Source organism: Paenibacillus sp. HJGM_3, from assembly GCF_045062745.1.
GTDB lineage: Bacteria > Bacillota > Bacilli > Paenibacillales > NBRC-103111 > Paenibacillus_AA.
In genome coordinates, this window is sequence record NZ_JBJGED010000022.1 from 57,672 (window position 1) to 114,888 (window position 57,217).

General features: G+C 59.5%; 52 protein-coding genes, 1 pseudogene and 1 other annotated feature (2 of these 54 only partly in view). Of the genes and pseudogenes, 41 read left to right on the top strand and 12 right to left on the bottom strand.

Going from position 1 to position 57,217, the window contains the following annotated elements; genetic code table 11:
* The 3 genes in view from ACI5FR_RS22370 to cydS are tightly spaced (at most 43 nt apart) and all read left to right on the top strand, a layout consistent with a single transcriptional unit that may run on beyond the window.
* Positions 1–242, top strand: the 3' end of a protein-coding gene (locus tag ACI5FR_RS22370; RefSeq protein WP_405458589.1) for a cytochrome ubiquinol oxidase subunit I. Its footprint begins 1,114 nt before the window's first position; only the last 242 of its 1,356 coding nucleotides appear in the window; its start codon lies off the left edge, out of view; the stop codon is at positions 240–242.
* 2 nt (positions 243–244) lie between these two features.
* Positions 245–1,270 (top strand): cytochrome d ubiquinol oxidase subunit II, encoded by a 1,026-nt coding sequence (locus ACI5FR_RS22375; protein WP_405458591.1) that lies wholly within the window; start codon positions 245–247, stop codon positions 1,268–1,270.
* Between the two features lie 43 nt (positions 1,271–1,313).
* The gene (cydS, locus tag ACI5FR_RS22380) at positions 1,314–1,418 is read left to right on the top strand and encodes a cytochrome bd oxidase small subunit CydS family protein (protein WP_405458452.1); all 105 of its coding nucleotides are present in this window, start codon (positions 1,314–1,316) and stop codon (positions 1,416–1,418) included.
* Between the two features lie 75 nt (positions 1,419–1,493).
* On the opposite strand, the gene ACI5FR_RS22385 is transcribed toward cydS, so the two are convergent.
* A complete protein-coding gene (locus tag ACI5FR_RS22385; RefSeq protein WP_405458453.1) occupies positions 1,494–2,408 on the bottom strand; it encodes a phosphate/phosphite/phosphonate ABC transporter substrate-binding protein in 915 nt (304 codons plus the stop codon).
* 149 nt (positions 2,409–2,557) lie between these two features.
* Here ACI5FR_RS22385 and ACI5FR_RS22390 point away from each other — a divergent pair, with 149 nt between their 5' ends.
* The 4 genes from ACI5FR_RS22390 (at position 2,558) to ACI5FR_RS22405 (ending at position 7,236) form a co-directional block, all read left to right on the top strand.
* On the top strand, positions 2,558–4,153 hold the full coding sequence (locus ACI5FR_RS22390) for a bifunctional metallophosphatase/5'-nucleotidase (protein WP_405458455.1): 1,596 nt from the start codon (positions 2,558–2,560) through the stop codon (positions 4,151–4,153).
* Positions 4,154–4,179: 26 nt separating this feature from the next.
* Positions 4,180–5,013 carry a 5-oxoprolinase subunit PxpB gene (gene pxpB, locus ACI5FR_RS22395; RefSeq protein WP_405458457.1) on the top strand — a complete coding sequence of 278 codons (834 nt, stop codon included), beginning with the start codon at positions 4,180–4,182 and terminating at the stop codon, positions 5,011–5,013.
* Complete coding sequence (locus ACI5FR_RS22400; RefSeq protein ID WP_405458460.1) at positions 5,010–6,041, top strand: 5-oxoprolinase subunit C family protein; 1,032 nt, start codon at positions 5,010–5,012, stop codon at positions 6,039–6,041. The genes pxpB and ACI5FR_RS22400 overlap by 4 nt, the downstream gene beginning before the upstream one ends.
* A 430-nt stretch (positions 6,042–6,471) precedes the next feature.
* Positions 6,472–7,236, top strand: a complete 765-nt coding sequence (locus ACI5FR_RS22405; RefSeq protein ID WP_405458462.1) for a LamB/YcsF family protein — start codon at positions 6,472–6,474, stop codon at positions 7,234–7,236.
* Positions 7,237–7,288: 52 nt separating this feature from the next.
* On the opposite strand, the gene ACI5FR_RS22410 is transcribed toward ACI5FR_RS22405, so the two are convergent.
* Positions 7,289–9,571 (bottom strand): ATP-binding cassette domain-containing protein, encoded by a 2,283-nt coding sequence (locus ACI5FR_RS22410; RefSeq protein ID WP_405458464.1) that lies wholly within the window; start codon positions 9,569–9,571, stop codon positions 7,289–7,291.
* A 590-nt stretch (positions 9,572–10,161) separates the two neighbouring features.
* Here ACI5FR_RS22410 and ACI5FR_RS22415 point away from each other — a divergent pair.
* Complete coding sequence (locus tag ACI5FR_RS22415; protein ID WP_405458466.1) at positions 10,162–10,452, top strand: CD3324 family protein; 291 nt, start codon at positions 10,162–10,164, stop codon at positions 10,450–10,452.
* 54 nt (positions 10,453–10,506) lie between these two features.
* Positions 10,507–11,286, top strand: coding sequence for a hypothetical protein (locus tag ACI5FR_RS22420; RefSeq protein ID WP_405458467.1), 780 nt, complete (start codon positions 10,507–10,509; stop codon positions 11,284–11,286).
* An 18-nt stretch (positions 11,287–11,304) separates the two neighbouring features.
* On the opposite strand, the gene ACI5FR_RS22425 is transcribed toward ACI5FR_RS22420, so the two are convergent.
* Entirely contained in the window at positions 11,305–11,850 is a 546-nt protein-coding gene (locus tag ACI5FR_RS22425) for a DUF6886 family protein (protein WP_405458594.1), read from the bottom strand.
* Between the two features lie 106 nt (positions 11,851–11,956).
* Here ACI5FR_RS22425 and ACI5FR_RS22430 point away from each other — a divergent pair, with 106 nt between their 5' ends.
* Positions 11,957–12,370 carry an HIT family protein gene (locus ACI5FR_RS22430; RefSeq protein WP_405458469.1) on the top strand — a complete coding sequence of 138 codons (414 nt, stop codon included), beginning with the start codon at positions 11,957–11,959 and terminating at the stop codon, positions 12,368–12,370.
* A 13-nt stretch (positions 12,371–12,383) separates the two neighbouring features.
* Positions 12,384–12,593, top strand: a complete 210-nt coding sequence (locus tag ACI5FR_RS22435) for a hypothetical protein (RefSeq protein WP_405458470.1) — start codon at positions 12,384–12,386, stop codon at positions 12,591–12,593.
* A gap of 121 nt (positions 12,594–12,714) precedes the next feature.
* Here ACI5FR_RS22435 and ACI5FR_RS22440 read toward each other — a convergent pair whose 3' ends face one another.
* The gene (locus ACI5FR_RS22440) at positions 12,715–13,623 is read right to left on the bottom strand and encodes an ABC transporter permease (RefSeq protein WP_405458472.1); all 909 of its coding nucleotides are present in this window, start codon (positions 13,621–13,623) and stop codon (positions 12,715–12,717) included.
* On the bottom strand, positions 13,616–14,524 hold the full coding sequence (locus ACI5FR_RS22445) for an ABC transporter permease subunit (protein WP_405458473.1): 909 nt from the start codon (positions 14,522–14,524) through the stop codon (positions 13,616–13,618). The genes ACI5FR_RS22440 and ACI5FR_RS22445 overlap by 8 nt, the downstream gene beginning before the upstream one ends.
* Positions 14,525–14,666: 142 nt before the next feature.
* Here ACI5FR_RS22445 and ACI5FR_RS22450 point away from each other — a divergent pair, with 142 nt between their 5' ends.
* The 3 genes from ACI5FR_RS22450 to ACI5FR_RS22460 are packed head-to-tail and all read left to right on the top strand — an operon-like array spanning position 14,667 to position 19,842.
* Positions 14,667–15,041: a response regulator gene (locus ACI5FR_RS22450; RefSeq protein WP_405458475.1), complete on the top strand. Its 375-nt coding sequence runs from the start codon at positions 14,667–14,669 to the stop codon at positions 15,039–15,041.
* A gap of 27 nt (positions 15,042–15,068) precedes the next feature.
* Positions 15,069–18,101, top strand: coding sequence for an ATP-binding protein (locus ACI5FR_RS22455; RefSeq protein ID WP_405458477.1), 3,033 nt, complete (start codon positions 15,069–15,071; stop codon positions 18,099–18,101).
* Positions 18,094–19,842, top strand: coding sequence for a response regulator (locus ACI5FR_RS22460; protein WP_405458479.1), 1,749 nt, complete (start codon positions 18,094–18,096; stop codon positions 19,840–19,842). Before ACI5FR_RS22455 ends, ACI5FR_RS22460 begins: the two co-directional genes overlap by 8 nt.
* A gap of 5 nt (positions 19,843–19,847) precedes the next feature.
* On the opposite strand, the gene ACI5FR_RS22465 is transcribed toward ACI5FR_RS22460, so the two are convergent.
* Positions 19,848–20,423 (bottom strand): Uma2 family endonuclease, encoded by a 576-nt coding sequence (locus ACI5FR_RS22465; protein WP_405458480.1) that lies wholly within the window; start codon positions 20,421–20,423, stop codon positions 19,848–19,850.
* A gap of 154 nt (positions 20,424–20,577) precedes the next feature.
* Here ACI5FR_RS22465 and ACI5FR_RS22470 point away from each other — a divergent pair, with 154 nt between their 5' ends.
* The 7 genes from ACI5FR_RS22470 (at position 20,578) to ACI5FR_RS22500 (ending at position 25,721) form a co-directional block, all read left to right on the top strand.
* Entirely contained in the window at positions 20,578–20,976 is a 399-nt protein-coding gene (locus ACI5FR_RS22470; protein ID WP_405458482.1) for a DUF2203 domain-containing protein, read from the top strand.
* A gap of 40 nt (positions 20,977–21,016) precedes the next feature.
* Positions 21,017–22,696: a copper resistance CopC/CopD family protein gene (locus tag ACI5FR_RS22475; RefSeq protein ID WP_405458483.1), complete on the top strand. Its 1,680-nt coding sequence runs from the start codon at positions 21,017–21,019 to the stop codon at positions 22,694–22,696.
* A gap of 39 nt (positions 22,697–22,735) precedes the next feature.
* The gene (locus ACI5FR_RS22480) at positions 22,736–23,542 is read left to right on the top strand and encodes a sensor histidine kinase (RefSeq protein ID WP_405458485.1); all 807 of its coding nucleotides are present in this window, start codon (positions 22,736–22,738) and stop codon (positions 23,540–23,542) included.
* A 23-nt stretch (positions 23,543–23,565) separates the two neighbouring features.
* Positions 23,566–24,252: a response regulator gene (locus ACI5FR_RS22485; RefSeq protein ID WP_405458486.1), complete on the top strand. Its 687-nt coding sequence runs from the start codon at positions 23,566–23,568 to the stop codon at positions 24,250–24,252.
* Between the two features lie 99 nt (positions 24,253–24,351).
* The gene (locus ACI5FR_RS22490) at positions 24,352–24,978 is read left to right on the top strand and encodes a YcnI family copper-binding membrane protein (protein ID WP_405458489.1); all 627 of its coding nucleotides are present in this window, start codon (positions 24,352–24,354) and stop codon (positions 24,976–24,978) included.
* 134 nt (positions 24,979–25,112) lie between these two features.
* Positions 25,113–25,340, top strand: a complete 228-nt coding sequence (locus ACI5FR_RS22495) for a hypothetical protein (protein ID WP_405458491.1) — start codon at positions 25,113–25,115, stop codon at positions 25,338–25,340.
* Positions 25,341–25,352: 12 nt separating this feature from the next.
* Complete coding sequence (locus tag ACI5FR_RS22500; RefSeq protein ID WP_405458493.1) at positions 25,353–25,721, top strand: hypothetical protein; 369 nt, start codon at positions 25,353–25,355, stop codon at positions 25,719–25,721.
* Here ACI5FR_RS22500 and ACI5FR_RS22505 read toward each other — a convergent pair.
* Both ACI5FR_RS22505 and ACI5FR_RS22510 read right to left on the bottom strand, forming a co-directional pair.
* A complete protein-coding gene (locus ACI5FR_RS22505) occupies positions 25,718–26,911 on the bottom strand; it encodes an MFS transporter (RefSeq protein ID WP_405458495.1) in 1,194 nt (397 codons plus the stop codon). The genes ACI5FR_RS22500 and ACI5FR_RS22505 overlap by 4 nt on opposite strands.
* A gap of 129 nt (positions 26,912–27,040) precedes the next feature.
* Positions 27,041–27,463, bottom strand: a complete 423-nt coding sequence (locus ACI5FR_RS22510; protein ID WP_405458496.1) for a pentapeptide repeat-containing protein — start codon at positions 27,461–27,463, stop codon at positions 27,041–27,043.
* Positions 27,464–27,595: 132 nt separating this feature from the next.
* Between ACI5FR_RS22510 and ACI5FR_RS22515 the strand changes: the two genes are divergently transcribed.
* From ACI5FR_RS22515 to ACI5FR_RS22540, 6 genes are all read left to right on the top strand, one after another.
* Complete coding sequence (locus ACI5FR_RS22515) at positions 27,596–29,437, top strand: hypothetical protein (protein ID WP_405458498.1); 1,842 nt, start codon at positions 27,596–27,598, stop codon at positions 29,435–29,437.
* Between the two features lie 71 nt (positions 29,438–29,508).
* On the top strand, positions 29,509–29,916 hold the full coding sequence (locus ACI5FR_RS22520; protein ID WP_405458499.1) for a TetR family transcriptional regulator C-terminal domain-containing protein: 408 nt from the start codon (positions 29,509–29,511) through the stop codon (positions 29,914–29,916).
* 75 nt (positions 29,917–29,991) lie between these two features.
* Positions 29,992–30,264 (top strand) — a binding site (T-box leader).
* A 175-nt stretch (positions 30,265–30,439) separates the two neighbouring features.
* Complete coding sequence (pheS, locus tag ACI5FR_RS22525) at positions 30,440–31,474, top strand: phenylalanine--tRNA ligase subunit alpha (protein ID WP_405458502.1); 1,035 nt, start codon at positions 30,440–30,442, stop codon at positions 31,472–31,474.
* A 25-nt stretch (positions 31,475–31,499) separates the two neighbouring features.
* Entirely contained in the window at positions 31,500–33,944 is a 2,445-nt protein-coding gene (gene pheT / locus ACI5FR_RS22530) for a phenylalanine--tRNA ligase subunit beta (protein WP_405458503.1), read from the top strand.
* Positions 33,945–34,080: 136 nt separating this feature from the next.
* Positions 34,081–36,669, top strand: a complete 2,589-nt coding sequence (zapA, locus tag ACI5FR_RS22535; protein ID WP_405458505.1) for a cell division protein ZapA — start codon at positions 34,081–34,083, stop codon at positions 36,667–36,669.
* Between the two features lie 12 nt (positions 36,670–36,681).
* Complete coding sequence (locus ACI5FR_RS22540) at positions 36,682–37,236, top strand: CvpA family protein (protein WP_405458507.1); 555 nt, start codon at positions 36,682–36,684, stop codon at positions 37,234–37,236.
* Positions 37,237–37,559: 323 nt separating this feature from the next.
* On the opposite strand, the gene ACI5FR_RS22545 is transcribed toward ACI5FR_RS22540, so the two are convergent.
* The 3 genes from ACI5FR_RS22545 to ACI5FR_RS22555 all read right to left on the bottom strand — a co-directional run bounded on the left by ACI5FR_RS22545 (position 37,560) and on the right by ACI5FR_RS22555 (position 39,334).
* Positions 37,560–38,249 carry an SDR family NAD(P)-dependent oxidoreductase gene (locus tag ACI5FR_RS22545; protein ID WP_405458509.1) on the bottom strand — a complete coding sequence of 230 codons (690 nt, stop codon included), beginning with the start codon at positions 38,247–38,249 and terminating at the stop codon, positions 37,560–37,562.
* A 114-nt stretch (positions 38,250–38,363) separates the two neighbouring features.
* Complete coding sequence (locus ACI5FR_RS22550; RefSeq protein ID WP_405458511.1) at positions 38,364–38,798, bottom strand: cupredoxin domain-containing protein; 435 nt, start codon at positions 38,796–38,798, stop codon at positions 38,364–38,366.
* Between the two features lie 170 nt (positions 38,799–38,968).
* Positions 38,969–39,334 carry a phage holin family protein gene (locus ACI5FR_RS22555; RefSeq protein ID WP_405458514.1) on the bottom strand — a complete coding sequence of 122 codons (366 nt, stop codon included), beginning with the start codon at positions 39,332–39,334 and terminating at the stop codon, positions 38,969–38,971.
* Between the two features lie 191 nt (positions 39,335–39,525).
* Between ACI5FR_RS22555 and ACI5FR_RS22560 the strand changes: the two genes are divergently transcribed.
* The 8 genes from ACI5FR_RS22560 (at position 39,526) to ACI5FR_RS22595 (ending at position 47,999) form a co-directional block, all read left to right on the top strand.
* Entirely contained in the window at positions 39,526–41,889 is a 2,364-nt protein-coding gene (locus ACI5FR_RS22560; RefSeq protein ID WP_405458516.1) for an endonuclease MutS2, read from the top strand.
* 143 nt (positions 41,890–42,032) lie between these two features.
* Positions 42,033–42,713 (top strand): PspA/IM30 family protein, encoded by a 681-nt coding sequence (locus ACI5FR_RS22565; RefSeq protein WP_405458518.1) that lies wholly within the window; start codon positions 42,033–42,035, stop codon positions 42,711–42,713.
* A gap of 125 nt (positions 42,714–42,838) precedes the next feature.
* Positions 42,839–43,264 carry a DUF350 domain-containing protein gene (locus ACI5FR_RS22570; protein ID WP_405458520.1) on the top strand — a complete coding sequence of 142 codons (426 nt, stop codon included), beginning with the start codon at positions 42,839–42,841 and terminating at the stop codon, positions 43,262–43,264.
* 119 nt (positions 43,265–43,383) lie between these two features.
* A complete protein-coding gene (locus ACI5FR_RS22575) occupies positions 43,384–43,938 on the top strand; it encodes a hypothetical protein (RefSeq protein WP_405458521.1) in 555 nt (184 codons plus the stop codon).
* Positions 43,939–44,038: 100 nt separating this feature from the next.
* A complete protein-coding gene (locus ACI5FR_RS22580; RefSeq protein WP_405458524.1) occupies positions 44,039–44,878 on the top strand; it encodes a metallophosphoesterase in 840 nt (279 codons plus the stop codon).
* A 98-nt stretch (positions 44,879–44,976) separates the two neighbouring features.
* Complete coding sequence (locus tag ACI5FR_RS22585) at positions 44,977–46,308, top strand: MFS transporter (protein WP_405458526.1); 1,332 nt, start codon at positions 44,977–44,979, stop codon at positions 46,306–46,308.
* Between the two features lie 84 nt (positions 46,309–46,392).
* Entirely contained in the window at positions 46,393–47,325 is a 933-nt protein-coding gene (gene cysK / locus ACI5FR_RS22590; RefSeq protein ID WP_405458528.1) for a cysteine synthase A, read from the top strand.
* An 80-nt stretch (positions 47,326–47,405) separates the two neighbouring features.
* Entirely contained in the window at positions 47,406–47,999 is a 594-nt protein-coding gene (locus tag ACI5FR_RS22595) for a YdeI/OmpD-associated family protein (protein ID WP_405458530.1), read from the top strand.
* Positions 48,000–48,069: 70 nt separating this feature from the next.
* Here the strand turns inward: ACI5FR_RS22595 and ACI5FR_RS22600 are convergent, their stop codons facing one another.
* Positions 48,070–49,119: a permease gene (locus ACI5FR_RS22600; protein ID WP_405458531.1), complete on the bottom strand. Its 1,050-nt coding sequence runs from the start codon at positions 49,117–49,119 to the stop codon at positions 48,070–48,072.
* Between the two features lie 229 nt (positions 49,120–49,348).
* Between ACI5FR_RS22600 and ACI5FR_RS22605 the strand changes: the two are divergent.
* From ACI5FR_RS22605 to ACI5FR_RS22630, 6 genes and pseudogenes are all read left to right on the top strand, one after another.
* A pseudogene (locus ACI5FR_RS22605) lies at positions 49,349–49,898 on the top strand (uracil-DNA glycosylase).
* A gap of 396 nt (positions 49,899–50,294) precedes the next feature.
* Entirely contained in the window at positions 50,295–51,413 is a 1,119-nt protein-coding gene (locus ACI5FR_RS22610) for an ABC transporter ATP-binding protein (protein WP_405458534.1), read from the top strand.
* A 17-nt stretch (positions 51,414–51,430) separates the two neighbouring features.
* Positions 51,431–54,424 (top strand): extracellular solute-binding protein, encoded by a 2,994-nt coding sequence (locus ACI5FR_RS22615; RefSeq protein ID WP_405458535.1) that lies wholly within the window; start codon positions 51,431–51,433, stop codon positions 54,422–54,424.
* Positions 54,414–55,397 (top strand): carbohydrate ABC transporter permease, encoded by a 984-nt coding sequence (locus ACI5FR_RS22620; protein ID WP_405458537.1) that lies wholly within the window; start codon positions 54,414–54,416, stop codon positions 55,395–55,397. The genes ACI5FR_RS22615 and ACI5FR_RS22620 overlap by 11 nt, the downstream gene beginning before the upstream one ends.
* A complete protein-coding gene (locus ACI5FR_RS22625; protein ID WP_405458540.1) occupies positions 55,397–56,308 on the top strand; it encodes a carbohydrate ABC transporter permease in 912 nt (303 codons plus the stop codon). The genes ACI5FR_RS22620 and ACI5FR_RS22625 overlap by 1 nt, the downstream gene beginning before the upstream one ends.
* 25 nt (positions 56,309–56,333) lie before the next feature.
* A protein-coding gene (locus ACI5FR_RS22630) for a YIP1 family protein (RefSeq protein ID WP_405458542.1) crosses the window boundary here: on the top strand, positions 56,334–57,217 show its 5' end (the start). It continues 1,270 nt past the right edge of the window; the window shows 884 of its 2,154 coding nt (coding positions 1–884); its start codon is at positions 56,334–56,336; its stop codon lies off the right edge, out of view.

The window sequence follows — 57,217 nt, forward strand, 5'->3', positions numbered from 1 at the left end:
ACGGTTGGATCTTCTCCGAGGTCGGCCGGCAGCCATGGATTCTACGAGGTCTGATGCGCACGTCGGAGGGGGCGACGACTTCCGAACATGTCGACACGATGTTGATCGTGTTCTCCCTGCTCTATCTCGTTCTGGGGATTACCTCGGTGAGAGTATTGACCCGCATGTTCCGCTCGAACCGGGCGGAGGACGAGATGGTGGCGCGCGGCATGGAGGAAGAGGAAGGAGGCGCAATCCGATGAACATCAGCTATGAAGTGATTGGCATCACAGTACTATGGCTGTTCTTGTTCGGCTATCTGATCGTCGCGTCGATCGACTTCGGGGCCGGATTCTTCAGCTATTTCAGTTCGATCACCGGAAAGCGGCATCTGATCCAGAACGTCATCGAGCGCTACCTGTCGCCGGTGTGGGAAGTGACGAATGTATTCCTCGTCTTTTTCTTCGTCGGCTTCGTCGGCTTCTTCCCCGACACTGCCTTCTATTACGGCACCGCTCTGCTCGTCCCCGGGAGCGTCGCGATCGTGCTGTTGGCCATCCGTGGCTCCTACTATGCCTTCAACACCTATGGGACACGGGCGAGCAAAGTGTATATGCTGCTGTATGGCGCCAGCGGTTTGCTTATTCCAGCCGCTCTGTCGACCGTGATGACGATCTCCGAGGGCGGCTACATCGAGGTCACCGGGGAGGGCGTTGTCCGGTTCCTATTCTGGAACTTGCTCAAGAGCACCTATTCTTGGTCGGTCGTCCTGCTGGCGCTCGTCAGTGTGCTATACATCTCGGCGATGTTCCTGAGCTATTATGCCTACAAAGCCGACGACCGGCCGGCCTTCGAAGTCGTGCGTAAATACGCGCTTGCATGGAGCGTCCCGACCATACTGAGCAGCCTGCTCGTCTTCTTCTCGATCCGCGGCCACAACCCTGAGCATTTCGAGAACCTGTTGTCGTTGTCCGGCATGTTCGTGGCTTCATTCCTTTGCTTCCTCGTTGCGGTATCGCTGGTCTGGACACGGAAACAGCTCGGCTGGGCATTCGTCTTCGTCATGCTTCAGTTCGGCTTCGCGTTCTTCGGCTACGGGGCGGGCCATCTGCCGTATATTTTGTACCCGTACTTAACGATCTATGGCAATTTCACCAGCGATGCGATGGCCGTTGCGCTCATCATTGCGTTCGTACTCGGCCTGCTGCTGCTCATTCCATCGCTATATTTGCTGATGCGGCTCTTCCTGTTCGATGCGAAGTATGTAAAGGGCAAGCTGGACTCCCACTAGCCGGTGACCTGGAACGAGCGAATGTAAAGGAGGAGAGGAACGCATGGAAAGTTTCTTCATAATGGCGGCTCCGCTGATCACCGTTGCTGCGGCTGTAGCCAGTTTGTTCTTTTGGGGTGCCAAAGGATCGATAAAGCCTCGGAAATAGTACGCATACAAAAAAAACCTTCAGTTCCACTAAAGTAGAACTGAAGGTTTCTTAGTTCGAGCATTCGGGATCGGCTTACTTTTGTCCGACTTTCTTGGCGTAATCGCGCACGATGTTGAAGTTTTTGTCCTCCGACGCCACATAGCCTTGGTGAGAGTATACGTCGGCGATGATCTTTTTGCCTTCCGGATCTTTGCCGATGGCGATGAACGCGTCGGACAGCTTCTTGCGGAAGTCGGCATCCATGTCGTTACGCACGCTGATCGTGTCGTTCGGGATTTTCTCGGTGAACGCGAGCACGCGAGTTTTGGCGACGGCGTCCGGTACGTCCTTCATCTGAACCCGGATGTCCTGGAACACGGCAGCGGCGTCCACTTCGCCGTTCAGCAGCGCGAGAATCGCTTTGTCATGGCCTTTCACGGTCACGCCAGTCACGTCCTTCTCGGGGTTCAGGCCTTCATTCAGCAGCGTAGCGGCCGGCCATACATAGCCTGCGGACGATGTTACGTCTTGCCAAGCGATCTTCTTGCCCTTCAAGTCCTTCACGGTCTTGATCGGGGAGTCGGCCTTGACGACGATCATCGACTTGTAGAAGTCCACGAGGTCGGTTGTCGGTTGGCCGGTGGCGTCGTTCACGCCGAAGCGTTGAGCTTGGAGCAGCACGTCGGCCGCTTTTTTCTCGTCATGGGCGAGTACGTAAGTATTGGGAGGCAAGAAGCCAACATCGACTTGCTTGGACGCCATGGCTTCGATAATCGTGTTATAGCTGGTGGAGACGGACACTTTCACCGGAATGCCGAGCTGCTTGGACAGCAAGCCTTCGAGCGGCTTGGCCTTCGCTTCAAGCGTCTCCGCGTTCTGGGATGGAACGAACTGCACCTTCAATTCTTTGGGTACGTAGCTGCCTCCGGTTTTCTTCCCGCACGCGGCGAGCATACTGGTAGCCAGTAAGACCGATAGGCTGATGGCGGCAATTTTGCCAAATTTCATTTGAACCCCTCCAGGCGGTAATGTGGACAACAACCCAAGCATATCACGATTCGACAAAAAATGTAATTGCCCTTAATGTTAAACTATTGTTAGAATACCGCGTTTTGCGGTGAATTCAGAAAAAATATTTCAAAAGGATGATCGATCCGATGGCACAAGATTCCCAACCTAACCGAATCACTCTTACCGTCCTGGAAACGAGCGACGTACACGGCAATCTGATGCCGATTCATTATGCCAACAACCGTCCCCACGACGTGGGGCTGGCCAAGCTGGCTACTCTGATCAAGCGGCAGCGCGCCGCGAATCCGACATTTCTGTGGATCGACAACGGAGATATGATTCAAGGGACCCCGCTCGCGTACCACCATGCGAGACTCGATCCCGAGCCGCCGAACCCGATGATTCTCGTCATGAACGAGCTGAAGGCGGACGGGGCGGTGCTCGGCAACCACGAATTCAACTATGGCCGGGCTCATCTGGATAAAGCGGTTCGGGAGTCTCATTTCCCTTGGATGGCGGCCAACATCGTCGATTCGGCTTCAGGCGAGCCGGCGTTCGGGAAGCCTTATCTGGTGAAGGAGCTCGAAGGCGGTGTCCGGGTGGCGATGTTGGGGCTCTGTACGCCGTACATTCCCAACTGGGAAAATCCCGCTCACATCGAAGGACTGGCGTTCCTGGACGCGGTCGAGACGGCGAAGGTGTGGGTGCCGAAGCTGAGGGCCGAGGAGAAGCCGGATGTGATGATCGTCGCCTACCACGGCGGGTTCGAACGCGATCTGGATACGGGCGAGCCGACCGAACCGCTGACGGGGGAAAATCAAGGGTACGCGCTGTGCATGGACGTGCCGGGGATCGATGTGCTTTTGACCGGACACCAGCACCGGACGATTGAAGGTAAAACGATCAATGGCGTTCTCGTGGCCCAACCCGGACATCGGGGCGAGCAGGCGGCCCGAATCATGGTGACGCTGGAACGGGCGGATGGCGGACCGTGGGGCATCGTGTCCAAGCAGTCCGAGCTGCTGAGCGTCCAGGGCGTAGAGGCGGATGAAACGGTGCTGCGTATGGCAGCGGAATATGAGCGGAAAACCCAGGAATGGCTCGATCAGCCGATGGGATGCGTGGAAGGCGATATGGTCGTATTGGATCCGATGCGGATTCGGCTCGGCGACAGCCCGCTGATCGAATTCATCAACCGGGTGCAGATGGAGGCGGCCGGCACTTCGATTTCGAATACGGCGCTGTTCGCGGACGATTCCCCGGGCATTCCGCCCAACGTGACGATGCGGGATATCGTGTCCAACTACATTTACCCGAACACGCTCAAGGTCATCCGGATTACGGGGCAGGACATGCGGGACGCCTTGGAGCTGTCGGCTTCGTACTTTCAGACGAGCACGGATGGGACGGTCGCCGTCAACCCCAGCTTCATGCAGCCCAAACCGCAGCCCTACAATTACGACATGTGGGAGGGAATCACGTACACGCTCGACATCCGGCTGCCGGTCGGGGAGCGGGTGGTGGAGCTATCTCATAATGGGGAACCGGTTCGGATGGATGCCCAGTATGACGTCGTCATGAACAACTATCGTGCTGGCGGCGGCGGGAACTACACCATGTACCAGGGGAAGCCGGTTGTGAAGGACATTCCGACCGATGTGTCGGAGCTGATCGCCGATTACATTCTGCAGCGCGGGACGATTCATGCTACGCTGGACCGGAACTGGAAAGTGGTTTATTAGAATCGAGGGGCTAGGGGGTGAGGGCGATGGCGTTTGAAAGAAAAGGCGAGCAGGACCAATTGGAACGGCTAGGCGAGCAGGACATCCAGCAGGACATTCAATTCGAACGGCTAGGCGAGCAGGACATCCAGCAGGACATTCAATTCGAACGGCTAGGCGAGCAAGGGCTGCTCGTCCGGTTCGGCCGCCGGATCGACCGCGCTCTTCAGCTCATGGTGTTGGAGCTGGACGCCCGGCTGCGGGAGAAGCCGTTCGCCGGGATGATCGAGACGGTCCCGGCCTACGCGTCGTTGGCCGTCTATTACGATGCCTGGGTCGTGTACCGGGCAGCCGGGGGGCGGGGCGATCGGCTGCCATTCGAGCTCGTGTGCGAGCATGTTCGGGACCTGTGGGCTAGTGCCGACGGGGCTGACGTGAGCGTCGAGACTCGTATCGTCGACATTCCGGTCTGCTACGGCGGCGCGTACGGTCCGGATCTGGATGCAGTGGCACAACATACCCGCTTGACGCCGGAAGAAGTCGTCCGGCGTCATACAGCCGGGGAGTATGCCGTGTACATGATCGGCTTCCTGCCCGGCTTTCCATATTTGGGCGGCTTGGACGAGCGGCTCGCTACGCCTCGACGGGGTACGCCCCGACTCGCAGTTCCCGCCGGGAGCGTAGGCATCGCCGGAGCGCAGACCGGCGTCTACCCGCTGGAGTCGCCGGGCGGCTGGCAGCTGATCGGGCGGACGCCGCTCCGCCTGTTCCGGCCGGAGGCCGACTCGGTCAGCCTGCTGCAGGCGGGCGATCGAGTGCGGTTCACCGCGATAGGAGCGGCGGAGTTCGAGGCGCTGGCGGAAGGGAGGCCGTCGTCATGAGCAGCCTATACGTGCAGCAAGCGGGATTGCTGACGACGGTGCAGGACCTCGGCCGGGCCGGCTATCAGCGCTATGGCGTGCCGGTCGGCGGTGCGGTGGACGCCTTCGCGCTGGAGACGGCGAATGCGCTCGTCGGCAACGCGCCGGATGCCGCCGCGCTTGAGATCACGCTCCTCGGCCCGGTGCTGGCGTTCCGGGCCGACGCGCTGATCGCCGTCTGCGGCGCCGACCTGTCGCCCACCGTGGACGGCTTCGCCGTGCCGCTGTGGCGCCCGGTGTTCGTGCGGCGCGGCAGCGCCCTCGCTTTCGGCGCCGCGTCGGCCGGCTGCCGCGCGTATGTCGCCGCCGCCGGCGGCGTGGAGGTGCCGGCGGCGCTCGGCAGCCGCAGCACGCTCGCGCGCGCCGCGCTCGGCGGCGTCCGCGGGCGGGCGCTCCGCGACGGGGACGAGGTCCCCGTCGGGCGGCCGTCCGCGGACGCGGAGCGCCTCGCGCGAGCGCTGGCCCGCGCCGCGGGCCCGGCGGCGCCGCTCGCCGCGGCGCGCTGGGGCGCGAGCGCGCGGGCGCTGCCGCCGTACGCGGCGGCCGGGGCGCCTGCGGCGGTGCGCGTCACGCGCGGGGCGGAGCACGCGCGCTTCGACGCGGCGAGCCGCGCGGCGCTGACGGCGGAGCCGTACGCAGTGACGCCGCGCAGCGACCGCATGGGCGCTCGGCTCGCGGGCGCGCCGCTGACGCTGGCCGCGCCGGGGGGCGAGCTCGTCACGGAGCCGGTGACCGCCGGCACGGTGCAGGTGCCGCCGGACGGCGCGCCGGTGCTGCTGCTGGCCGACCGGCAGACGACCGGCGGGTACCCGCGCATCGCCCAGGTGGCGGCCGCGGACTTGCCCGTCGTCGCCCAGGTGCCGCCCGGCGGCCGGCTGCACTTCGTCGAGATCGAGCCGGAGGAGGCCGAGTGGCTGTACCTCGCCCAGCGGCTCGAGCTGGAGCGGCTGAAGGCGGGCATCCGGCTCCGGCTGCGGTCGACGGACTAGGCGCTGCACCCGGGTTAGTCGGGTTCGGAGACTGATGCTTTATAGTGGATGGCTCGTCGAACCGATATGAACGTGTTCTAGTTTGAATTCACGAACTTACAGAAGGGCTCGATATCATATGGACGAGCTCTAGATCGATTTCGCCGAATTGGAGCGCACGTTTCGAACACGGACCCGGGAATACCGCCGTTTAATTAGGAAAAATCGAACTGCAAAGCGTGGACTTCCCTTAGGCACCGACTCTAATTTGGCAAAATCGAACTAACACGTCATTCGGTGGCGACAGAGCCGTTCTCGCTTTCATGGTTATACGAAGAGATGGCAGCCTAGACAAGGCTGGCGGCTTGACAGGCGGGAAGCGGGTGTGGCAGGCTATGGAAAAGTAAAGCCGTGCCTTGACCACGCTACAGAATGAAAGGTGGACGTCCCGATGTCCCATCCTCCGGTAGATCCCCAAAACAACGACGCCATCCCCCGCACAGTCGACCTGAACGCCGACGTGGGCGAAGGGTTCGGCGTCTACCGGCTCGGCGCCGACGAGGAGCTGCTGCGCCTCGTGACGTCGGCGAATATCGCCTGCGGCTTCCACGCCGGCGATCCCGCCACTATGCGCGACACCGTGCGGCTGTGCCTGCGGCACGGCGTCGCGATCGGCGCCCACCCGGGCTTGCCCGACCGGGTGGGGTTCGGGCGGCGAGCGATGGCGATCTCGCCGCAGGAGGCGTACGACCTGGTCGTGTACCAGGTCGGGGCCTTGCAAGCCTTCGCCCGTGTCGAAGGCGCAGAGGTGCGCCATGTGAAGCCCCATGGCGCGCTGTACAACATGGCGGCGGCCGACGCCGCCTTGGCCGAGGCGATCGCGGAGGCGGTGCACCGCCTCGATCCTCGCCTCGTGCTGGTCGGCCTGGCCGGCAGCGAATCGATCCGCGCCGGGGAGCGGCGCGGCTTGCGCACCGCCGCCGAGGCGTTCGCCGACCGGCGGTATCAGCCGGATGGCACGCTCGTGCCGCGCTCGCATCCGGACGCCTTGCTCCACGACCCGCTGGAAGCGGTCGTGCAGGTGCGCCGGCTGCTCCGCGCCGGCGCAGCGCAGACGGTGTGTCTGCATGGCGACACCCAGGAAGCGCTCCGCTTCGCCCGCGAGATCCGGGCGGCGCTCACGGCCGACGGCGCGGTCATCCGCGCCTTGCCCTAAGGGCTCGCACCGCCCGTCAGACTGACACGGCGCCCGCCCACCGTTTTAGCCGTCACCGCAGCTCGCCGCGTAAATATTTGCCTGTGATCGAGCGCGCTGCGTCACCTTGCCCTTCAACGAGCTGCTGCGGTGTCCCCTGGAAAATGACCGTGCCGCCCCGGGCGCCGCTTTCCGGGCCCATGTCGATGATCCAGTCCGCGCTCCGGATGATGTCCGGGTGATGCTCGATGACGACGACCGTATTGCCGGCGTCGACCAAGCGGTTCATGATGTCGAGCAGCAGCCCGACGTCGGACATGTGGAGGCCGGTCGTCGGCTCGTCCATGACGTAAATGCTCCCCGCCTTGTGCAGCTCACAGGCGAGCTTCAGCCTCTGCCGCTCGCCGCCCGACAGGGTGCTGAGCGGCTGTCCGAGCGTCACGTAGCCGAGCCCGACGTCCGCTGCCGCCTGCAGACGGCGGCGGATGGACGGCTGCTTGTCGAATACGGTCAGGGCCTCTTCGGACGTCAGCGCCAGCACCTCCGATATCGATCGGCCCCGGTACCGGTACTGCAGCACTTCCTCCTTGAACCGGCGGCCGCCGCACGTTTCGCAGACGGTGCGGATGCCCTCCATGAAGGCAAGGTCCGTGTAGAGGACGCCGAGCCCCTGGCACGTCTCGCATGCCCCCGACGAATTGAAACTGAACAGGGAGGCGCTCACGAGGTTCGCCTTCGCGAACAACTTGCGCAGCTCGTCCATGATGCCCGTATACGTGGCCAGGTTCGAGCGGACCGATGCCCCTACGGCCGACTGGTCTGTCGCGATTGCCTCCGGGTAGCGCGCTAGGAACTCGCCGTTGATCAGCGAGCTTTTGCCGGAGCCGGCTACGCCGGTCACGACGGTCAGCACGCCTGCCGGGATGTCGACGGATACCTGCTTTAAGTTATGAAGCTTCGCATCGACGATCGGGTAGCAGCCGGTCGGCTGACGGACGTCCTCGCGCAGCGGCAGCTCGTGCCGCATGTACCGACCCGTCAGGGTGTCGGCATGCAGCAGTCCTTCATAGTCCCCTTCATAGACGATCTGCCCGCCATGCACGCCGGCGCGAGGGCCGACGTCGACGATATGTTCGGCGGCCGCGATGACATCGCGGTCGTGCTCGACGACGATCACCGTGTTTCCCTTGTCGCACAGCCGGCGGAGCAGCCGGTTCAACCGGATGACGTCTCTTGGGTGCAGCCCGGCGCTCGGTTCGTCGAAAATGTACAGCATGTCGGTCAGGCTGCTGCCGAGGTGGCGTACCATCTTGATCCGCTGCGATTCTCCGCCGGACAGCGACGCCGTTTCCCTGTCGAGGCTAAGGTAATCGAGTCCGATGTCGATCAGTTGCTGAAGCCGCTCGGCCAGCGCGGATGTTACCGTCTCCGCAACCGATTCTTTGATGCTGCGCACGACGTTTATGAGCTCGCCGATCTCCATGGCGACCATCTCCGCGATGTTCAAACCGCCGATTCGGCAACTCAGTGCCGCTTGATTGAGCCGAGTCCTGCGGCAGAGCGGACAGGGGGCGAACGTCATGTACGGCTGGGCGCGGCTTAGGGTCGCTTCTGCCATTTCCTCCGAATCACGCTTGATGTAAAGCCGTTCGAATTTCGTGACGACGCCCTCGTAGCTTGCGTCCATCGGGCCGGCTGGCGTATCGAACGTGATTTTCGCTTCCTTCCCGCCGATGCCGTAAAGCAATAAGTTCCATTCCTCGTCTGTGTAATCTTTCAACCGCTTATCGTTGTTGAAAAACCCCGACATGACGTAATATTTCCAGTACCAAGTGCCGACGCGAAACGTCGGAAAAGCAATGCCGCCATCGTTTAGCGACTTCGACCGGTCCAACAGCTTGTCGACGTCGGCCGAGACGATCTTGCCAACGCCGTGGCATTCGGGGCACATCCCGGCCGGATCGTTGAACGAGAACGCGTTCGAATTGCCGACGTATGGCTGCCCGACGCGCGAGAACAAAAGCCGCAGCAGCGCGTAGACGTCCGTGATCGTGCCGACGGTCGACCGAGAGTTGCCGCCGAGCCGCTTCTGGTCGACGACGATGGCGGGGGACAGATGTTCAATCGCGTCCGCTTCGGGCTGGCTGAACTTCGGGAGCCGGTTGCGGATGAATGCGCTGAACGTTTCGTTCAACTCCCGCCGCGCCTCGACGCCGATCGTGTCAAAAACGAGCGACGATTTACCGGAGCCGGATACCCCGGTGAAAACCGTCAGCTTCCGCTTCGGAACGCGAAGCGTTACGTCCTTCAAGTTGTTTTCGCGCGCGCCTTGGATGACGATGTAATTCTGATCCATGCGTTCAACACCTTTCGCGTAGTTCATACATGGATCAGTATAAAGTGGGAATGATGACACCTTCTGTCATATTAGGGGTGGCCGATGATAATTCCCCGGGGCGGGCTCTAATTGTCATTAGGAAGATTACAAACAAGGAAAAAACAAGTATAAGCATTTTTTCCCCTTGAGCGGCATTTGGAAACGTGAGTTAATGGAAAAAGGGCGACGAATCGGAGCGCGCAGGTGGAAATAGCGGAAATTTCCCCTTGCCCAATTCGGGTTCGTTCCAATATAATTGTTATGTCTGGAATAATGTTTCAAAAATCGGTGAAAGGAGGATGCGGAATGTTTAACGCTTGGGCCAACACAATGATTGAGGTGCGAGACTTTTAACTGCATACGCCATTCCAACCTGACACCAGTCGCTACGAGCATCTATACGTGAAACGGCAGGCACGATGTGGGGTATCGTGTTTTTTTATTCCCATTTTTGCAAGTACCGCAATCCAAAAAATTCTACATAGGAGGTGTTAAGATGAGAGCGCATGTGTTTGCATTTACGACTACTAACCTGACGGCATCATCTAAATACGAGGAGGTTTTCATCAGTGAGTTACAAAAACGGAAAGGATTTTCTTCCCCCTAGCTTGCTTAAGGAGCTGCAACAATATATTCAAGGCGAACTGATCTACGTACCCAAGATGGAGAAAAAACGCGCAGGCTGGGGCGAGAACAACGGCACTCGCAAGCTGATCGAGAAGCGCAACCGGGAAATTTTCCATCTGTACAATACCGGCTGGTCCGTGCTGGACCTCATCCAGCGGTACCACTTGTCGGAAGACAGCATTCGCAAAATTATCGTCAAAACCCGTGATCTAGTGCAAAATGTGGCAAAATAGCGGAAAGCAGGGCCGATGCGGTTCTGCTTTCTTTTTTTCAGGAGGATCCCCACCATGAATATGACGAATCAACTCGACCGAAATACCCTCATCCAAGCGATTGCCGACCGGTTCCGGGAAGACGGCCGGGTGTACGCCTATTGGCTCGAAGGCTCCGACGGCACGAATCGATTGGACGCCTACTCGGACGTGGATGTCGTCCTCGATGTGGAGGACGGCTGCGAGGAGTCCGTGCTGGCCGATCTGGCGGAAGCGCTGCGCACGTACGGGCGGCTCGATATTTGCCACGGGCCGACTCGGCCGGGGCCGAAGCTATGGTACCAGGTGTACCATCTCGAAGCGACGCCGCCGACGCTGCTGCTCGACGTGACGGTGCAGAGCCATAGCCGTTCATTCGCCTTCACCGTGGAGAACGAGCATGAGGTGCCGAAGGTCATCTTCGACAAAGCGTCGGTCATCCGGTGGAAGAACGCCGACTTCGCTGCCGTCGCCACAGCTCACGCTGGGCGGTTAGCCGATCTCGAGGGTGTCTTCGACCAGCGGATCCGAGCGCTCAAATACGCGCAGCGGGGCCGATTCCTCGAGGCACATGCTTACTACCATAAGTACGTGCTCCACCCGCTGATCGAGCTGCTGCGGATGCGGTACACTCCGCTGATCACGGACTATTTCCTCGTCCACATCTCCGACCACCTGCCCGCTGAAATCGTGCTGCAACTGGAAGAGCTGCACCGCTTGGCAGACGCCTCCGATATTGTGCGCCATGTGGAGCGGGCGGCAGAGCTGTTCCGTTCTACGAGAACGGAACTGTTGCACGCCTGGGCCGTCCAGTAACCCCCTTGGCCGCCCGGCCTACGTCATCTGCCAGGCATACGCGAAACGGATGACGGAGAACGACAGCGTGGAGGCGATGACGGCTTGACGCAGCGGGACGAGCGATGGCGTGAAGCGCAGCTCCGCGCCGGTTCCCAATATGGCCGAAATCAGGTCGCCCATGGGCTCCACCCGCAGCGGCACGATCTCCTCCGAGGAGACATAGTAGCCGGCATTAGCGTCGCTCAGGACGAAGAGCTCGTTCGAGAACGTATACCGGTACAACTGCGTCTCCCGGATTCGGTCCATCCAGCGCGACTCCACCGTTATGATGACGTCGGCGGCCGACCCGTCGAAGAACCTGGCGATGTCCTCCGGCGCAGCCGTGTCTGTCCGGGCATAAATCACCCGAGGGCAGTCGCGCGGCAAGTAGTAGTTAACGGCATGCTCCGCATCGATCGCCCACACGACAGGGGGCATCCCCGGCAGCACTTTGGCGGGACGCGGGATGAACCGTTCGATATCCGGATTTTCGCTGAAATGGTAGATCAGAGGGCTTCTCTCCTTATTAATGGGCTTCTCGATAGTGAGGGTAGCTTTATATTGCCAGAACGCGAGCGGCGACGCTATGGATTTTTTGGCTATAGCTATGTTACCTTTAGCGTAAGTATGGAAGGGAGCGAACAGGGCCATGCAGTGTCTGGGATGCAGGATTGCGAGCGGGGCTCAGCCTGACTTGCATATCGTATATGAGAATGAATGGGTTACGTGCGTACTGGACATCGCCCCGTTCAATGAAGGGCACACGCTCATCCTGCCCAAACGGCATGTGCTCGATGTCGAGGAGCTGGACGACGACACCGCTCACGCGATCATGGCGGCTTCGCAGCGGCTGTCGGTCGCCCTCAAGCAGGCGTTCAGCCCGGATGGGATCACCGTATGCCAGAATGGTGGCGTGTTCAATGACTTGACCCATTACCATATGCATCTCATCCCCCGGTTCCGGGGCGACGGGTTCGCCTGGAGTGAGCCCTTGCATCCCCATGGGGCCGAAGAGCGACTCGGCCTCACCAAGCTGAAGCTGACCCGTGCGCTTCATACATAAAGGAGGGAGCCGCATGCTGTCTACCGATCAGAAGAAGCTGATCCTGGCCGTGCTGCGCAAAGAAAAAGGGCGTCTTCTGTCCCGGTTCAAGGGGAAGACGCTCGACAAGACGATCGACGACCTTGCGCAGATGCTGCGCAACGAAGTGATCAATGACCGCGATCCGAACAAGTCGATCGAGTGGAAGCGGGAGAAGCCGGATAAGCGGAACAAGCGCAAGTAGGAACCTTCGAAGCGCTACGGAAGCTCCTCCCTTTTCCACATTCAATATCGTCTTCTTACGGCACTCAGATCGCCTTTCACGCACGACATAAGCGTGTTCTTCCACCAACTCCCCAGCTGTCTCACATATGAGGCGGTTTGCTGTACTGCGCTCGATACTTGCTCTCCAGTCCTTTCGAGACGAGGAAGAAGCCGAGCAGGAGCGTCATGTACGCCCCGGTCGGGAACAGCAGCATCCATTCGTTATAGTCGAGATAATGGCGGGCATTGGCGACGAGGCCGGCCCACTCGTTCGTGACGGGGACGAAGATCGTCGGGTCCTTCTGCACTTCGGTGCCGCCGACGAACAGGCTGAAGATGCCTAGCTGCCCGAACATCGTCAGGGCGAGGATCATCTCGTTCACGAACAGCATCAGCAGGCTCTCCTTCAGATGCGGGATGATGTGCCTGCGCAGAATACGCCCGCGCCCGGCGCCGACCGATAGAGCCGCCTCCACGTAGGGCCTCCGGCGCAGCTCCCACGTCTTGTTCTGCACGACTGAGATGACCGCGGGAATACCCAGCACGATGAACAGGCCGCACATGAGCATGGTGAGCTGTACGGGCGATAGGGCGGAGTTCAGACTGATCCCGAACAGGACGAAGAAAACGATCATGAACATCGGCACCCCGTTCAGCGCTCCCAAGCTCCAGCGCGACTTCGCCTGATTCCGCGTGAAGCCGAGCAGCAGCCCGATCGCGCCGCCTATGACGGTTCGGATCAGCGCTACCGCTCCTACGGCGGCTAACGTATACTTGGCTCCGTACATGAGCTGGGTGAAGATGTCGTACCCCCACCGGTCCGTGCCGAACCAGTGCTCGGAGCCGGGCTTCACAGGCGGGGCGTATAGGACGGCTTGGCCCGAAGCGTCCCGCTCGTAGCTGATTTTGACCTGATCCTTGGGCCCGTAGGGAGTGAACCATGGACCGAACAAGGCGATGAGGCAGACGAGGCCGGTCAGGACGGAGCCGGCCCACAATGGTTTATTCACGAGCGAACCTCCTCTCCAGCAGCCAGATGCATCCTCGCATGAGTCCGTACAAGCAGGCATAAAGCAGCATGAAGGCGGCCAGGCAGTTGGCCGTGAGCGGCAGCTGATAGCCGCTCAGCACGCCGGCCTGCCATCTGCTCGACGCGTAGCCGCTCGAGAGGAGCAGCTTCGTAATCCCCCGCAGGTTGAACAAGTATTCCATGATGAACAGGTTGCCGACGATGATCGCGGCGATTTTGTGCACCTCCGCCTTGATGAACGGCAGCGCGTTCGGAAGGACATGGTGGACGTACGTGTACAGCTTCGGCAGCCCTTTCGCTTTCGCATGCAGCACGTAGTCTTCGCCCAGCACCTGATAAGCGTGTACCGCGACGCTCCGCATCATATAGAGGATCGGGATGAGCGTCATGCTGACGAGCGGCAGGAGGAACGCCGGATCGTCCGAGGACGTGGAGCCTACTTTGGCGAGGAGCACCCCGGTTTTTTTGTAGATCAGCACCACGATAAACTGGAGCCAGACGATCACGAGGAAGTCGGGCACGAGCGACAGCAGCTCGACCGCGAGCTTGAGCCAGGCACGGCGAGTCCGCGCCAGGGCGAGTCCGGCCGTAATCCCGATGGCCAGGCCCAATATGGCGGCGGCCGCAGCGTAGCTGAAGGAGGTCCAGGCGTAGCCGCCGATCTCCTCCCAGAAGGCATGCTCGGTGGACCCGGTCCGGAAGAGGAACGATTCCCCGGTGCCTAGTCCCCGGATATAACGTCCGATCGCCTCAACGGCAGCGCTCCATTCTAGTCTTAGCCCCCGAGCGTCCGCGCGAAGCAGGACCGGCATCGCCGCCAGCAGCACGGCGAATACCCCGGCCGTGACGATCCGGGACAAGAGGATAGCACCCTTGTGCATTCAGGATTCAACTCTTTCTCTATTCATCTTAGGAGCGGCATGCTTCTAGTTTTCTTCCATCATACATAAGGAACGCGAAACTTGTCGATACAACCCCGAACGTGAGATGCTATAATATAGCTGGTAAATGGAGGAATGGACAATGGCGACTATTAAACTGCTGCTCGCGGACGACGAAGCGGCGCTTCGCTTCCTGCTTACGGAGACGCTGGCCGATGAGGGCTATGAGATCACGGAAGCCGAAGACGGCGAACAAGCGATCAAGGCGTTGCGGGACAATACTTATCACCTGGCGATTCTCGATTATATGATGCCGGAGAAGACCGGCGTGGAAGTATGCGCCTGGCTGCGGAATTCGGACAGTCCGAACCGGGATATTCCGGTGCTGCTCCTGACCGCGAAAGCGCTCGACAAAGACAAGGAGCAGGCGCTCGCGGCCGGGATAACCCAATACATAGTTAAACCGTTCAGCCCCCTGCAATTGATGGACATCGTGGCCAAATATGCGCAAGCGTGACGGATGCGGGAAAGGATGTAACGGAAGATGAGGGCTAGAAAAAAAGGGTTGGCAAGCCGGGTATCCGTGTTGATTTTCACCGTGATGGCCTTGTTTGCCGTGGTCGTGGCCGCGTTCGGCTCCTATATGGCTCAGCTGATCTCCACGACTCGCGGCCAAATGGAGGTCGAGGTGCAAGATCAGATGAAGATCGAACGGCTGCACAGCCAGTCCCAATCGCTCGTATCCAGCGTGCGGGGGTATTTGGCGTACGGCCGGGATGAATTCCTGAACGAGTTCGAATCGAACCGCAGCGCGTTCTCGAACGAGCTCGTGCAGCTCAAGGACCGGATGTACCGGGCAGGGACGACGGAGAACGAGAAGCTGAAGCTGCTCGATCAGATCGGGGCCCTGTGGGAAGAGTACGTGAAGCTGACCGGCCAATCCGTCGAGCTGAAGCAATCCGACGATCAGGACCGGTTCGTGCTCTTCTCCCGCTCGATGACCGATATCGTGGACTTGATCAATAGCAAGTTCGGGGAGATTGCGGCGCTGCAGGACGCCAAGGTCGCGAAGCTGATTGAAACGGACCGCAGGGAGACGAACCTGCTGCTCTATATTCCGGTGTTCGTCGTCATCGGTTCCGCGATTGCCGGCTGGCTGCTCGTGCGGTACTTGCGCAGCCATGTGATCGCGCCACTCATTGTCGTGGAGCAGGCGGTTGATCAAATCGCGGGCGGGGCATACGTCGAGCTCGAGCTCCCTGGGCGAATGGATGAGATCGGCCGATTGACGCATGGCATCAATGGCATGTCGAGCGATTTGCAGGCGCGGCACTCGCAAGCGGAACAGGCGCAGTTGGCCCTGACCGAGCAGCGCGATCTGCTGGAAGCCCAGAATGAGGAGATTACCGCGCAGCAGCTGGAGCAGGAAGCGATGCTGATCAAGCTGACCGAACGGGAGCGCGAGCTGGAGCTCATCAGCTCGTATCAGGAGAAGCTGAGCGGATATAACGATATGCACCTCTTCCTGGAACGGACGGTGAGTGCGATGCTCCAGGCGCTCGGGATGGACGCGGCGGTGCTGATCGTCCCGAATGCGCACACCGGCGCCTACGACGTCGTCCATGCGCATGGCTATCCGCCCCGTTATTTGCCGGCCTCGTTCTCCGAGCTGTTCGGGGTTAGCCGCCAGCTGCTGACGGAGAAGAAGTCCGTCGTGCGGACGCGTATGCTGAACGGGGCGGAGAAGGGACTGCACCTCGGCTACGACCGCGCGCTCGATGTCTACTATCCGCTGCTCGACGAGAACGCGGAGCTGGTCGGGCTCTTGCTCTTGACCGCTTATGGGGAGAGCCGCTTGACGGAAGTGAAGGAGCGGTTGATCCACGGCCTCCTGCGGCAGTTCTCGCTCGCTTACATGGCGCAGACGGTCAATGAGGACCGGCGCAAGCAGGCCGAGCTGCTGGAGGAGCTGAACGACGAGCTGTCGCAGGAAAAGGAGAGCCTGCAGGAGCAGCGCGATTTCGTACGGCGCATCGTTGAATCCGTGCACGAGGGGATGGTCATGTGCGACAGTGACGGCCGCATCAAGTTCGTGAACGGCTGGATGAATCGGACCTTCGGCATTGAAGAATCGCAGGCGTTATCCGTGGACCGCATCTTCGACGTGCTGCAGCCCCGTCTCGACGCCAAGAGCAAATCGCTTCGCGAGCTGGCCGGGCATGTGCTGGCTGGCGAGCTCGTGCAGCTGCAGGAGCGATTCTCAATCGTCCAAGCGGATGGGCGCGAGGCGCATTACGAGCTGTACGTGAACGCCATTCTGGATCCCTCGGAGAGCGGCAAGAGCTATTTGCTCGTCTTCCGCGACCGGACGGAGGAAGAGAAGGCCGACGAAATGAAGAACGAGTTCATCAGCATCGTGTCGCACGAGCTGCGCACGCCGCTCGCCAGCATCCTCGGCTTCATGGAGATTATGCTGCATCGGGATATCGCGAAGGAGAAGCAGCAGAAATATATGGAGACGATCTACAAGGAAGCGATCCGGTTGTCCAGCCTGATCAACGACTTCCTGGATTTGCAGCGGATCGAGTCCGGGAAGCAGTCTTACCAGATGATCCCGCTCGACGTTGCGGCGATAGCGCGAGAGGTAGCCGATCAGTGGCAGGGCAAGCAGGAGCATCGGCTGGTCTTGACCGTGCCGGAGGACGCGAAGGCCATCGTCCTGGCCGACCCGGACCGGATGGCGCAAGTGTTCCACAATCTGATCAGCAACGCGATCAAGTATTCGCCCGCGGCGAACGAGGTGGACATTCGGGTGATAGCGGAGCCGAAGCGGATCGTGATCGAGATACAGGACTACGGACTCGGCATTCCGGAGGACGCCAAGGGTAAGCTGTTCGACAAGTTTTACCGCGTCGACAATTCCGACCGCAGGCAGATCGGCGGCACCGGACTCGGGCTGTCCATCGTGAAGGAAATCGTCGAAGCGCACGGCGGCCGGCTGACGTTCGATTCGGTTCTTGGCCGGGGCTCGACGTTCCGCATCACATACGACGCGTATGTCCCTGTGGATGTGAGCGGCAAAATCGTCATCGTGGAGGACGATGACAACCTGGCGAAGCTGATGGCGCTGTCGTTCGAGAAGCTGCAGCTTCCTTCCCTGCAGCTGAAGACGGCGGAGGCGGCTATTCTCGCCCTGCAGGCGTCGCTCGGGAAACCTCTCCTGTGCATCGTCGACATTCAGCTCGAAGGACGCCAAACGGGCTGGGATTTCGTGGCCGAGCTGCTTCGCTGGCCGGAGCAGGAGCGTACCCCGATCATCGTATCTACGGTGCTGGAGCAGCCGAGCCATTTCCGGGAGACGGAGACCGAGAAGTTCCTGAGGAAGCCGTTCTCCGTCGAACGTCTGCTCGAGCTGGCCGAACAACTGATCGGGAAAAGCCAGGAGCCGGCGCCGGTCGTCTTCCCGATGCAGAACGAGGAGAAGCTCGTCAGCTCCCTGGAGAAGAAAGGCATCCGCGTCAAAGCGGTGAAAGTGAAGCAAGATATTATCGAAGTGGAAGTGAAGAGCGATGAATGAGGAGCGGAGCGTGCCGTCGAAACGGCAACGGGGCGAGAAGCTGTTGGCGGAAGGCAAGGAACGCTTCCTGATCACGATGGAGAGCCAGCTCCGGCAGCTCGACGACTTGTACGTCCTACTGGAATACGAGGTCCGCTCCGAGCATGCCGGGCAGTGGTACCGCATCCTGCATACGATGAAGGGCAGCGCGCCCGTATTCGGGTTGCCGGCGATCGGGAAGGTGGCGGAGTCGCTGCTGCACGAATGGGAGTGGACGCAGAGCGAGCTGGCGCCGAGCCTAAGCGCGATGCAGTGGTCGATCCAGGCGGAGGCGAGCCTGAAGAACAGCCGCACCGCCCTGCACCAGCTAAAGCTGGAGCGCGACCTCGTGCTGAGGGAGCTGCAGCTGAAAGCGCAGGAGGCATTCGGAGCATCGAGGAGTCAGGCGCTCGACCATTGCCGCATCCTGGTCATCGACGACGACTCGATCCTACGGGCTTATCTGGTCAAGCGGCTGGAGCTGGAAGGCTACCTCGTAGACGAAGCGGAGGACATCGATCTGGCGCAGCGCATGCTGCGGGAGAGTCATTATGACCTCATCCTGCTCGATCTGATGATGTACCCGAAATCCGGCTACGAGCTGTTCGAGGTGCTGCAGGAGGATCCTACCCTCAAGTGGATTCCGCTCATCGTGCTGTCCGCACGGGACGACCTTCATGACAAAGTGAATTGTTTGATGCTGGGGGCGAGCGACTATCTGACCAAGCCGTTCCGCTATGAGGAGCTGGCGGCCCGCGTCTACAGCCTGCTCAACCGGACCAAAAATTTCGAGCAGATGGCGTTCCGAGACGCGCTGACCGGCGTCTACAACCGCCGCTACTTCGATCACCATATCGAGCTGGAGCTGCAGCGCGTCGCGCGCTATCCGGCCCCGCTCACGATCGCGTTCATCGATATCGACCGGTTCAAGAGCATCAACGATACGTATGGCCACGCGATCGGCGATATCGTGCTGCAGGGGCTCGCCTATCTCGTGCAGCAGCGGCTGCGCAGCACCGATGTGCTCGCCCGCTACGGCGGCGAGGAGTTCGTCGTGCTGTTGCCGAATACGACAGGCAAGCAAGCGGTGAAGCTGTTGACCGGCATCCTGCAGCAGGCTCGGACCCAACCGGTCGCCCAGCACGAGGGGCAGTCCTATTCGATCACCTTCTCGGCCGGAGTCGCCGAATGGACGACGGGCTGGTCGGTCGCCCAATGGGTCCGCACGGCGGACGAGGCGATGTATGAGGCGAAGGCGAAGGGCCGCAACCGGGTGCTTCTGGCCGGACAGAAGGAAGCGGAGCCGGAAGCCACCGAAGAACCGACACCCGTGCGGAAGCGCGTGTTGATCGTCGACGACGACGACATCCTTCGGTCGATCGTAGCCTCCCGTCTGGAGACGCTGCCGATCGAGATCGCGGAAGCATGCGACGGGGAAGACGCGTACCGCCTCCTGCAGCGGCAGCCGGTCGATCTGTGCGTCCTCGACGGGATGATGCCGCGTATGGACGGGTTGTCGCTGCTGAAGCGCGTTCGGCAGGAGCCGGCATTGCAGGGAAGTTCGATGCGCGTGCTGATGCTGTCCGGCCGCCGCCGGGAAGACGATGTGACACGGGCGCTGGAGTCCGGCGCGGACGATTATTTGCCGAAGCCGTTCTCGCTCGTCGAGCTGGAATTGCGGGTGAAGCGGCTCTTGGGGTTGGATGCCGGCTCTGGCGTGTAGCGGACTTATTCAGTCTCAGCTTCAGGTGGGAAAATTTCATTCAGGTTCAACGAAATGCAGGCGATCAGCGGGGAAGTAAGGGTGTCCGATACGTCAAGCGTGGCGATGAGCTGGTACCGGCCATCGGTTAGCACGAATTGGTCAACGGTCTGATAGGTCGGCTCGAAGACCCAATATTCCTTCACGCCGAATTTCTCGAACATCGCCTTCTTCACCGTCTTGTCCTTACGGCCGGTGCTTCTGGACAACACCTCGACGCACAGATCCGGGGCGCCATACACCCATCCGTCACGCAAGATCGAGCGGTTCCCGCCCGAGATGTAAATCAGATCGGGCTGAGCGATATTGGCTTCGTCAAAGTGCACATCCATAGGAGCTAGCAGGATTTCACCGTCCTGCATACAGCTTGTCCGCATATGGAAGTGGAGGTTCATCAGAATTTTCTGGTGCACATACTTGGGAGATGGAGAGAGATCATAGCGAATCCCATTAATGAGCTCGAATCGTTCCTCGATGAGGTAATTTGGCGATTGCTCCTTGATTGACGGTTTTGATTTCGATTTGGCGCTGCTGTTGCTCATGGTGGTGGACACCTCCTGTATGCTGGAATATCTCAATTATACCATTCCGAAGCTTGGCGAGGTGAGCTCGCCAGGCTTCTATGTGTTTCCTCCGCATCCCTTATTTTTCTTTGTCCGCTTGATTTGATACAATCTAGAGGGGAGGCGATGACAGTTGGAAAGCAAATGGTTTACACCGGAGGAAGCGAATGCGCTAATCCCGCAGCTGCGCGAGGAAATTGGCGCATTGCAGCGGATCAAGCACGATTTTGAAGCCAAGTACCGGGACCTTCGCAAGTGGAAAGAGGCGGGGGCGGTGACGCTGAATGGGGAAGATCCGTTTTTCCAGATCGAATGCGAGCTCGAATTCATGCAGCTCGAAGCCCGCACGCTCATCCAGAGCGTCCACATGAAGGGAGCCCAGCTGAAGGACATCGACCGGGGACTTGTGGACTTTCCCGCCATTAGGAACGGGGAGGAAGTGCTGCTGTGCTGGATGCAGGACGAACCCACGGTCTCGCACTATCACGGCTTGAATGAAGGCTACACGGGGCGCAAACCTCTGGAAGAATAGATTGGATGAATAGATTGGTTGAATAGATTGGAGTACACTTATGAACTCATGGAAACTTACTAGGAAGGGCTGGGGGCGCATAGCCGTGCTGCTCATAGCCTTCTTCGCGCTGAGTACCGGCATGCTGGGACAAGCCCAGCCGGCGTCCGCCCACTCGATCCTGATCAAGGCGGAGCCGGAGCCGAACACGCGGCTCGACGTCTCGCCGGAACAGATCGTCTTGACATTTAACGAACGGCTCGAAACGGAGCTGTATTACATTAAACTGTTCGACGAGGTCGGGCGAGAGCCGTTGAAGGAGAAGGCGACCCTCTCGCAAGACCAGAAAGTGATGACGCTCCGGCTGCCGAAGCTGGACGAAGGCCGCTATACCGTCTCGTATCATGTGATCTCGGCAGACGGCCATCCTGTAGAAGGCGCTTATGTGCTCGTGATCGGACAAGCGTCCGACGGCGGCACGAGCACGGGCTCGGGTGAGTCGCTGCATGCGGGTCATGGCGGCTTGTCGGCGGACATGAGCCTGACGGACCTTCTGCGCTATGTCTTCCGCATCGTCTACTACTTCAGCCTGCTGACGCTGGCAGGTGTGGCGTTCTGGGGCATGTGGCTGCGCAAGGACGTCTTGCCGCAGACCGGAGCGCTGTCCTATTATGCGGGCTGGCTGCTGTCGCTGCAGCGTGTCTATCTCATCTCGCTCCTGGCGTTTATTTACTTTCACTACAAAGATCTGCTTGGCGACCAAGGCGCCGATCAATTGGTATCGCTCTTCACGGGCACATGGGTCGGACGCTCCTGGATCGCGAGCCTGGTGCTGGCGTTGCTAGGCTTCGTAGTGCTCGCCCGTCACAAGGTGCTCGACTGCATCTGGATCGGTCTGCTGCTGCTCGCGAAAAGCTGGAACGGCCATGCGATGGGGTACGATCCTCAGTGGCTGATGGTGCTCCTGGATTGGCTGCACCTGATTGCCGCTGCGATCTGGGCCGGCGGTCTGCTGCTTCTCGTCTCCGCGTGGAAATCGCACCGGGCGTTCGTGGACGCGTTGCTGCCGCGATTCTCTCGCGTTGCGCTATGGTCGCTTCTGGGGCTCGCTATTAGCGGCGCGATCTCGGTGCTGATCTATTTGCCCTCGCTGCGCTACTTGCTCTACTCGCAGTGGGGCAAGCTGATGATCGCCAAAGTTGTGTTCGTCGTGATGGTCGTGCTGATCGCGGCGGGCATCCGGATGGCGATGAAGAAGAAGAACGACAAGGACTTGAAGGATTACATGCGTCTCGATCTGGCCGCAATGGCGATCATCGTCGTCCTGGTTGGCCTGCTGACGTACATCAGTCCGGTGCCGCCCAACGAGCCGCTCTACTGGCATGAGATGGGCGAGAAGGTCCATATGACGGCCAAGATCAGCCCGAAGGTGCCGGGAGACAACCAGATTCAGGTCGATGTGTGGATGCTGGAGAAGACCGGCCAGCCGAAGCAGGTCGAGCTGTATCTAAGGAACAAGAACAAGACCGACATCGCCCCGATCTCGGTGCCGCTGCAGCAGTCCACGGTGGAGAAGGATCAGAGCAGCAGCGACTTCGAGGACGAGGAGCGGTACGTGAAATATACGTACAAGGCGTCCGGCCCGTTCATTCCGTTCGCCGGAGACTGGGAGCTCGAATTCCGCGCCATGGACGGTCAAGACGATGAGACGGTGTACAAAAACGTGATGCGCGTTTATTAAATAATCGGGCTTCGCGAGGAGCAGGAGGGGACGGTCTGGATGTCGCTGCGCACGCTCAAGTGGTTTACGATATTGCTGCCTCCGCTCGTCATCGGCGGCTTCGAGATGATCCGCCATGAGCTCTTGCTCCGCTACTTGTCGATGGAAACCGGTAATCTATACATCATCCTGCTGACGTTCGTGCTCTCGATCCTGTTCGCCAACTGGATGTTTCGCAACATCGAGACGATGAATGCGAGCTTGTCGCAGGAGCAGGCGAAGCGGGCCGTCTATGAGGAGCGGGAACGGCTCGCCCGGGAGCTGCATGACAACATCGCGCAGAACTTGTTCTTCCTGAACGTGCAATTGAAGAAGGGCAAGACGGAAGAGGCGCTCTCCGCCGTAGCCGAGATCGATCATCATCTGCGCCAGGCGATCTTCAACCTGCGCTCCATGCCGGAGGACGGCGTCGCGTTCCAGGAGCGGGTTCATGAGTGGGTGCAGCAATGGGAGACGATGACCGGCGTGGACGTCACCGAGCGCGTGGCGTGGGAGCGGGTGACGCTGACGCCGACGGAGCAAGTGCAGCTGTTCTCCATCATGCAGGAGGCGTTCACGAATATCCGCAAGCATTCCCAAGCTTCCAGCGCGGAGCTTAGGCTCCTCGAGGAACCGGACGGGTGGACGATGACGATCCGCGATGACGGGGTCGGACCTCGTGCCTACGACGCGGGGCCGAATCAGTACGGCGTCTCGATGATGCGCAAGCGAGCGATCGAGCTGGGGGCGACCTTCGAGCTGCGCCACGCTGCGGACGGAAGCGGCACGGAGGTAATCGTGCGACGGCGGAAGCCGGAAGGAACTTGATGTATGATTAGGAGGGCTGCCGGATGGAAGGGAAACCGTATCGCATCTTGATCGCCGACGATCATCCTCTCGCCAGGAGGGCGGTCCGCACTTTGCTGGAAGGCGATGCCTGGTTCGAGGTGGCCGGCGAGGCGGCCGACGGGCAGGAAGCGATTGCGCTGTGCGGCTCGCTTCAGCCCGATCTGGTGCTGATGGACATCCATATGCCGGTTCACTCCGGCTTGGATGCGACGAAAACGATCAAACAGCTGTACCCCCACGTTCGCGTCATTATGCTGACCGTCTCCGATCATGCGGCCGACCTGTTCACCGCCATTCAATACGGGGCCCAAGGCTACCTGCTGAAGAACATGGACCCCGACGACTGGCTTGCCTACTTGCGCGCGCTACTGGACGAGGATGCGGCTGTCTCGCGGAGGCTCGCGGACAAGCTGTTCCAGCACTTCCGCACGGGGACGGCCGGCAGCGGGGCCCAGCCGGACCCGGATCCCGGACTGCTGACTCCGCGCGAGCGCGAGCTTGTTGTCTGCGTCTCCTCCGGGGAGACGAACCGGCAGATTGCGGAGCGCCTCATGATCGCCGAGAATACCGTCAAGAATCACATTAAGAACATTCTGGAGAAGCTGCAGCTCGAGAATCGGGTACAGTTGACCGCGTACGCCGTTCGCCATGGACTGACACAGAAGCTTCACACTCGCGGGGAAAAATAGCCCGGTTGAGTCATTCTCAACTTGTCCGATATTGACTACATTAATAGAGGGCTGATGCCTTCAAGCGAGTCGAATACGGTCAAATGGGGGATGATGGGAATGAAAAAAGTAACGCTGCTGCTGTCCGCTAGCCTGCTGATGATGATGCTGTTCGCCAGCATGGCAAGCGCGCATGTGGTCGTATATCCGCAACAAACGACGCAAAACGCATTTGAGAAATTTACGGTCCGGGTACCGAGCGAGACGGCGAATACGAATACGGTGAAGGTCGAGATCAAGTTCCCGGAGGGGGTAACGGTCTCGCGGGTGGAGCCGAAGCCGGATTGGAAGTATGAGCTGACGAAGGACGCGACGGGCAAAATTACGGGTGTCGTCTTCACGGCTACGGGAGCCGGCTTGGCGGCGACCGAGTTCACAGAGTTCAACCTGTCCGGGAAAGTCGCGGCCGATGCCAAGACGCTGTCCTGGAAATCGTACCAGACGTACAAAGACGGGAGCGTCGCGGAATGGGTCGGCGCGGAAGGCTCGCAGAAGCCGGCATCCGTGACGACGGTGAAGGCCGCGGCTGCTGCGGACGCCGGCGGCCACGACACCGGCCACCAGGCTGCGGCAGGCGGTGAATCCGCCGGCAGCGAGTCGAGCCCGCTGCCGCTGATCCTGTCGATCGTCGCCGTCGTGCTGGGCGCGCTCTCGCTGGTAGTCTCTCTAACGCGCAAGACGAAGTAAGGATGTAGAAACGGCCGAATGTGGGGCTTCCACTTCGGCCGTTTTTCATTGCGTCGGGTCGGAACGGAATAAATTGGACTTCTCGTGGGAGCCTATGAGTAGTCAGGTTATTCCAAAACGAAAGGGAGATGTCGATGACTACGGGGTTCTGGATGGGCATAGTGGCGATCGCTGCCATTCTGGCCGGCGGATTGATCTACACCCTGAACGCGAACAATCGAAATCAACAAAAAGAGATGGACAACAATGTCGCCGGGGCGGTGAAAAAAAGCCCGATTCTGGCGAATCCGGTTCTGCTCAGCTATGTTTTATTTCCAATCTTGGTCATTGTGGCGGCGATGATTATTTTTCAATATTTCTAGGAGGGATGAAAAGTGGAAGCACATCCATACTACGTGTCCGTTCAAGCGGGTACCATTCTCGACAACCAGGGCGACGCGGCCTACGAGTTTCAAATCAACGCCACCGAAGAGGAGGTTAGTTACCTTCACAACTTGCTGATGGAATTGCAGGACTGGGAAAAGGCTATCTATCTTCGAGCACCTCTCCCCAGCATTCCCTATCATGACGATGAAGAGAACGTCGGGTACGACAGCACGCTGAAAAAAATCTATGCCTATATTCACAAGTTGGGAGATGAGGAGGCCAAACGGACCATCGACGCCATGGACCTGGACAGACTAGGAACCCCCTATCCAACCCCACCTGAAACGGAAGCTCCCTCCGAATCTCCGCGCGCTTAACCGACCCGAAAAGCGGGATCCGGGACCGTCAAGCCGGCTCCCTCCGGCTTCCGGTCCGGCAACCAGCGATAGGCCGCGAAGAACAGCAGCCGGATCGCTACGATGACGCAGAAGCTGGCGGCGAGCGGCAGGAAGAGCAGCAGCGCGCCCGACAAGAGAGGGCCGAGCGTATTGCCCAAATGCATGACCAGCTGGAAGTCGGAGAAGTAGGCCATCTCCTTCTTGTGCTTCTCGGCGTCGCGCATCATGAGCGTGTTCGAGGACACTTCCGCCACCGCCATCATAAGTCCGTTCCAGGCTTGCAGCGACAGCAGCAGCGCGAAGGAGGACACGAACCCGTACGGCAGCACCGATGCCGCCATTCCGACAATCGCCACGCTATAGAGCGGCACCGGACCGAATCGTTCCATCAGCTTGCGCACGAACGGAAGCGAGAGCGCCGAGACGATGCCGGACACGACGACGAAGTAAGCGATCTGTGTATTGCTCAGGTGAAGCGTCTTCACGTGATAGATTGTGAATAGCGGGGGGACCATGGCGATGCCGGTGTTATTCAACCCCATCCACCAGATGCGGCGGTCGCACTCCTGGAACGGTCGCACCCAGGACAGCTGCAGCTTGACTTTCTCACGAGGCGCGAGCCCCGCGATCAACGCCATGCCGGTGAAGGTGGACAAGCAGCCGATCAGCATCGAACCTACATAATTATAGGGGAACCACGCATCCGACGCATCGAGCACCCACCCGATCATCATGCTGCCGACCGTCGCGATGACGATCGCGATAATTTTGACCCGGCTGAACAAGGTCGGGAAGTAGTCGGCCGCGATGACGCGACGCATAATCGCCGGCTGTTGCGCAGAGGTGACGATCACGGAGACCGCGTTGATGCTCCAGAAGACGAACAGGACGGGGATCGGATTCGGCAGCAGAATCGACAGCGCCATGCAGATGAAGGCGAACTGCCGGATATAGCCGCTTACCAGGAAGACCCCCCGGGTGACGGGCAGCTGGCGGGTTAGAAAAGCAAGGGACAAGGCGCAGAAGAAAGCCGGAAGCGAGTTCGACAAGGCGATCTGAAAGTCGCTGGCCCCGAGCCGTGCGATCAGTACCCCGAGGAAGGTGAAGAAGGAAACACTCTTGATGTTTTGCAGGACCGCGTCTAGATAAATTCTCGTTTCGGCTTTCATGCTGCTTTCGGACCTTTCTCAGAAAATGCCGTATTCTAGCGGAGTTTCAGGACAATATTGACTGTTTCGTAGTTAGCTTACTCCCCCGCCGTATTGAAGAACATGGACATCTCCCGCAGAAAACATGGATTATTTGCTCACTTGCTTGAGCAGCTTCTCGATATTGATCCCGTTAATGACCAAGCCGGAAATCTCGCAGTTGTCCAAGGTGACGCCCGACAGATTGCAATCCGTGAACCTTCCCTGGCTGAGATTGCAATGCGTGAATTGGACCGGCGGCTTCTCGGTGGATGCCTGCGGCTCGGCCTCATCCTTGTTCCCGAACCCGATATAGCGAAAATGCGCCCCGCCCCATTGGGCCCCGTCGATATCCAGCCGGCTCAGATTGGCGTCGGAGATGGTCATTCCCGTCAAGTTGACGTCATTCAAGCGGATGCCGCTCAGATTGCAGCATTGGAAGGCGACCTGTTCGGCACTGACGTTTTTGAAGCTGGACCCGGATACGTCGGCATTTACAACGGTTAACGACTTCTTTTCATTTTCAAGGCGCATTTGGATTCCTCCCGGAATTGGATAGACAACCACTTCCATTTTAACCCAAGAGCCGTACCCTGTATAGATTTTGCGCGGCGAAGTGATATACTGAGGGCATTGGAAAAAACGGAACCGATGGAGGTGGTCGATGTGAACAAGCGACTCCGCTTGCTCAGCTTCGTGAGCGCGACGCTCATGCTGCTGGCGGGCTGCGAGCCGTCCAAGGAGCTGGCCGTCTCTCCCGTAGAAGGCTCCCCGACCGGTTCGACAGCCCGCCCTGAAGCCACGGGGACAACCGCTCCGACCGCCAGTCCAAGCGCGAATCCGAACTTCGACACGATCGCGCCCAGCATGAGCCCGATTTTGCCGACTTCGCCGCCTTTCAGTACTCCCGCTCCGACCGCGAGTATGATCCGAGGGACACCGTCGCCCGCCGGAAGCCCGACCCCAAGCGGGCCTAGCGCGACGCCGGATCCGGACGGAGAGTCTGCAACTGCGTTCGAATCGCGCCAGGACGAGATCTCGAGACCGAGTCCGGATTCGAAGACGAGCTGGGACGTTCGGCTTGGCAACCATACATATCAAGTAACAGTAGCTATAGATCCCCAAAAATCGCTGCTCGTGGCGGCGACCGAAGCGGGACAGCGGACTCCGTTGACACGGGAATCGTTCGGCGAAGCAGGCACCTTGGTCGTGACCCCGATCGAGAACGGATCCGGCGCCCGCACGCTCTTGATCGAAGCTTCCTCCGGGAACGCGGGGGCGGACATTCGGTCCACTGTTCTCGCCCTGGACGCGAGCGGACAGCTAACACTGGCGGCCGATCCGTTTCTGGCGCTGAATACGGCCCGATTGTCGGAGCACGTACCTCGTATGAAGGACGAGGCGCTCAAAGCATGGGTGACGGGTAAATATATGGGTTTCCACACAGCGCGGTTTCAATCGTATACGGCCACGGGGCCGAATGCGGGCACTGTGAGCTACAACGTAGGCAGCGAGCCCGTGCTCGTATCGGGCAAGGCGGACGTGCAGTACGACTTCGACAAGCAGCAATTCGCGCTGAATGCGGTCACGAACGCCACCTTCGAGGATGCGCTCGCCAGCCCGTCCTGCTCGAGCATTATCCGGGTGCAGGATCCGCAATTCGGCGAGATTCTCGCCTGGTCGGAGAACAAGAATCCCGACTCCTACCGGTTCGCGGCGATCAACCCGACGTATCTGGCGCAAGCGGTGGCCTGCGGGGAATCGCTAGACAAGCCGTTCAAGAACGGCTCCTCTTATTTGCTGGAGACGATCGTACGGTATTACGACAAGCCGGAATTGCTCAAAGGCATCCTCGGCGCTTGGAAGCCGAATCCGCGCATTCAGGACCGGAATGGCCGGAGCGCCTATACGATCGCATTGGCTGCAGGAGTGCAGGAGCCTGAGCTTCTGGGACGGCTGCGCGAAGGAATGACGGCAGCGCAAGCGACGGCCGAGGAGCAGGCGGTGAAGCTGGCTCTGCACGGAAGCCGACTGTCCATGGCGGAGATGCAGCAGCTCATTAAGGGCGGCATCTCGATCAACACCGATCTGTCGGACTACGCGTACTTGCTAAGGGAGAAAGATTCGGATTACTCCAGCGGTACGATTCTGGGCAGCGCCGTCATCCATGGCGACTATGAACGGACGAAATGGCTGCTCGAGAACGGGGCGGACCCGAACCAGAAAATCGGATCGGGGGAGTACAAGCGCAGTCCGCTTCGGGCGGCGCTGACCTTGCCGGATCTGAAGGTGGCGGAGCTTCTGCTGCAGAAGAAGGCGAACCCCGATGAGGTGTACTCGACGTTCCCGGTGCAGCAGTCCCTGCTCGCGGGCAGCCGCTGCAGTCCCGACAAGGTGGCGCTGCTCAAGAAGTACGGAGCGGCGAAGTGGATCATGTACGACCCGGACCCCTCGATGCGGGTGGATTACAAGACCGAGGACGAGATTATGAAGCTGGCTTGCAAATAAGGCCGTTATTTCAAGGCTGCTCCGAAGCGACTGGTCATTTCCAAAGCAAGGAACAATTTTTCTTCCATATCATGAGGTACCGTCAATCCTTAAGCAGCGGTTGGACGAACATCCCGAAACAGTTCAACCCGGCGGACACGACGCTCGAAGAGGTGCTCCTGGCGACCCTTGCGCAGCTGCAACAAATGTGGAAGGCGGGTGCGAATTGGATTTTGGTGCTAGTGGACTTTTACCAACAAACGAAACACGATCCGGAGCTGCACGAGATGCTCAAAAGGGAGTATCGGGGTTGGGTTGCCGAAATCGAGACCTACGTGAACGTCTTAAAAGAGCAAGGATGGATCTCGCACAACAAAGATCCCCATCTCATTGCGATGCAGATCATTGCGTTCAACGAAGGATTTACGACCTTTTCGGTCCTGTTCGGAGGCTCGAATCGCGAGGCGTTCATTCAAGGTATGGTCAAGCTGCTGGCTTAAAATCACGGCTCTCTCGCCTAAAACCTAGCATTTACTTGCATCCGGGCGGCCGATTGCATATAATAAGGCTTAATATTAAATGCGTGGACGGAGAAGAGTAAGCTGCCGTAAACCTTACAGGGAAGGGACGCCGTAGATTGAGAGCGTCGCTGAGGATCAGGCCGCTGAAGTTCGCTCCCGAGCAGTCCTTTGAACAGGCTTCGAAGAGATTCACTTTTCGGGGAATTAGTAGGAGGTACCGGTTTCGAGCCGTTATTCGATCAAGTGAAGCCCGTCTTCATCGTTCGCCTGGCGGATGCACGGACACGAGCTTAACAAGGGTGGTACCGCGAGCACATCGTCCCTTCTGGGAGAGGTGCTCTTTTTTGTGTGTGAGCAATGGGAATCTCGGGGTAGAAGTCGGCATAGGCTGCAAGCTTCACTTCACTTTTTGGGGGTAAATCGGGGTCCCCGAAAAGTAATCGGCATAGGCTGCAAAGCTTAGCTTCACTTTTTGGGGTACAAATACTAGGAGGGTATGGAGATGAAGGAACGGTTACTAGCGTTAAAGGCAGAGGCGCTGCAAGAGCTGGAGCAAGTCGCGAACAGCCAGCACCTGAACGACCTTCGGGTCAAATATTTGGGCAAGAAAGGACCGCTGACCGAGATTTTGCGCGGCATGGGAGCGCTGAGCGCCGAAGAGCGGCCGATCATCGGCCAGGTAGCGAACGACGTTCGTGCCGCCATCGAGGAAGTGATCGAGGCGAAGCAAGCCGAATATCAGCGGCAAGAGACCGAGCACCGTCTGCTCGCCGAGACGATCGACGTGACGCTGCCGGGCCGTCCGGCCGAGCTGGGGGCGCTGCATCCGCTAAGCAAGGTCATCCAGGAGATCGAGGACATTTTCCTCGGGATGGGGTACACCGTTGCAGAAGGGCCGGAGATGGAGAAGGACTACTACAATTTCGAAGCGCTCAACCTGCCTAAGGACCACCCGGCGCGCGATATGCAGGACTCGTTCTACATCACGGACGAAATTCTGATGCGCACGCACACGTCTCCCGTGCAAGTCCGCACGATGGAGAAGCGGAAGGGCGAAGTGCCGATCAAGATCATTTGCCCGGGCCGGGTGTATCGGCGCGACGACGACGACGCTACGCATTCTCATGTATTCATGCAGATCGAGGGACTCGTCATCGACCGCAACATCCGCATGAGCGACCTGAAGGGGACGCTGCTGCAGTTCGTGCAGGAGATGTTCGGGAAGCAGACGCAGATTCGGCTGCGCCCGAGCTTCTTCCCGTTCACGGAGCCTAGCGCCGAGGTAGACGTCTCCTGCATGATGTGCGGCGGCCACGGCTGCCGGGTGTGCAAGCACACCGGATGGCTTGAAATTCTCGGCTCCGGCATGGTTCATCCGCGCGTGCTGGAGATGGCCGGCTACGATCCGAAGGAATACAGCGGCTTCGCGTTCGGGATGGGCGTAGAGCGGATCGCGATGCTCAAGTACGGCGTAGACGACATTCGGAATTTCTATATGAACGACCTGCGGTTCTTGAAGCAGTTCGTGCATATCTAATCGAGCGGGACAGGAGGAGCTACCCATGAAGGTTTCTTATAAATGGTTGTCGGAGTACGTAGACTTGAAGGGATACACAGCAGCGGAATTGGCGGAAAAATTGACGCGCAGCGGCATCGAGGTCGATGTGGTGGAGAACCGAAACAAAGGCGTAGACGGAGTTGTAGTCGGGTACGTCAAAACGCGGGAAAAGCATCCGGATGCGGATAAGCTGAGCGTGTGTACCGTCGATGTGGGGCAAGGAGAAGATTTACAAATCGTCTGCGGAGCTCCGAACGTGGCGGCGGGACAAAAGGTGCCGGTGGCCGTCGTCGGTGCGGTGCTGCCCGGAGATTTCAAGATCAAGAAGGCGAAGCTTCGCGGCGTCGAGTCGCAAGGCATGATCTGCTCGGCGAAGGAGCTTGGCCTGAACGACAAGCTGCTCCCGAAGGAAATTCAAGAAGGCATCCTCGTGCTGCCGGAGGACACGTCGATCGGGGCTTCGATTCTCGACGTGCTCGGGATCGACGATGAAGTGATGGAGCTCGACCTAACGCCGAACCGCTCGGACTGCTTGAGCATGCTGGGAGCGGCATACGAGATCGCGGCGATCCTAGGACGCGACGTCAAGCTGCCGGACAGCGAGCAGGGGCTGCATGCGTCCGCGGTCAAGGCGGCCGACAAGCTCAGCGTCCGCATCACCGCAGCCGAGCAATGCTCGCACTACGCGGCGCGCCGCATCGAAGGCGTGCATATCGGCCCGGCACCGCTGTGGATGCAGAACCGGCTCATGGCGGCGGGGATTCGCCCGATCAACAACATCGTCGACATCACGAACTACGTGTTGTTGGAATACGGCCAGCCTCTGCATGCGTTCGACGCCGAGAAGCTGACGAACGGCCAGATCGACGTTCGCCTTGCGGCGGAAGGCGAGAAGCTGACGACGCTCGACGACAACGAGCGGGAGCTGTCGCCTCACATGCTGCTGATCACGGACGGCGTGAAGCCGGTTGCGATCGCGGGCGTCATGGGCGGCGCCAACTCCGAAGTGACGAGCGGGACGACGGCGCTTGTGCTGGAGTCGGCTCGTTTCGCAGGCGGCTCCGTGCGCAAGACGTCCCGCCAGCTCGGGCTGCGTTCGGAAGCGAGCGTGCGCTTCGAGAAGGAAGTGAATCCGGAGGCCGTCATTCCGGCTCTGAACCGTGCGGCTTCGCTTATCGCGCAGTATGCAGGCGGCCATGTGAACGAAGGGATCGTCGAAGCCCGCACCATGACCCCGCAGCCGGTGTCGATCGAGCTGCCGCTTGCCAAGGTGAACGCGTACTTAGGCACGGAGCTGGCGCTGCTGGAAGTGAAGGTCATTTTCAACAGGCTGCACTTCCCTTACGAGGAGAAAGCTGACGAAACGCTGCTCGTGCACGTGCCTTCCCGCCGCGGGGACATCACGCGGGATGTCGATCTCATCGAAGAGATCGCTCGTCTATATGGTTACGATAATATCCCGACCAGCCTGATCCAAGGCGTGACGACGCCGGGGGCGCTCACTCGCGAGCAGCGAATTCGCCGTACGATCCGGGGACTGCTCACGGGAGCGGGGCTTCATGAAGTGGTGGCCTACTCCTTCACCCATCCCGACCAGATCGGACAGTTCCGGGGCTTGTATCCGGAGGCGAAGCCGATCGCGCTCGCCCTGCCGATGAGCGAGGAGCGAAGCGTGCTGCGCACTAGCCTGATCCCGCATTTGCTGGATACAGCGGCTTACAACCGCAATCGGAACATCAACGATGTGGCGGTGTTTGAGATCGGCAAAGTGTTCATCAGCCAGGAAGAGCAACTGACGACTTTACCGGACGAGAAGTTGATGTTGGGTATGCTATGGACCGGGAAGCGCGACGAAGCGCATTGGGGCGCCAAATCGCCGGCCGTCGACTTTTACGACCTGAAGGGCGTCTTCGAGACGGTCATCGCCGACCTGGGCATTCAGGGGGTCCGCTATACGGCCGCCCAGCCGGTAGGCTTCCATCCAGGCCGCACGGCCGAGATCAGCATCGTGTCCGAGCGCGGAACGACGGTGCTTGGCCGGATCGGACAGCTGCACCCCGCTTTGCAGCAGGCCAAGGATTTGGAAGACACATATGTGCTCGAGATCGAGCTGCAGCCTCTGTTCGACTATGCGGACTTCACGATCGCAAGCGTCCCGCTGCCGAAATATCCGGCGATCTCTCGCGATATGGCGGTCGTGGTGGCGAGCGACGTGCCGGTCGGCGATCTGGTCGCCAAAGTGCAAGAGACGGCCGCGGCGCTGCTGGAGTCGATTGAGGTGTTCGACATTTATACGGGAGAGCGGCTCGGCGCCGGGAAGAAGAGCGTAGCGCTCGCGCTAGTGTACCGCCATGCGGACCGTACGCTAACCGACGAGGAAGTAAGCGAGCTCCACGGCTCTGTAGTGCGGGTTCTGGAAGAAACATTCCGCGCTGAGCTGCGGAAATAGGAAGGAAATAGGCCGGTGGCATCGAATGTTATTATAACGTCGATGTGCCGGCTTTTTTTGCGCCTTTGAAGCCGGACGAATCGTCGCAACACACCATTCCGGGAATCGGAACGAGAGCGGAAAGGATGGCATGGGCATGAAACCGAATGGCGACAAAATTCGAGTGACCGTGGATATTTACGGCCATACATATAAGCTTCTGACAACGAACAGCGTAGGCTATGTCAAACGAGTCGCGCAATACGTAAACGATCAAATGCACCAGATCGCCGCGGGCTCGCAGCGGTTGGACATGCCTCGCATCGCCGTGCTGGCCGCGGTCACGATGGCGGACGAAGCGATGAAGGTGCAGCTCGAGATGGAGCAGCAAACCGCCGAGCTGGAGGAAGCGGTTCGTGTGAAGGCCGAGTATGCCGCGCTGCAGGAAGAGTCCCAGGCGAAGGCGGCGGAGCACGAAGCCGAGGTGAGCCGGCTGGAGGAACGCATACTCAAGCAGGTCGAGGAGCTGAAGCGGGTTACGGAGCTGCATGACGCCGAGCGGGTGGAGCATAAGCAGCTGGCGATTCAGTGGAAGCAGCAGGAGGAGCGGCTCGCGGGGGAGATCGCGAGTTTGCGGCAGGCGCAGCAGGAAGCCCTAGAGAAGAGCCGGATGCAGCAGATCGCAGCTGAGCGGCTGCAGGAGGAATATGAGCGCTATCGCCAGGAGCAGGGCGAGCTGCTCAGCATCAGCGAGCAAGAGGTGGCGGAGCTCAAGCGCCGGCGCGAAGAGCTGGAGCACGAAGGCGCCCGGCTGCGGGCGGAGCTGGAGCGGAGCGCGGAGGAGCTGCGCGAGCGGGAGCGAGCGAGCGAAGCGGCGTTGGCGGAGCAGCGGCGCGAGAGCGAAACGGCGTTGGCGGAGCAGGCGGAGCGGAGCGAAGCGGCGTTGGCGGAGCAGGCGGAGCGGAGCGAAGCGGCGTTAGCGGAGCAGCGGCGCGTGAGCGAGCAAGAGCTGAGCGAGCTGAGGCGCCAGCGGGACGAGCGGGAGCGCGCCACGGCGCAGCTGCGAGCGGATCTGTCGCAGCGGGAGCAGGCGCTGGCAAGCGCGCAAGCGGAGCTGGCCGCTGCGCGTGAGGAGCTCGCGCGGAGCAACGACGAACACCGCGAGCTACTGCGCCTGAGCGAGCTGGAGCTCGCCGAGCAGCAGCAGCGCAGCGAAACGGCGCTCGCGGAGCAACGGCGCGTGAGCGAGCAAGAGCTGGCTGAGCTGAAACGCCAGCGGGACGAGCGGGAGCGTGCCACAGCCCAACTGCGGGCAGAGCTGGCACAGCGCGAACAAGCATTGGCCGGCGTGCAGGACGAACTGGCCGCGGCGCAGGCCGAGCTCGTGCGGAGCGTCGAGGAGCACCGCGAGCTCCTGCGGCTGAGTGAGCAGGAGCTGGCCGAGTACCGGCAGCGCAGCGAGGCGGAGCTGGCACAGCTCCAGCAGCAAAGCGCTTTGGCCCGCGCCGAGCAGCAGCAGCGCCACGAGCAAGAGCTCGCGGAGCAGCGGCAGCGCGGCGAGGAAGCGCAGGCCGCGCTCGAGCGGAAGCGCACGGAGCTCGAGGCGGCGTTGGCACAGCGCGATCGGGCACTGGCGACCGCGCAGGCCGAGCTGGCCGAAGCGCAAGCGGAGCTCGCGCGGAGCGGCGACGAGCAGCGTGAGCTGCTGCGCCTGAGCGAGCAAGAGCTCGCGGAGCAGCGGCAGCGCGGCGAGGAAGCGCAGGCCGCGCACGAGCGGAAGCAGACGGAGCTCGAGGCGGCGTTGGCGCAGCGCGATCGGGCGCTCGCGACCGCGCAGGCCGAGCTGGCCGCCGCGCAAGCGGAGCTCGCGCGGACCGGCGACGAGCAGCGCGAGCTGCTGCGCCTGAGCGAGCAAGAGCTCGCGGAGCAGCGGCAGCGCGGCGAGGAAGCGCAGGCGGCGCACGAGCGGAAGCGCACGGAGCTCGAGGCGGCGTTGGCGCAGCGCGATCGGGCGCTGGCGACCGCGCAGGCCGAGCTGGCCGCCGCGCAAGCGGAGCTCGCGCGGAGCGGCGACGAGCAGCGCGAGCTGCTGCGCCTGAGCGAGCAAGAGCTCGCGGAGCAGCGGCAGCGCCACGAGCAGCAGCTCGCGGAGCAGCGGCAGCGCAGCGAGGCCGAGCTGGCGCAGCTCAAGCAGGCGCTCGCCGGCGCGGAAGCGAAGCTCGCACGCAGCAGCGACGAGCAGGAGCTGAAGCGCAAGCTCGCGGCCGAGCAAGAGCAAAAGCTGCTCGACCAGATCGTCGCGCAGCAGGAGACGCACCGGCGCGAGCTGCGCGAGCAGGAGCAGGCGAACCTCACCGCGATCGAGGAGATCGAGACGCAGTGGCGAATGAAGCTGCAGCACACCGAGGAGCAGCTAAGCGACCTGCAGAGCCAAGCCGAGCGAGCCGAGGCCGAGCTGCTGGCGCTGCAGGAGTCGGCGCACGGCTGGCAGGAGGCGGCGTCGGCCCAAGCCGACACCGAGTGGATCGCCCGCTTCGAGGCGGCGGAGAAAGACTGGACGGAGCGGCTCGAACAGGCGAGAGCGCGGGAGCGCGAGCTGCAGGACGAGCTCGACCGGGCGAAGAGCGCGCCGGCGGGCAATCCCGAGCTGGAAGAGAACTACCGCAAGCTGCAGAACGAATACGCCAAGCTGAAGGTCGAATTCAACGAGTGGATCGAGCTGGTGGAAATCGTAGAGAAAGAATAAAGGGTGACGCGCATGCACACGTACAATGTGTTGGATGTCGTCGTTGCCATCGCGATCGTGGGCGCCATTCTCCTCGGTTATTACCGGGGGTTTGTCGCCCAGCTTGTTTCGATCGCCGGTTTTGTCGCCGCATACCTGGTCGCCTACTGGCTCTATGACGACTTGGCCGCCGTTCTGGCGCGTACGCTGCCGGTCCATTCGTTCAAGGCGATCGAGCAGTACGCCTTCCTCATCGAAGGCTTGAATGTCGATCGGTACTTGTACAACGCGGTCAGCTTCGCCTTCCTGTTCATCATCACGAAGGTGGGGCTGACGATCGTAGGCCGCATCCTGCACCTCGTGACCAAGGTGCCAGGGGTGCGGACGGTCAACAAAGCGGCCGGCGCCTTGCTCGCCTTGATCGAAGCCGTGCTGCTGATCGTAATCGGGGTCCATGTGATGAGCGTGCTCCCTTCGGAATCGGTACAAAAGCTGCTGGCGGACTCCCGGTCGGCGGCCTTCATCATGGAGCATATGCCGGACGCAATGCTGAAGCTAAAAGAGCTCTGGAGCACCACCCGCAGTTAGCAAAAAACGGCTCCAATTCGATTTTGCCTATTTTTTGTGGATGGTTCATCGAAACGCGCGCGCTCTAGTTTGAATTCACCAACTTACAGAAGGCTGGAATTGATTTGGACAAGCTCTAGTTCGATTCCGCCGAATTGGACCACATGTTTACAATACGGATCCCGAAATACCGCCATATAGTTTGGCAAATTCGAACTGCATAGCGTGGACTTCCCTTAGGCACAGACTCCAATTGGGCAAAATCGAACTACTCGCTGAAAATCGAATTGGGCCTCGAACGACCTCCTCGACCTTGAATCGCCGAACAACAAAAAAGACCCCGCTCAAGCGGGATCCTGCGCTTCAAACAAATGGCCGTTGTAGCTGCCCGGAGCGAGGGTGACGAGGCGGAGCAGGTCCGGCGCGATCCGGTTCGGGTCGACGCCGTTCGTCTGCTTTTCCGTCTTCACCAAGCCCGCATTGTACAGATTGATCAACAGATCGTAGCCGCCCTCCTCCCCGGCAATCGAACGCGTGAGCGACTCGAGTCCCGCCTTGCTGGCACTGTAGGCCGCGAATCCGCAAGCGCCGTTCGCGAGGTCGGATGTGATATTGACGATCCGTCCGTATTTTTGCTTGCGCATCAGATGGAGGCACGCTTTGGTCATGAGAAAGGCGCTTGTCAAATTATTTTGCAGAGTATAGTTCCAGGAATCAAGCGTGGTCTCCACGATCGGTGCGGGCTCGTAAACCGCTGTGTTGTTAATGAGGATATCGATATGGCCGTACGACGTCCGGACCAGGTCGACGAGCGTCTGCACTTCCTTCTCCGAGGACACATCCGTCCGGACCGCGTGGGCGATCCCCCCGAACGACTCGATCTGCTTTTTCACTTCCTCCAGCTGGGAGAGACGTCTTCCGCACAGGATGACGACCGCGCCTTCGCGGGCGAACAGCAGAGCCGTTGCTTTGCCAAGGCCGGTCCCTGAGCCGGTGACGACTGCGATTCGATTCGCTAAACGACCATTCCTCACAATCCCAACCCCTTTACTATGTTATAAATATCCTACCAGATTTTGGTGCGTTAGCAAATACATCCGCAACAAAAAACAGCCTTCTCACAGAAGGCTGCTCTCAGGATATGGGCATTAAGCTTCAACCACAATTTTCGCTTTCATTTTCGCATGGTCCGTCCCGCATGGAATGTTGCATTGAATATCGTACGTGCCGGGCTTGTCGAATTTGAATTCGACGGTTTTGTTCGTGCCGACCGTCAGGTCGATGCCGTTCGCCTTGAAGCCGTGTGCGCCGTCCGTGCTGTTCAATGTGACTTTGTATGTCTCGCCGGCTTTTACTTTGTATTCGGCTTGGTCGAACTTCCAGTTCGTTGCGGTAATTTTCAATTCCTTGGCTCCGCCGGAAGCCGGAGTAGCGGCCGCTGTCGAAGAGGGCGACGAGGAAGGCGATGAGGTTGGCTTGGCCGATGCGCTTGGAGACGCGTTGGTCGCTTCGTCTTTTTTGCTGCAGGCTGCAATTGTGAAAATTACGGTTAATGCCATCAGTGCTACGATAAGCTTCTTCATCATGATCCCTCCGTTTGAAATGGAAATTGTTGCTTCCCATCCATTATACAAGATCGGGCACCCTAGCGCGGTGACAGTCTTGTGAACTTAGGAACGGGTCCGGAGGGACCGGATATGTAGGAAAAGAGTCTGCTCTTGCGGAGCAGACTCCGGGGTGGTTCGGCCGGTTGCTACGAGGCACTTCCTTCACGCTTCGTAGCGTCGAAGGGCGTGCTGACCGGGATGAACAGATCGACAATTCCGATGACAAGAGCAGCCAGAATAGCTCCGATGATGGAGACACTCACGCCGGTGACGACGAATTGTGCGATCCAGATGATAAGCGCGCTCGCCAGGAACCCGACGATACCCCGACCGAAGGGCGTGATTCGTTTGCCGAAGATCCCTTCGACAATCCACCCAATGACGGCAATGACCAGGGCCAGGAAAAAGGCGCTCCAGAACCCGCCAATGCTGAACGCAGGCACGATCCACCCCACCACCATCAGAACGATCGTGGAAACCACCAAGCGAACGAGATGACCAAGAAACTGCATGCGAGGGTCCTCCTTTTGGTTTGATGAACTACATTCGAGGCTCGCCATTATTGTTTGCCAATTCACCCGCAATATGAGTCCCACATCTCGGCAAAATTAGTTATACCCGATCGCGGCCATGGTAACGGCTTTTCCCTTCGGCTATAATAGACGGGAAGCCCGTATGCTCGTTTAGGAAAAGAGGATCTGTCTTGAATACGAAAATTTTATATACATTGGAATTCGCCAAAATTACGGCCCGGCTGGCCGAACATGCGGCTACGTCGCTGGGCAAAGGAATGGCCGAAGCGCTCCGTCCGAACTCCGACTTGGATACCGTCAAACGCTTACTCCAAACCACAGATGAAGCGGTCAAGGTCGACCGCTTGAAGGGAGGGGCTCCATTCGGCGGCGTCCGCGACGTGAGGCCTGCGCTGCAGCGGGCCCGGATCGGCGGCATGCTGAGCATGCACGAGCTGCTCGATATCGCCAACACGACTTCCGGAGGGCGGAGGCTGAAGCGGTTCCTCCAAGCCGTACATGAGCAAGCGGAGATTCCGAGCCTGGTGGCGCTGTGCGAGTCGGTCGGCGACCATACCGAGATCGATCAGGCGATCAAGGCCTGCATTGACGATCAGGCCGACATGCTCGACAGCGCGAGCCCCGAGCTGGCTCGCATCCGCCAGGAGCTGCGCACAAGCGAATCCCGGGCGCGCGACAAGCTGGAGCAGATGATCCGGACGTCGTCCGTGCAGAAAATGCTGCAGGACGCGCTTATCACCATCCGCGGCGACCGATATGTGATCCCTGTGAAGGCGGAGTACCGCAGCCATTTTGGCGGGATCGTCCATGATCAGTCGGCCTCCGGCGCCACGCTCTTCATCGAGCCCGAAGCGGTTGTCACGCTCAATAACAAGCTGCGGGAACTGAAGCTGCGCGAGGAGAAGGAGATTGAGAAAATCTTGCTCCGGCTCACTGCGATCGTAGCGGAGGTCGCGGAGGAGCTGCGTTATACCGTCGAGGCGCTGGCGGAGCTTGATTTTGTATTCGCCAAGGCCGGACTCGCCCGCGAGTTGAAAGCGACCTTGCCGCTGATGAACGATCGCGGCTTCTTGAAGCTGAAGAAGGGCCGTCATCCGCTCATCCCGCCGGCCGCCGTCGTGCCGCTCGATCTGGAGCTCGGGAATCAGTTCTCGACGATCATCGTGACCGGCCCGAACACCGGGGGCAAGACCGTCTCGCTCAAGACCGTCGGCCTGCTGAGCTTGATGGCGATGTGCGGCTTGTTCATCCCCGCGGAGGACGGCAGCCAGCTGTGCGTATTCGATGCGATCTTCGCCGATATCGGCGATGAGCAGAGTATCGAACAAAACCTCAGTACGTTCTCCAGCCATATGACGAACATCATCAGCATCCTGAAGGACATGACGCCGAAGAGCCTCGTGCTGCTGGACGAATTGGGAGCCGGCACCGATCCTTCGGAGGGCTCTGCGCTCGCCATCGCCATTCTCGACCATATTCACCGGCTGGGCTGCCGGACGATTGCGACTACACACTATAGCGAGCTGAAGGCATACGCCTTCGAACGTAAAGGTATTATTAACGCCAGCATGGAATTTGATGTGCAGACGCTGAGTCCCACTTACCGGCTGCTCGTCGGGGTGCCGGGGCGAAGCAACGCCTTCGCGATCGCCGAGCGACTCGGGCTGCCGCTGCGCATCATCGAGGCGGCGCGCGGACAAGTGGGCGAGGACGATCTGCGCGTCGAATCGATGATCGCCTCGCTCGAGGCGAACCGGGTGACCGCGGAAGCGGAGCGCCACAACGCCGAGCAGCTGCGCCGCGAGGCCGAACAGCTGCGGCAGCGGCTCGAGGACGAGCAGCAGCGCTTCCGCGAGCAGCGCGACAAGCTGCTCGCCCGCGCCGAGGAGGACGCGCGGGCCGCGGTGGCCAAGGCGCGCGCCGAGGGCGAGGCCGTCATCCGTGAGCTGCGGCGGCTGGCGCTCGAGGAGCGCGGCGCGGTGAAGGAGCACCAGCTGATCGAGGCCAAGCGGCGGCTCGATCAGGCGGTGCCGGAGCTGCGCGACAAGCAGCCTCAGCGCGCGGCCGGCAAGCGGAAGGACGAAAAGGTCGAGGCCGGCGACGAAGTGAAGGTTGTGCACCTGAACCAAAAAGGCCATGTCGTAGAACTGGTGAACGACAAAGAAGCGATGGTGCAGATCGGCATTATGAAGATGAAGGTGCGGCTCGACCAGCTGGAGCTGATCAAGGCGGCGCCCGCCAAGCCGGTGCAGCAAACGGCGACGACGGTCAAGCGTACCCGCGACGACAATGTGCGCACGGAGCTCGATCTGCGCGGCTCCAATCTCGAGGAAGCCATCGTCGAGACCGACCGGTTCTTGGACGAGAGCTTCTTGAATAATATGGGTCAGGTATACATCATCCATGGCAAGGGGACGGGCGTGCTGAGGGCCGGTCTGCAGGACTATTTTCGCAAGCATAAGCACGTGAAGAGCTTCCGCCTCGGCAATTACGGAGAAGGCGGCGTCGGGGTGACCGTCGTCGAATTGAAATAAGCTTGAAAAAATGTTGAAACCGCATATTAGGTTCTGCGTATGAATGGGTGTAAGGAAAAACGTTCAGAGGGCTTGCAAGCCGAACGATAACCTGGGACAATCGAATCAACAATAAACCACATTTATGCGGGAGGAACCGAACAATGGGAATTTTCAAAAGACTGCGCGATATGACGATGGCTTCGATCAATGACTTGCTGGACAAAGCGGAAGATCCGGTTAAGATGCTGAACCAATTCCTGCGTGACATGGAAGAGGATATTCTGGAAGCGGAAGCAGCGGTAGCCAAGCAAATCGCGATCGAGAAGAAGTTCAAGCAGCAAGTGGAGGAGCTCGAGGAGCTCGTCGCCCGCCGCGAAGAGCAAGCGCTCAAGGCGCTGGAACAGAACAACGAGGACCTCGCCCGCCGCGCCCTGCAGGACAAGAAGGAGCAGCAGGCGAAGCTCGACGACTTCAAGAGCCAGCATACCGTCGCCAAGACGAACGCCGACCGTCTGCGCAGCCAGCTGGATGAGATGAAAGATGAGTTCGGCAAGATGAAGAACAAGAAGGATACGCTCGTCGCCCGTGCGGAAGCCGCCAAGGCGCAAAAGCATATCAACCAGGCGATGTCCGGTTTCGGGACCGACAATGCGGCCAAGGGCTTCGACCGGATGACGGAGAAGGTGCTGCAGATGGAAGCCGAAGCCCAAGCGAGCGACGAGCTGCGCTCCTCGAGCCGCTCCCTGGACGACGAGCTGAAACAGCTCGACAAGTCCGGCGGCGTGGAAGACGAGATGGCTGCCCTTCGCGCCAAGCTGGCCGCCAAGAAATCGCAAGCATAATGCCTCTCATGCCGGTTGCGAGTGTGATATAATGAATGCAGAGAGACCGCGGATCGTTGCTGCTTCCTCGGTCTCTTCCGCTTTAATTCCCTCTGGGATATTAGGAAGGGCGGCGCAATATAACTATGGATAAGGTTGAGGAAGTGGATGTGTTGATGGCGAATCCGTATATGGAAACATTGGCCTTTTTCTCCGTGGCGATCCTGGCCTTGATCGTGTTTTTGGCGATTTTCGAATTTGTAACCCGTTACAATGACTGGGCGGAGATTAAGAAAGGCAACGTGTCGGTCGCGATGGCGCTGGGCGGGAAAATTTTCGGGATTTGCAACATTTTCCGCTTCGCCATTCTGAACAACGACACGATTCTGCATTCCTTGATTTGGGCGAGCTTCGGGTTCGTGCTGCTGCTCGTGACTTACTTTATCTTTGAATTCCTGACCCCTGTGTTCAAGATCGACCAGGAGATCGAGCGGGATAACCGGGCCGTCGGGCTGCTGTCGATGATCCTCTCGGTCGCTTTATCTTACGTTATCGGAGCGAGTGTGACATAAGTTCATGAAATATTTATGGGGAACGCTGTTCGCGCTGGCGCTTGTGTTTTTTGGCGTGGGCGTGTACTATTTAATGAAATAAAGCGAGTGTGAACTCGTCTCGAAGGAGGGCTTCCGGCATGAACGATCGTGAGATTGCGATTTGTCCGTGGTGCCAGACGGAGATCGTCTGGGATGAGGAGTTGGGCCCGGAGGAGCAGTGCCCGCATTGCCAGAATGAGCTATCCGATTACCGCAGCATCCGGTTGAGCGATACGGACGATGATGTAGACGAGTATGCGGTCGAGGATGACGATGAGGCGGAGTCCCCGGACGAACTCGACGAGACGGACGAGACCGACGCCGCTCATGCTGGAGGCCGGTCCGGCACGGGAGGGCTCTATACGCTGTCCTCGTATGAGACCGCCACGAGACACTTGCTCGACCGTCAGGACGTGTTCGCCGACTGCGGCGTGTGCGGAGTGGAGATGCTGCACTTGGGCAAGCTGCCGCCCAGCCCGCTCGTGAACCAGCCGGACACGCTGTCGGCCTGGAAACGGCCGATCCTGGACGGCAAGCTCGAGCTGGATGCCTTCGTCTGCCCCGCTTGCTTCCGAGTCGAGATGAAGCTGACGGATTCCGACCGCATCCAGTTCGTACAGCAGCTAACGGCGCAAGGGCAAGAGCAGGAGTAAGACAAGTCAGAGCCGCTTTGGCTTCCCTGAGGAAGCAAAGCGGTTCTGTTTTTTTAAGGCCTGCATCATGTTTTGGAGGTTCAGAGAGGAGAGTTGCTCTTTGTCAGGCACGGAAATTACGGTGGCCGCTGCCGCCCTACTCGTAGCTGCGGTGATCGCGCTGGTCGTTTGGGTGTATCAGACATGGGTCGTGGATGTTGTCCGGGTGTCGCTCCCCTCTCCGCTGGAAGCGGGAGTCCGCCTCGTCCAGCTGTCCGACTTGCATGGGAAGACCCGGTTCTGGAACGGTTCGATTAGCGATCAGGTCAATCGGCTGGAGCCGGATGTCGTGCTGATCACCGGAGATTTGACGAACCGCCTCACCCAACGCGCGCGCGTCATCGCGGAACTCAGCCGAATCCGGTGCGGGCAGATCGTCTTCATTCCCGGCAATCACGAGTGGTACGAATACCGCTTTCTTCGCAAAATGATGTACCCGCGCGAGCACTATGAGGAGACGATGCGGCAGCTCCGGCACGCGGGGATCGTCGTGCTGGAGAACGCCTATACGGTCATTCCCACCCCGGGCGGCCGAGTGGCTGTCTGTGGATTCGACAACTCTTTCTACGGCAACGAGAAGCCGGTTCACGTCCCGGCCGACGAGCAGGCGGCTTATATTGTCGCCCTCGGTCATGCCCCGGGGATCGTTCGCTTTTTGCGCAGGGAACGGATCGACTACGATCTGCTGCTGGCCGGCCACACCCACGGGGGACAAATTCGCTTGCTCGGGTGGAGCTACGGCATAGCCCAAAAATATCACGTAGGGTTGAAACGATTGGACGGCGGTAGGGCGTTCTACATCAGTCGGGGCTTGGGCAACGTGCATTTGCCGATCCGGCTCGGAAGCAGGCCGGAGCTTACGCTGTTCGAACTGGAAGGATCGCGTAACGGGAATGGCTGACAATGGCTGATTCCTAGTGCATGTCAACTTGCCGCGCGGGGCACGTTATAGAAAGTCGCCGAATGGCTGGCAATCCGAACAGAACCTAGGTGATTTTCATGCAGACGAAAGACCGCGCACGCTCGAAATGGGGAACCCGGTCCGGGGAAACGCCGACCCCCAATTATTTTCACAACCGCGATCTCGAGGCTGCGCCCGCTGCGGGGGGGAAAAAGCCCCGCGCCCACTTGGACCGCCAAGCATGGCTGCTCTTGTTCGTGAACGGCTTGTTCGCCGCCGCCAACGCCTTGTCCGGAACGTTCGTGAACGTCTATCTGTGGAAGGTGAAGAACGATTTCGCCTTGATCGGCTGGTTCGCGTTCTCCCATCAGGTGACGATGGCGATCACGTTTTGGCTGGCCGGGAAGTGGGTCAAGGAAGGGAACAAAATGAACGCCCTGCGGCTAGGCGTAGCGGTGTCGGCCGTGTTTTACTTGCTCGTGCTGCTGCTCGGGCGGTCGGCGATCAATTGGATCTTATTGCTAGGGGTGGTCCAGGGGCTGGCCTCCGGTTTTTTCTGGCTCGCGTTCAATGTGGTGTATTTCGAAATTACGAATCGTGACAACCGGGACCGGTTTAACGGGTGGGCGGGTTTGCTCGGCTCCGGGGCGGGGATGATCGCTCCCTGGGTTTCCGGCTTCGTGATTTCGCGGCTGCCTGGAACGACCGGGTACCGATGGATTTTTGCCGTGTCGCTCGGGATATTCGTCCTGGGGGTTGTGGCCAGTTTTTTTCTGAAAAAGCGCAAAGTAGAAGGCACCTATGACTGGCTGCATGCGTTCCGGATTTTGCGTAGGAGCGAGGAAGCCTGGCGTCCCGTGTTCGCTGCCCTGTTCGCACAAGGGGTTCGGGAAGGGGTCTTCGGGTTCATCATCGGTCTCTTGATCTATATCGCCACGCAGAACGAAATGAACATCGGGAATTTTTCTTTGATTACCTCGGCCTTGGCGCTCGTGAGCTTCATGGTGGCCGGCCGGTTCGTCAAGCCGCGAACCCGCAAGTGGGCGATGCTCGTCGGGGTTGTCGTCATGATCGCGGTGATCCTGCCATTTTTCTGGTCGGTGCGGTATTCGACCTTGTTAGTGTTCGGCATCGGCACCGCCCTGTTCATCCCGCTCTACACGATTCCGATGACTTCTTCCGTATTCGATCTGATCGGGCGGGACGAAGAAAGCGCGAAGCAGCGCGTCGAATACGTCGTCATGCGGGAGGTAGGGCTGAACCTCGGGCGTATGGCAGGCACGCTTGTGTTTATCCTCGTCATTACGCTGACTCATGGGTCGCCCACTTCGATCAACTGGCTGCTGCTTGGGATCGGAAGCTCGCCGATCGCGGCGTGGTGGTTTATGCGTAAGCATTTGGTCGCTGGGCGGGGTAGTCACGCGTCCTAAAGAGGGTTATTCCGATAAACTTACAGAGGTAAAGCGGTTGGTTGTGTGGTATAATGGGGGGCAGTAAAGGAGAGATGGATTCGGATGAGCCGGAAACTGGTGAACGACGTTACAGCTTTGATCGGGGATACCCCTGCGGTGAAGCTGAATCGTCTTGTGGGAGAGCACGACGCGGAAGTGATCGTGAAACTGGAATATTTCAACCCGAGCCGCAGCGTGAAAGACCGGGCGGCTTTTAATTTGATCGTCCGCGCGGAGGAGGACGGGTTGCTGTTGCCGGGCGCCACCATCATCGAGCCGACGAGCGGGAACACCGGCATTGGACTGGCCATGAACGCCGCGGCCCGTGGGTACCGGGCGATTATGGTCATGCCCGACAACTCGACGAAGGAGCGCATCAACATTCTGAAGGCCTACGGCGCGGAAGTCGTGCTGACGCCTGCAGCGGAGCGGATGCCTGGCGCGATTCGCAAGGCGGAGGAGCTGCGGGATCAGATCCCGGGGAGCTTCATCCCGCAGCAGTTCGAGAATCCGGCGAACCCGGACATCCACCGGCTGACGACAGCCCGGGAAATCTACGAGCAGACGGAAGGCCGGCTCGATGTGTTCGTCGCGACGTCGGGCACGGGCGGGACGATCACCGGCACCGGCGAAGTGCTGCGGGAGCTCATTCCCGGCATCGAGATTCTCGTCGTCGAGCCGAAGGGGTCGCCCGTCCTGTCCGGCGGCCAGCCGGGGCCGCACAAGCTAGTGGGGACGAGCCCCGGGTTCGTGCCCCCGATCTTGAACACGTCGGTCTACGACCGCATCATTCAGGTCGCGGACGAGGACGCGATCCAGACCGCGCGGGACTTGGCCGCGAAGGAAGGCATTCTCGTCGGCCCGTCGGCCGGCGCGTCCGTCTGGACCGGGCTGCAGGCCGCGAAGCGGCTCGGCCCGGGCAAGCGGGTGTTGTGCATCGCGCCGGACACCGGCGAACGTTACTTGAGCATGGGCATCTTCGGCGAAGCCGATTGATGCACGCAGGAACTGCCGGGGGATTGTCCCGGCAGTTTTTTATTTTTATAATAGGCTGTGTGAAAGGGGAGTGTTCTTTGATGACCACTAGCAGAATGAATCCGAAGGTTGACGGTTTTTTGCGTAAAGCCAAAAAGTGGAAGGAAGAATTTGAGAAGCTGAGAAATATCGTTCTTGACTGTGACCTGACGGAAGATTTTAAGTGGATGCATCCTTGTTACACCTTTGAGAACAAAAACATCGTTTTAATCCATGGATTTAAAGAATACTGTGCGCTGCTGTTTCACAAAGGCGCCTTGTTGCAGGATCCCCATGGGATTCTAATCCAACAAACGGAGAATGTCCAGGCGGCGCGCCAGATCCGGTTCACCAATGTTCAAGAAATAATTGAGATGGAAACCATCTTGAAAGCCTATATTTATGAAGCCGTTGAAGTTGAAAAAGCCGGCTTGGAAGTGAATTTTAAGAAGACGTCGGAATTCGTAATCCCTGAAGAATTTCAAAATAAATTGGATGAATTCCCTGGATTAAAGACAGCTTTTGAAGCGTTGACTCCGGGACGGCAAAGAGCTTACATTTTTTATTTTTCGCAGCCCAAGCAATCCAAAACTCGAGAGTCTAGGGTTGATAAATATATACAGCAAATTCTCAATGGCAAGGGATTGGATGATTAGTTAAAAAGGGGCGAAACCGTCAGGTCTCGTCCCTTTTTGCCGCGTTACTGCTTATTTACCTTCGAGAGTCTTATAGCCAAAGAGCGCCGATGCACCCACTGACGATCCCCGTTGCGACGACCGCTCCGAGCACGAGCAGTAAAATTTTGCGCGGGAAAGACCGCGACACCATCAGAAGCGACGGCAGGCTGACCGCGGGCAGCGTGAGCAGCAGCGCGGACGCTGGGCCGGCTGCAATGCCGGCAGCGAGGAACGATTGGATAATCGGGATTTCCGCCGCCGTCGGAATCACGAACAGCGTTCCGGCCACTGCAAACAGCAGGACCACGAGCGCACCGGACCCGACCGACAGCGGAAACAGCCAAACCTTCATTGCGCCCAGAACGAGCACGGCGATCAAATAAGCCGGCACGACCTGCAGCAGCATGAGGCCAAGGCTTTTCATCCATCGGCTCCAGAAGGAGGCCGTCGACGACTCCGGCGAGGCTGCGGAGGAAATCAGCAGGTCCGGCTTCATTTCCGTTTCTTGGCCTCTCATCATCCGGTTGGCTATAAAACCAACGCCCAACGTCAGCAGAATGCCCAGCACGATGCGCAGCACGGTGAACTTCCAGGACAGCACGAACGCCATAAACACAAGCGTCGCCGGATTGAGCACCGGATTGCCGATCCAGAACGCGAGCGCCGCGCCAGCCGACACGTTTTTGCGCCGCAATCCCGCGGCGATCGGGGCCGCGCAACAGGAGCACATCATGCCCGGAAGCGACACGAGACCTCCGCACAGCACGCTCGCGAAATTCGATTTGCCAAAGAGGCGGAGCAGCCAGTGTACAGGAATCAGCACCTGCACGAGCGAGCCCAGCAAGATGCCGAGTACGGCCGCTTTCCAGACGGATTTGAAATAGGTCTCCGCGTATCCGACCGCGTCTTTCCACGTCGGTGTGCCGGCGTGCGCGGCCGATTCCCCAAGAATCGATTTGCCGATCGAATGGGTGTCCGCCGCCGTTAACGCTTTATGATAATACGGCCACCATTTGACATACAATAAACCCGCCGCGGCAATCAGAAGAAACGCCAACACCATTACGACAGTCCGGGCTCCGCGCGGTTCCTGCCGCATTTTTAAACCGCTTACTTGCACTTTATCTCAACCCCTTACATGTGGATACACGACTTCTTCATACGGCAATGCCATCTAGGATTATACCATAGAAAGATGCCCAGTGGTCGGGGATGGTTGAAAGAAACGTGAAACCGGATGAATTGGAAAACGCGGCAAGTTTTTGTTTCGGTTGGGCATAATGGATTCATGATGTGTGATTTGGAAGAAGGAGCTGCACGACACGGAAATGGATCATCCCTTTATTATCTTGCCTGAAGAACAAGCGCCCGAAGGGATTCGGCATTGTGAGCTTTGCGAACTATCCCGGCAGCGGACCCGTGTCATTTGGGGGGAAGGAAATCCAAGCGCCACGCTAATGATGATTCTGTAATCCGGGAGCCCGGGAAGATCGGGAAGGAAATTCGTTCCTATGCGGTACCCGAGAAACCCTCCAACTCGGCATGAGGGAAGCGGGGATCGCGCCAGATTCGGTTTATGTCACCTATTTGCTCAAATGCCGACCGACGCGTACTTACAATAAGCCCGAGGCAAGAGCGGCATGTCTTCCTCATTTACAGCTGCAGCTCCACCAGAAGCAGCCTCTTGTATTATTTGGCTTTGGAAATATCGTGGCCGAAGCCCTCTTCCCGCAGAAGGAGAATGCCAGTGTCAAGGATTTGCGAGGCAGCTGGCTCGAGCTTCAGGGGATGCCCATCGGCTTTACCTATCACCCGCTCGCCGTAAGAAGGCGGCCCAATTTGTTAATACGAGAAGTGGAGGGAAGTGCAACGCGTTAAACTCTAGAATCGGCCCTGCGCCGTTCTAAAGCTTGTCGCCGCAATTCCACACTAACTGAGAGCCCCGGACGAACCCGCCCTTAAAGTAACCAATCTTTCTACTACCCCCTTCCCACGAGGAAAAGCCGGCACCGAAGAGGGCATGGCGATGGAGCGGAGAAGCGCTAGCGTCCGCCTTTGAAATCGTGTCGCAACCCTAGCAACCATACAATCCAAGCGAAACGATTTCAACAGCGGTCGGAGCCCATCGCCATGCCCGGTACGAGCGCCAAACTGACGCGCCAAGTTTACAGCTTTTCCACACAACCTTCACACCAAATTCATACGCCCCCCCTTACAATGATGGTAGAAGCACGAAAGCGTTACCATCCGTGAATGAGGAGGGGGTTTGCCAGCATGTCTCGCATTTTATTCAACCACGTATTCAAGATGTACGGAAAAGACAAGCAGCCCGTCGTGAAAGATTTCAACCTGGAAATCCACGATCGGGAGTTTATGGTATTCGTAGGCCCGTCCGGGTGCGGGAAGTCGACGACGCTCCGCATGGTGGCAGGGCTCGAAGACATCAGCAAGGGCGAGATCTACATCGGAGACAAGCTCGTGAACGACTTGCCGCCAAAGGACCGGGACATCGCCATGGTGTTCCAGAACTACGCGCTGTACCCGAACATGTCGGTGTACGAGAACATCGCGTTCGGCCTGCGCCTGCGCAAAATGCCGAAGCACGAGATCGACACCGGCGTGAAGCGAGCCGCCCGCGTCCTCGAGATCGAGCCCTTCCTCGAACGCAAGCCGAAGCAGCTGTCCGGGGGCCAGCGCCAACGGGTCGCGCTCGGCCGGGCGATCGTCCGGGAGCCGGAGGTGTTCCTCATGGACGAGCCGTTGTCGAACCTCGATGCGAAGCTGCGGGTGCAGATGCGCACCGAGCTCATCAAGCTGCACAAGCAGCTCGGCGTCACCACGATCTACGTGACGCACGACCAGACGGAAGCGATGACGATGGGCAACCGGATCGTCGTGATGAAGGACGGCATCATCCAGCAGGTCGACACCCCGGAGCAAATCTACAACAACCCGGTCAACACGTTCGTGGCCGGCTTCATCGGCTCCCCGCCGATGAACTTCATCCAGGGCCGCCTCGAAGAGCACGAGGGCCGGCTGGAATTTCACACGAACCGCTTCGCCCTGGAGATTCCGCAGGGGAAAGCAGCCGAGCTCCGCGACAAGCGGCTTGTGAACAAGGTCGTCCTGCTCGGCATCCGGCCGGAGAACGCCAGCACGGAGGAGATCATGTTCCAAGCGTTCCCGAAGGCGATCATACCTGGCATTCACTTGCTCAGCGAGCTGATGGGGGCGGACCGGTACGCTTATCTGGACATCGGCAATAAGACGAACCTGGTCGTGCGCGTGCACCCGCGAAATATGTATGACGAAGATACGAAGCTGGAAGTGGCCGTCGACATGAGCAAGGCGTTGTATTTCGACGTGGATACGGGCGCCCGCCTAATCGATTGACCGAGGGAGGAACACATATGAGCAGCAAATGGCCCCTTTGGCGGCCGGTCGCGATGCTGGCGATGGCCGCGGCCGTTCTCGTCTCGGGCAACAGCTACACGGCGCCGATCACGCCGGCCTTCGCAGCCGATCCTCCGGCAACGACGGCCGCCTCAGCCGACAAGCCGTCCCTCGCTCTCAATGACGAGCTAGGCCCTTACTACGGCGACGTGCTGGCCGACTGGCGGCAAAAAGGCTATAAGCCGGCCTCGCAAGCGGCCATCCGCATCCCGGGAACGGCGCTGACCGCGCAAGCGCCCCAAAAGCTGGCGGCCGAAGGCAGCTACGAAGGCAAATCCGGCGTTCTCGTCTGGAAGAGCGACCGGGACAATTGGATCGAATACGAAGTCGACATCGCCCAAGACGGCTTGTACGAAATGGCGCTCGCCTACCATCCGTACAACGAGGCGAACCAAGCGTCCACCCAGTCCGTGGGCCGGCAGCCGGCGGTGCTCGGGATGCAGATCGATGGCCAGTACCCGTTTCGCGAAGCGAGGGCATTGACCTTCCGGCGGAAATTCAAAGACGAGTTCCCGCTCAAGCAAGCGGCGAACGGCGACGACATCCGGCCGAGACCGGTTGAGCTGAAGCAATGGATGAATGAGCCGCTCATGGATGCGGCCGGCGGGTACAGCACCCCATTCCAGTGGTACCTGGGCAAAGGCAAGCACAAGCTGAGAATATCCGGTTCGACGCCGATCGTCATCGAGGCGCTTACGCTGAAGCCTCCGGCCTCGCTGCCGAACTACGAGCAGGCGAAGGCCGCGAGTAAGTCGAGCAATGCGAACCCGTCTGCAGCCGTACCGGTCATCCAGGCGGAGCAGGCATCGTGGAAAAACGACCTCGGCATCCAGATGGTCGCCAACCAAGACCCGCTAAGCCTCCCGAAGACGAGCGGCTACATCCGGTTCAACACGCTCGGGGGCGACCGGTGGGCGACGGGCGGCCAGTCCGCGGCGTGGACGTTCGAGGTGCCGGAGAGCGGCATGTACAAGATCGCCATGCGCTCGTTCCAGGGCTTCGCGTCGAACAAAGCGGTGTTCCGCACTATCGCGATCGACGGGAACGTCCCGTTCCAGGAGCTGCTCGAATACCGGTTCCCCTATTCGTTCAAATGGAAAGGCGCGGTACTCAGTCAGGAGAACGGAGAGGCATTTCAATTTTATCTCGAGAAGGGTACACACACGCTCAGCATGACGGCAACCGTCGGTCCGTTCCAGCCGATCATCGTGCAGGGCGAACGGGTGATTAACCTGTTGCGTCAGGTGGATGAAGAGATTCGAGCGATGAATGGCGGGCAGGTGGACAAAAACCGAACATGGAAGGTGGACGCCGAATTCCCCGAGCTGCCCAAGCAGCTGGAGGAAGCGAAGGCGCAGCTGACCCAGATGAAGGATATGATGCTGCAAGCGAACAAGGCGCGGGACAACACGGTGCAGACGATGGAGACGGCGCTGCAGGACTTGGCCGGCTACCTCAAGCATCCGAACGAAATTCCGTACCACATGGACGACATCTCCTCGATGATCGAACGCCTCGGCGGCATTCGGGAGGTACTGGTCCGCTCTCCGCTCCAGCTCGATCAGATCTATATCGAGCCGGCCGGCGGCTCGCTGCCGAAGATGGAAGCGAACCTTTGGCAGCGGGTCAGCGGATCGGTCCGTAATTTCATCTACTCGTTCATCCGCAAGGAAGATATCAACACGGTGGACGAAGACACGTTGAACGTATGGGTGAACCGCAGCCGCGACTACGTGAACTTGCTGCAGGAGCTCGTGAACGAATCGTTCACGCCGCAAACCGGAATCCGGGTTAAGGTGAATTTGCTGCCGAATGAGAATTTGCTCGTGCTCGCGAATGCGGCGGGATTGTCGCCGGACGTGGCACTGGGGCAGCCGCAGGACAAGTCGACGGACTTCGCGATGCGAAACGCACTGCTGGATCTGTCGCAGTTCCCGGACTTCCAGCAGGTGGCGAAGCAGTTCGCCCCGGGCGCGATGCTGCCGTTCTACTACAACCAGGGCTACTATGCCTTGCCGGAGACCCAGTCGTTCAAGGTGCTGTTCTACCGGAAGGATATTCTGAACCGGCTCCGCCTGACGATCCCGGACACGTGGACCGATGTGTACAACATGCTGCCTACCCTGCAGCAGAACGGATACAACTTCTATATGCCGCCGACGGACAGCCTGCCTTTCTTTTACCAAAACGGAGCGGAGTTTTTCAGTAAGGACGGCATGCGTTCGGCGATGAACGTGCCCGAGGCGTTTAAGGGGTTCAAGCAATGGACCGATCTGTTCAACATTTATGCGTTGGAAAAACAAGTACCGAACTTCTTCCAGCACTTCCGCAAGGGAGATTTCCCGATCGGGGTCGCCGACTACAACACTTACGTACAGCTGACCGTAGCGGCGCCGGAGCTGGCCGGCTGGTGGGGCATCGCCCCGATGCCGGGCACGAAGCAGGCCGACGGCACCGTAGCGCGCTGGGCGGCCGGCGGGCAGACGACCGGGTTCATCTACAAGTCTTCGAAGCATCCGAAGGAGTCGTGGGAATTCCTCAAGTGGCTCGTCTCCTCCGATACGCAGGTGCGGTACGGGACCGATCTGGAGGCGTTCAACGGCATCGCGTTCCGCTGGAGCACGGCCAACATCGATGCCTTCACGAAGCTGCCTTGGCCGAAGGACGATTTGAAGGTCATCCTGGAGCAGTGGCGTTGGTACAAGGAAATTCCGAACTTGCCCGGCTCTTATTTCTTGACGCGCGAACTGGGCAACGCCTGGAACCGGACCGTAGTGAACGGTATGAACGACCGGGAATCGCTCGAGGAAGCAATCGCCAATCTCGACAGGGAGATGGTGCGCAAGCAGCAGGAATTCGGCTTCGTGAACTCGGTGGGCGAAGTGCTGCGTACGCTCGATCTGCCGCAAGTGACTCAGCCTTGGGAAGGAGTGAACCCGTATGTCCGCTAATCATCTGACACAGCCGATTGACAGGCGGGAATCGGGCCGGGACTCGGAGCCGTTATCCGTCCGGATCACCCGGTTTCTGAAGCTGCTCTGGAAATACCGGCTCTCGTATGCGTTCATAGCTCCTTTCCTACTGTGCTTCATTGCGTTCATTCTAGTGCCGGTCCTGCTGGCGATCGCGCTCAGCTTCACGTATTTCAATGCGATCGAGTCCCCGCGATTCATCGGCTGGGACAACTTTCAATATTTGCTGTCGCAGGATCTGATTTTCCTGAAATACGCCCTGCCGAATACGATCAAGTTCGCGCTTATCGTCGGCCCGGGCGGGTACGCCGCGGCGTTCCTGCTCGCCTGGCTCATCTCGCAGCTGCCGGCGAAAGCCCGAACGTGGTACGCGCTCGCCATGTACACCCCGTCGCTCACGGCCGGGATCGCCATGAGCATCGTCTGGCTGCCGCTCTTGACCGGGGACCGGATCGGCTACTTGAACAGCTTCCTGCTGAACTGGGGCTTCATCGACGAACCGATCCTATGGGTTACGGACAAGGCGTATCTCATGAACTCGATGATCGTCGTTACGTTATGGTCCAGCATGGGGGTCGGCTTCCTCGCGATGCTCGCCGGCCTGCTCGGCGTGAACCAGGAGCTCTACGAGGCCGGCCGGCTGGACGGCATCAAGAGCAGGCTGCAGGAAATCTGGTACATCACGATTCCCTCGATGAAGCCGCAGATGCTGTTCGGCGCCGTGATGTCCATCGTAGGTACGTTCAAGGCAGGGGCAATCGGCCAGGAGCTGTCGGGCGTCTTCCCTACACCGGAGTATTCCGGGACGCTCCTGATCAGCCATATCCAAGACTACGGGGAAGTTCGATTCGAGATGGGCTACGCGGCCGCGGTGTCGGTGTTCCTGCTCGTCCTGATGTATCTCTCGAATCGGCTCGGCTTCCGGTTGTTCGGATCAAAGGGGGATGAATAATGGCCGCCATCATGAGAGGTTTGAAGAAGAACGCGGCGGCGATCCGGCTGCGGAGCCGGGCGGGGCTCAAGCGGACGACCGCCTTCGACAAGGTGCTGTACGTCTTCCTGACGCTGTTCGCGCTGTTCATGCTGCTGCCGATCGTCTACATCTTTAACCATGCGCTCAAGCCGTACAGCGAGCTGTTCGTGTACCCGCCGAACATTTTCGCCCGGAACCCGACGTTCCAGAGCTTCATCGAGCTCTTCGTCGTGACCAGTTCCTCCGTGGTGCCGGTCACACGGTACTTGTTCAATAGCGTGGTCGTTGCCGTGCTCGTAGTCACTGCGACGATCGTCGTAAGCACATTATGCGCCTATCCGATCTCCAAGCATAAATTCCCGGGGCATCGCGCGATGTTCGCGGTTATCCTGCTGTCGCTCATGTTCGCGTCCGAGACGGTGCAAATCCCGACCTACCTCGTCGTAGTGAACTTGCACCTGGTCGATACGTACTGGGGACATATCTTGCCGCACCTGGCGGCTCCGGTCAGCGTGTTCCTGATGAAGCAATTCATCGATCAAGTCCCGAACGAGCTCCTCGAGGCGGCCAAGGTAGACGGGGCAAGGGAGATCCGCATCTTCCTGCAGATCGTCATCCCGATCTGTATGCCGGCGGTGGCGACGATCGCCATTCTGTCGTTCCAGGGCACGTGGAACAACATCACCACCTCCTCGCTCTACATGCAGGATGAGGCGATGAAGACGTTCCCGTTCTTCCTGTCCACGCTGACGACCGGCTTGGTGAACACCGTCGCGCGTCAAGGAGCGGCTGCTGCGGCGGCGCTTATCCTGTTCATCCCGAATTTCGTGATCTTCCTGATGTTCCAGCGGAAAGTAATCGCGACGATGGCCCATTCCGGCATCAAATGACAGAAGTAGAAGGGAGGTGCAACCGATGAGTATATGTGAAAAGCGGCCCAAGCCGGGGCTTCGCACAATAGGGGCGGTCCTCCTCCTCGGCGCCTTGCTGCTGACTTCCTGGCCGGCGGGGGCGCGGGCCGAAACGAACTCGAAGGACAGCGACGGCCACATCATCTGGACGCAGCCGGCGTATTCCCCGATCGGAGTCGTAGGGGCGGGACTCAAGGCGCCGGACAAGAACAAGCCGGACACGCTGGTGCCGTCTCCGATGCTGACGCCGAAGGACGTGTTTCTTGACAGTCAGGACCATATCTACGTCGCGGATACGGGAAACAACCGACTGGTGGAGTTCGCTCCCGACGGCCAGTGGCTGCGGTTCCTGACCGTACCGGAGAGTCCGCTGAACAAGCCGGAGGGGGTGTTCGTGAGTCCGGAGGGCGACATCTACGTGGCGGACACCGGGAACAAGCGGGTCGTGCGGCTGACGCATGAAGGGAAGCTGGTGAAGGAATTCAAGCAGCCGCAGTCCAAGTTCATCCCCGCCGGCTATAAGTTCGATCCGATCCGCTTAGTCGTCGACAAGCGCGGGTTCCTGTACATCGCGACGCTGGGCGGCTATCAGGGCTTGCTCCAGCTCGATCCGGACGGCCAGTTCCAGAGCTTCTATGGAGCGAACGCAACGGAGCTGTCGGCGCTCGACAAGCTGAAGCGCAAGCTGTATACGAAGAAAATGTACGAGAACGAGACGAGCAAGCTGCCCGGGTCGATCAGCAGCGTGGCGGTAGACAAGGACGGGTTCATCTATACGACGACGTCCGGGAATATTAGCTCGAATCAGCTGAAGAAGCTCAACATACGCGGGCAAAACATGATCAAGAAGGATGACGCCGGCGCGTCTCGCACGTTCGGCGAGGTGCG

What these genes read in the sequence shown, in the direction of transcription:
- ACI5FR_RS22475 (WP_405458483.1), top strand. Translation starts at nt 21,017, where the DNA reads ATGAACTCATGGAAACTTACTAGGAAGGGCTGGGGGCGCATAGCCGTG.
- ACI5FR_RS22555 (WP_405458514.1), bottom strand. Translation starts at nt 39,334, where the DNA reads ATGCAGTTTCTTGGTCATCTCGTTCGCTTGGTGGTTTCCACGATCGTT.
- ACI5FR_RS22400 (WP_405458460.1), top strand. Translation starts at nt 5,010, where the DNA reads ATGAGCAGCCTATACGTGCAGCAAGCGGGATTGCTGACGACGGTGCAG.
- ACI5FR_RS22485 (WP_405458486.1), top strand. Translation starts at nt 23,566, where the DNA reads ATGGAAGGGAAACCGTATCGCATCTTGATCGCCGACGATCATCCTCTC.
- ACI5FR_RS22420 (WP_405458467.1), top strand. Translation starts at nt 10,507, where the DNA reads ATGAATATGACGAATCAACTCGACCGAAATACCCTCATCCAAGCGATT.
- ACI5FR_RS22600 (WP_405458531.1), bottom strand. Translation starts at nt 49,119, where the DNA reads ATGCGGCAGGAACCGCGCGGAGCCCGGACTGTCGTAATGGTGTTGGCG.
- pheT (WP_405458503.1), top strand. Translation starts at nt 31,500, where the DNA reads ATGAAGGTTTCTTATAAATGGTTGTCGGAGTACGTAGACTTGAAGGGA.
- cydS (WP_405458452.1), top strand. Translation starts at nt 1,314, where the DNA reads ATGGAAAGTTTCTTCATAATGGCGGCTCCGCTGATCACCGTTGCTGCG.
- ACI5FR_RS22490 (WP_405458489.1), top strand. Translation starts at nt 24,352, where the DNA reads ATGAAAAAAGTAACGCTGCTGCTGTCCGCTAGCCTGCTGATGATGATG.
- ACI5FR_RS22575 (WP_405458521.1), top strand. Translation starts at nt 43,384, where the DNA reads ATGAACGATCGTGAGATTGCGATTTGTCCGTGGTGCCAGACGGAGATC.
- ACI5FR_RS22610 (WP_405458534.1), top strand. Translation starts at nt 50,295, where the DNA reads ATGTCTCGCATTTTATTCAACCACGTATTCAAGATGTACGGAAAAGAC.
- zapA (WP_405458505.1), top strand. Translation starts at nt 34,081, where the DNA reads ATGAAACCGAATGGCGACAAAATTCGAGTGACCGTGGATATTTACGGC.
- ACI5FR_RS22505 (WP_405458495.1), bottom strand. Translation starts at nt 26,911, where the DNA reads ATGAAAGCCGAAACGAGAATTTATCTAGACGCGGTCCTGCAAAACATC.
- ACI5FR_RS22510 (WP_405458496.1), bottom strand. Translation starts at nt 27,463, where the DNA reads ATGCGCCTTGAAAATGAAAAGAAGTCGTTAACCGTTGTAAATGCCGAC.
- ACI5FR_RS22465 (WP_405458480.1), bottom strand. Translation starts at nt 20,423, where the DNA reads ATGAGCAACAGCAGCGCCAAATCGAAATCAAAACCGTCAATCAAGGAG.
- ACI5FR_RS22390 (WP_405458455.1), top strand. Translation starts at nt 2,558, where the DNA reads ATGGCACAAGATTCCCAACCTAACCGAATCACTCTTACCGTCCTGGAA.
- pheS (WP_405458502.1), top strand. Translation starts at nt 30,440, where the DNA reads ATGAAGGAACGGTTACTAGCGTTAAAGGCAGAGGCGCTGCAAGAGCTG.
- ACI5FR_RS22435 (WP_405458470.1), top strand. Translation starts at nt 12,384, where the DNA reads ATGCTGTCTACCGATCAGAAGAAGCTGATCCTGGCCGTGCTGCGCAAA.
- ACI5FR_RS22595 (WP_405458530.1), top strand. Translation starts at nt 47,406, where the DNA reads ATGACCACTAGCAGAATGAATCCGAAGGTTGACGGTTTTTTGCGTAAA.
- ACI5FR_RS22570 (WP_405458520.1), top strand. Translation starts at nt 42,839, where the DNA reads ATGGATAAGGTTGAGGAAGTGGATGTGTTGATGGCGAATCCGTATATG.
- ACI5FR_RS22625 (WP_405458540.1), top strand. Translation starts at nt 55,397, where the DNA reads ATGGCCGCCATCATGAGAGGTTTGAAGAAGAACGCGGCGGCGATCCGG.
- ACI5FR_RS22405 (WP_405458462.1), top strand. Translation starts at nt 6,472, where the DNA reads ATGTCCCATCCTCCGGTAGATCCCCAAAACAACGACGCCATCCCCCGC.
- ACI5FR_RS22430 (WP_405458469.1), top strand. Translation starts at nt 11,957, where the DNA reads ATGCAGTGTCTGGGATGCAGGATTGCGAGCGGGGCTCAGCCTGACTTG.
- ACI5FR_RS22480 (WP_405458485.1), top strand. Translation starts at nt 22,736, where the DNA reads ATGTCGCTGCGCACGCTCAAGTGGTTTACGATATTGCTGCCTCCGCTC.
- ACI5FR_RS22410 (WP_405458464.1), bottom strand. Translation starts at nt 9,571, where the DNA reads ATGGATCAGAATTACATCGTCATCCAAGGCGCGCGCGAAAACAACTTG.
- ACI5FR_RS22495 (WP_405458491.1), top strand. Translation starts at nt 25,113, where the DNA reads ATGACTACGGGGTTCTGGATGGGCATAGTGGCGATCGCTGCCATTCTG.
- ACI5FR_RS22520 (WP_405458499.1), top strand. Translation starts at nt 29,509, where the DNA reads ATGAGGTACCGTCAATCCTTAAGCAGCGGTTGGACGAACATCCCGAAA.
- ACI5FR_RS22540 (WP_405458507.1), top strand. Translation starts at nt 36,682, where the DNA reads ATGCACACGTACAATGTGTTGGATGTCGTCGTTGCCATCGCGATCGTG.
- ACI5FR_RS22615 (WP_405458535.1), top strand. Translation starts at nt 51,431, where the DNA reads ATGAGCAGCAAATGGCCCCTTTGGCGGCCGGTCGCGATGCTGGCGATG.
- cysK (WP_405458528.1), top strand. Translation starts at nt 46,393, where the DNA reads ATGAGCCGGAAACTGGTGAACGACGTTACAGCTTTGATCGGGGATACC.
- ACI5FR_RS22550 (WP_405458511.1), bottom strand. Translation starts at nt 38,798, where the DNA reads ATGAAGAAGCTTATCGTAGCACTGATGGCATTAACCGTAATTTTCACA.
- ACI5FR_RS22385 (WP_405458453.1), bottom strand. Translation starts at nt 2,408, where the DNA reads ATGAAATTTGGCAAAATTGCCGCCATCAGCCTATCGGTCTTACTGGCT.
- ACI5FR_RS22585 (WP_405458526.1), top strand. Translation starts at nt 44,977, where the DNA reads ATGCAGACGAAAGACCGCGCACGCTCGAAATGGGGAACCCGGTCCGGG.
- ACI5FR_RS22565 (WP_405458518.1), top strand. Translation starts at nt 42,033, where the DNA reads ATGGGAATTTTCAAAAGACTGCGCGATATGACGATGGCTTCGATCAAT.
- ACI5FR_RS22450 (WP_405458475.1), top strand. Translation starts at nt 14,667, where the DNA reads ATGGCGACTATTAAACTGCTGCTCGCGGACGACGAAGCGGCGCTTCGC.
- ACI5FR_RS22445 (WP_405458473.1), bottom strand. Translation starts at nt 14,524, where the DNA reads ATGCACAAGGGTGCTATCCTCTTGTCCCGGATCGTCACGGCCGGGGTA.
- ACI5FR_RS22455 (WP_405458477.1), top strand. Translation starts at nt 15,069, where the DNA reads ATGAGGGCTAGAAAAAAAGGGTTGGCAAGCCGGGTATCCGTGTTGATT.
- pxpB (WP_405458457.1), top strand. Translation starts at nt 4,180, where the DNA reads ATGGCGTTTGAAAGAAAAGGCGAGCAGGACCAATTGGAACGGCTAGGC.
- ACI5FR_RS22620 (WP_405458537.1), top strand. Translation starts at nt 54,414, where the DNA reads ATGTCCGCTAATCATCTGACACAGCCGATTGACAGGCGGGAATCGGGC.
- ACI5FR_RS22460 (WP_405458479.1), top strand. Translation starts at nt 18,094, where the DNA reads ATGAATGAGGAGCGGAGCGTGCCGTCGAAACGGCAACGGGGCGAGAAG.